The sequence below is a fragment of the Paraburkholderia sp. USG1 genome (assembly GCF_031570135.1).
GTDB lineage: Bacteria > Pseudomonadota > Gammaproteobacteria > Burkholderiales > Burkholderiaceae > Paraburkholderia > Paraburkholderia dioscoreae.
The window spans coordinates 172,575-223,153 of the sequence record NZ_JAMWXW010000012.1 but is presented as its reverse complement, the minus strand read 5'-3'; the positions used below and the strand labels follow the sequence as shown (position 1 = coordinate 223,153).

At 62.6% G+C, this 50,579-nt stretch carries 76 protein-coding genes and 2 tRNA genes (2 of these 78 cut by a window edge); 37 read left to right on the top strand and 41 right to left on the bottom strand.

Annotated features, from left to right (window positions below; all coding sequences use genetic code 11):
* From NE850_RS18215 to NE850_RS18125, 19 genes are all read right to left on the bottom strand, one after another.
* A protein-coding gene (locus NE850_RS18215) for a head maturation protease, ClpP-related (RefSeq protein WP_310699067.1) crosses the window boundary here: on the bottom strand, positions 1–199 show its beginning. The gene continues 644 nt to the left of window position 1, outside the view; the window shows 199 of its 843 coding nt (coding positions 1–199); its start codon is at positions 197–199; its stop codon lies beyond the left edge, outside the window.
* Complete coding sequence (locus NE850_RS18210) at positions 177–1,481, bottom strand: phage portal protein (RefSeq protein WP_310699066.1); 1,305 nt, start codon at positions 1,479–1,481, stop codon at positions 177–179. Before NE850_RS18210 ends, NE850_RS18215 begins: the two co-directional genes overlap by 23 nt.
* 7 nt (positions 1,482–1,488) lie before the next feature.
* Positions 1,489–3,201 (bottom strand): terminase large subunit, encoded by a 1,713-nt coding sequence (locus tag NE850_RS18205; RefSeq protein ID WP_310699065.1) that lies wholly within the window; start codon positions 3,199–3,201, stop codon positions 1,489–1,491.
* 3 nt (positions 3,202–3,204) lie between these two features.
* Positions 3,205–3,675, bottom strand: a complete 471-nt coding sequence (locus NE850_RS18200) for a terminase small subunit (protein ID WP_310699064.1) — start codon at positions 3,673–3,675, stop codon at positions 3,205–3,207.
* A 223-nt stretch (positions 3,676–3,898) separates the two neighbouring features.
* Positions 3,899–4,288 (bottom strand): HNH endonuclease, encoded by a 390-nt coding sequence (locus NE850_RS18195; protein WP_310699063.1) that lies wholly within the window; start codon positions 4,286–4,288, stop codon positions 3,899–3,901.
* A 6-nt stretch (positions 4,289–4,294) separates the two neighbouring features.
* Entirely contained in the window at positions 4,295–4,654 is a 360-nt protein-coding gene (locus NE850_RS18190; RefSeq protein ID WP_310699062.1) for a DUF1983 domain-containing protein, read from the bottom strand.
* A gap of 106 nt (positions 4,655–4,760) precedes the next feature.
* Complete coding sequence (locus tag NE850_RS18185) at positions 4,761–5,222, bottom strand: hypothetical protein (protein ID WP_310699061.1); 462 nt, start codon at positions 5,220–5,222, stop codon at positions 4,761–4,763.
* Positions 5,223–5,236: 14 nt separating this feature from the next.
* Positions 5,237–5,617: a phage protein NinX family protein gene (locus NE850_RS18180; RefSeq protein WP_310699060.1), complete on the bottom strand. Its 381-nt coding sequence runs from the start codon at positions 5,615–5,617 to the stop codon at positions 5,237–5,239.
* The gene (locus tag NE850_RS18175; RefSeq protein WP_310699059.1) at positions 5,614–5,868 is read right to left on the bottom strand and encodes a hypothetical protein; all 255 of its coding nucleotides are present in this window, start codon (positions 5,866–5,868) and stop codon (positions 5,614–5,616) included. Before NE850_RS18175 ends, NE850_RS18180 begins: the two co-directional genes overlap by 4 nt.
* Positions 5,865–6,119, bottom strand: coding sequence for a hypothetical protein (locus NE850_RS18170; RefSeq protein WP_310699058.1), 255 nt, complete (start codon positions 6,117–6,119; stop codon positions 5,865–5,867). The genes NE850_RS18175 and NE850_RS18170 overlap by 4 nt, the downstream gene beginning before the upstream one ends.
* Positions 6,120–6,129: 10 nt before the next feature.
* A complete protein-coding gene (locus tag NE850_RS18165) occupies positions 6,130–6,549 on the bottom strand; it encodes a hypothetical protein (protein WP_310699057.1) in 420 nt (139 codons plus the stop codon).
* 62 nt (positions 6,550–6,611) lie between these two features.
* Positions 6,612–6,938, bottom strand: a complete 327-nt coding sequence (locus NE850_RS18160; protein WP_171915464.1) for a hypothetical protein — start codon at positions 6,936–6,938, stop codon at positions 6,612–6,614.
* Positions 6,938–7,390, bottom strand: a complete 453-nt coding sequence (locus NE850_RS18155) for a nuclease domain-containing protein (protein ID WP_310699056.1) — start codon at positions 7,388–7,390, stop codon at positions 6,938–6,940. The genes NE850_RS18160 and NE850_RS18155 overlap by 1 nt, the downstream gene beginning before the upstream one ends.
* On the bottom strand, positions 7,387–7,557 hold the full coding sequence (locus NE850_RS18150; protein WP_310699055.1) for a hypothetical protein: 171 nt from the start codon (positions 7,555–7,557) through the stop codon (positions 7,387–7,389). Before NE850_RS18150 ends, NE850_RS18155 begins: the two co-directional genes overlap by 4 nt.
* A complete protein-coding gene (locus tag NE850_RS18145) occupies positions 7,554–7,898 on the bottom strand; it encodes a hypothetical protein (protein ID WP_310699054.1) in 345 nt (114 codons plus the stop codon). The genes NE850_RS18150 and NE850_RS18145 overlap by 4 nt, the downstream gene beginning before the upstream one ends.
* Before the next feature lie 3 nt (positions 7,899–7,901).
* Positions 7,902–8,453: a DUF1064 domain-containing protein gene (locus NE850_RS18140; protein ID WP_310699053.1), complete on the bottom strand. Its 552-nt coding sequence runs from the start codon at positions 8,451–8,453 to the stop codon at positions 7,902–7,904.
* A 118-nt stretch (positions 8,454–8,571) separates the two neighbouring features.
* On the bottom strand, positions 8,572–9,576 hold the full coding sequence (locus NE850_RS18135; RefSeq protein ID WP_310699052.1) for a helix-turn-helix domain-containing protein: 1,005 nt from the start codon (positions 9,574–9,576) through the stop codon (positions 8,572–8,574).
* Positions 9,573–9,851 carry a hypothetical protein gene (locus NE850_RS18130; protein WP_310699051.1) on the bottom strand — a complete coding sequence of 93 codons (279 nt, stop codon included), beginning with the start codon at positions 9,849–9,851 and terminating at the stop codon, positions 9,573–9,575. The genes NE850_RS18135 and NE850_RS18130 overlap by 4 nt, the downstream gene beginning before the upstream one ends.
* A gap of 2 nt (positions 9,852–9,853) precedes the next feature.
* Positions 9,854–10,294 (bottom strand): phage regulatory CII family protein, encoded by a 441-nt coding sequence (locus NE850_RS18125; RefSeq protein ID WP_310699050.1) that lies wholly within the window; start codon positions 10,292–10,294, stop codon positions 9,854–9,856.
* A gap of 45 nt (positions 10,295–10,339) precedes the next feature.
* Here NE850_RS18125 and NE850_RS18120 point away from each other — a divergent pair, with 45 nt between their 5' ends.
* From NE850_RS18120 to NE850_RS18060, 13 genes are all read left to right on the top strand, one after another.
* Entirely contained in the window at positions 10,340–11,896 is a 1,557-nt protein-coding gene (locus NE850_RS18120; RefSeq protein ID WP_310699049.1) for a S24 family peptidase, read from the top strand.
* A 39-nt stretch (positions 11,897–11,935) separates the two neighbouring features.
* On the top strand, positions 11,936–12,391 hold the full coding sequence (locus NE850_RS18115; protein WP_310699048.1) for a zinc ribbon domain-containing protein: 456 nt from the start codon (positions 11,936–11,938) through the stop codon (positions 12,389–12,391).
* Between the two features lie 244 nt (positions 12,392–12,635).
* Positions 12,636–13,049, top strand: a complete 414-nt coding sequence (locus tag NE850_RS18110) for a hypothetical protein (protein ID WP_310699047.1) — start codon at positions 12,636–12,638, stop codon at positions 13,047–13,049.
* Positions 13,046–13,195: a hypothetical protein gene (locus NE850_RS18105; protein ID WP_310699046.1), complete on the top strand. Its 150-nt coding sequence runs from the start codon at positions 13,046–13,048 to the stop codon at positions 13,193–13,195. Before NE850_RS18110 ends, NE850_RS18105 begins: the two co-directional genes overlap by 4 nt.
* Complete coding sequence (locus NE850_RS18100) at positions 13,192–13,317, top strand: hypothetical protein (protein WP_310699045.1); 126 nt, start codon at positions 13,192–13,194, stop codon at positions 13,315–13,317. The genes NE850_RS18105 and NE850_RS18100 overlap by 4 nt, the downstream gene beginning before the upstream one ends.
* Before the next feature lie 18 nt (positions 13,318–13,335).
* Positions 13,336–13,503 (top strand): hypothetical protein, encoded by a 168-nt coding sequence (locus NE850_RS18095; RefSeq protein WP_310699044.1) that lies wholly within the window; start codon positions 13,336–13,338, stop codon positions 13,501–13,503.
* Positions 13,504–13,765: 262 nt separating this feature from the next.
* On the top strand, positions 13,766–13,927 hold the full coding sequence (locus NE850_RS18090) for a hypothetical protein (RefSeq protein ID WP_253947514.1): 162 nt from the start codon (positions 13,766–13,768) through the stop codon (positions 13,925–13,927).
* A 10-nt stretch (positions 13,928–13,937) separates the two neighbouring features.
* Positions 13,938–14,171: a hypothetical protein gene (locus tag NE850_RS18085; RefSeq protein ID WP_310699043.1), complete on the top strand. Its 234-nt coding sequence runs from the start codon at positions 13,938–13,940 to the stop codon at positions 14,169–14,171.
* Between the two features lie 22 nt (positions 14,172–14,193).
* Positions 14,194–14,727 (top strand): PRTRC system protein E, encoded by a 534-nt coding sequence (locus tag NE850_RS18080; protein ID WP_310699042.1) that lies wholly within the window; start codon positions 14,194–14,196, stop codon positions 14,725–14,727.
* Between the two features lie 10 nt (positions 14,728–14,737).
* Entirely contained in the window at positions 14,738–15,151 is a 414-nt protein-coding gene (locus NE850_RS18075; RefSeq protein ID WP_310699041.1) for a PRTRC system protein C, read from the top strand.
* The gene (locus NE850_RS18070) at positions 15,148–15,330 is read left to right on the top strand and encodes a hypothetical protein (RefSeq protein ID WP_310699040.1); all 183 of its coding nucleotides are present in this window, start codon (positions 15,148–15,150) and stop codon (positions 15,328–15,330) included. The genes NE850_RS18075 and NE850_RS18070 overlap by 4 nt, the downstream gene beginning before the upstream one ends.
* Positions 15,327–16,373 (top strand): PRTRC system protein F, encoded by a 1,047-nt coding sequence (locus NE850_RS18065; RefSeq protein ID WP_310699039.1) that lies wholly within the window; start codon positions 15,327–15,329, stop codon positions 16,371–16,373. The genes NE850_RS18070 and NE850_RS18065 overlap by 4 nt, the downstream gene beginning before the upstream one ends.
* Positions 16,370–17,083, top strand: a complete 714-nt coding sequence (locus tag NE850_RS18060; protein WP_310699038.1) for a PRTRC system protein B — start codon at positions 16,370–16,372, stop codon at positions 17,081–17,083. Before NE850_RS18065 ends, NE850_RS18060 begins: the two co-directional genes overlap by 4 nt.
* 13 nt (positions 17,084–17,096) lie before the next feature.
* Here the strand turns inward: NE850_RS18060 and NE850_RS18055 are convergent, their stop codons facing one another.
* Positions 17,097–17,327, bottom strand: a complete 231-nt coding sequence (locus NE850_RS18055) for a hypothetical protein (protein WP_310699085.1) — start codon at positions 17,325–17,327, stop codon at positions 17,097–17,099.
* Here NE850_RS18055 and NE850_RS18050 point away from each other — a divergent pair.
* From NE850_RS18050 to NE850_RS18025, 6 genes are all read left to right on the top strand, one after another.
* Positions 17,256–17,879 carry a PRTRC system protein A gene (locus NE850_RS18050; protein WP_310699084.1) on the top strand — a complete coding sequence of 208 codons (624 nt, stop codon included), beginning with the start codon at positions 17,256–17,258 and terminating at the stop codon, positions 17,877–17,879. The genes NE850_RS18055 and NE850_RS18050 overlap by 72 nt on opposite strands.
* The gene (locus NE850_RS18045; protein WP_310699037.1) at positions 17,876–18,622 is read left to right on the top strand and encodes a PRTRC system ThiF family protein; all 747 of its coding nucleotides are present in this window, start codon (positions 17,876–17,878) and stop codon (positions 18,620–18,622) included. The genes NE850_RS18050 and NE850_RS18045 overlap by 4 nt, the downstream gene beginning before the upstream one ends.
* Complete coding sequence (locus NE850_RS18040; RefSeq protein WP_310699036.1) at positions 18,619–19,056, top strand: hypothetical protein; 438 nt, start codon at positions 18,619–18,621, stop codon at positions 19,054–19,056. The genes NE850_RS18045 and NE850_RS18040 overlap by 4 nt, the downstream gene beginning before the upstream one ends.
* 65 nt (positions 19,057–19,121) lie before the next feature.
* Positions 19,122–19,463 (top strand): hypothetical protein, encoded by a 342-nt coding sequence (locus tag NE850_RS18035; RefSeq protein WP_310699035.1) that lies wholly within the window; start codon positions 19,122–19,124, stop codon positions 19,461–19,463.
* 2 nt (positions 19,464–19,465) lie between these two features.
* Positions 19,466–19,825 (top strand): hypothetical protein, encoded by a 360-nt coding sequence (locus NE850_RS18030; RefSeq protein WP_310699034.1) that lies wholly within the window; start codon positions 19,466–19,468, stop codon positions 19,823–19,825.
* Positions 19,822–20,697 carry a dATP/dGTP pyrophosphohydrolase domain-containing protein gene (locus NE850_RS18025; RefSeq protein WP_310699033.1) on the top strand — a complete coding sequence of 292 codons (876 nt, stop codon included), beginning with the start codon at positions 19,822–19,824 and terminating at the stop codon, positions 20,695–20,697. Before NE850_RS18030 ends, NE850_RS18025 begins: the two co-directional genes overlap by 4 nt.
* 5 nt (positions 20,698–20,702) lie before the next feature.
* Here the strand turns inward: NE850_RS18025 and NE850_RS18020 are convergent, their stop codons facing one another.
* Entirely contained in the window at positions 20,703–21,209 is a 507-nt protein-coding gene (locus NE850_RS18020; RefSeq protein ID WP_310699032.1) for a hypothetical protein, read from the bottom strand.
* A 264-nt stretch (positions 21,210–21,473) separates the two neighbouring features.
* Here NE850_RS18020 and NE850_RS18015 point away from each other — a divergent pair, with 264 nt between their 5' ends.
* The 3 genes from NE850_RS18015 to NE850_RS18005 all read left to right on the top strand — a co-directional run bounded on the left by NE850_RS18015 (position 21,474) and on the right by NE850_RS18005 (position 22,862).
* Positions 21,474–21,689, top strand: a complete 216-nt coding sequence (locus tag NE850_RS18015) for a DUF4224 domain-containing protein (RefSeq protein ID WP_310699031.1) — start codon at positions 21,474–21,476, stop codon at positions 21,687–21,689.
* Positions 21,686–22,708: a tyrosine-type recombinase/integrase gene (locus tag NE850_RS18010; protein ID WP_310699030.1), complete on the top strand. Its 1,023-nt coding sequence runs from the start codon at positions 21,686–21,688 to the stop codon at positions 22,706–22,708. The genes NE850_RS18015 and NE850_RS18010 overlap by 4 nt, the downstream gene beginning before the upstream one ends.
* An 87-nt stretch (positions 22,709–22,795) precedes the next feature.
* Positions 22,796–22,862, top strand: a tRNA-OTHER gene (locus tag NE850_RS18005).
* Between the two features lie 91 nt (positions 22,863–22,953).
* On the opposite strand, the gene NE850_RS18000 is transcribed toward NE850_RS18005, so the two are convergent.
* Entirely contained in the window at positions 22,954–23,199 is a 246-nt protein-coding gene (locus NE850_RS18000) for a hypothetical protein (protein WP_007182141.1), read from the bottom strand.
* A gap of 705 nt (positions 23,200–23,904) precedes the next feature.
* Here NE850_RS18000 and NE850_RS17995 point away from each other — a divergent pair.
* The gene (locus NE850_RS17995; RefSeq protein ID WP_007182143.1) at positions 23,905–24,171 is read left to right on the top strand and encodes a hypothetical protein; all 267 of its coding nucleotides are present in this window, start codon (positions 23,905–23,907) and stop codon (positions 24,169–24,171) included.
* A gap of 200 nt (positions 24,172–24,371) precedes the next feature.
* On the opposite strand, the gene NE850_RS17990 is transcribed toward NE850_RS17995, so the two are convergent.
* Positions 24,372–24,614 (bottom strand): DUF6566 family protein, encoded by a 243-nt coding sequence (locus NE850_RS17990; RefSeq protein WP_007182144.1) that lies wholly within the window; start codon positions 24,612–24,614, stop codon positions 24,372–24,374.
* Positions 24,615–24,714: 100 nt separating this feature from the next.
* Positions 24,715–24,912, bottom strand: a complete 198-nt coding sequence (locus NE850_RS17985) for a hypothetical protein (protein WP_007182145.1) — start codon at positions 24,910–24,912, stop codon at positions 24,715–24,717.
* A gap of 163 nt (positions 24,913–25,075) precedes the next feature.
* Between NE850_RS17985 and NE850_RS17980 the strand changes: the two genes are divergently transcribed.
* The gene (locus tag NE850_RS17980) at positions 25,076–25,381 is read left to right on the top strand and encodes a hypothetical protein (protein ID WP_007182146.1); all 306 of its coding nucleotides are present in this window, start codon (positions 25,076–25,078) and stop codon (positions 25,379–25,381) included.
* A gap of 8 nt (positions 25,382–25,389) precedes the next feature.
* Here the strand turns inward: NE850_RS17980 and NE850_RS17975 are convergent, their stop codons facing one another.
* Genes NE850_RS17975 through ssuD form a run of 4 tightly spaced genes read right to left on the bottom strand, consistent with a single transcriptional unit; the run spans position 25,390 to position 28,719 of the window.
* Complete coding sequence (locus NE850_RS17975; protein WP_007182147.1) at positions 25,390–25,605, bottom strand: molybdopterin-binding protein; 216 nt, start codon at positions 25,603–25,605, stop codon at positions 25,390–25,392.
* Positions 25,606–25,652: 47 nt separating this feature from the next.
* The gene (locus NE850_RS17970; RefSeq protein WP_007182148.1) at positions 25,653–26,663 is read right to left on the bottom strand and encodes an ATP-binding cassette domain-containing protein; all 1,011 of its coding nucleotides are present in this window, start codon (positions 26,661–26,663) and stop codon (positions 25,653–25,655) included.
* Positions 26,660–27,502, bottom strand: a complete 843-nt coding sequence (ssuC, locus tag NE850_RS17965; RefSeq protein WP_007182149.1) for an aliphatic sulfonate ABC transporter permease SsuC — start codon at positions 27,500–27,502, stop codon at positions 26,660–26,662. Before ssuC ends, NE850_RS17970 begins: the two co-directional genes overlap by 4 nt.
* 56 nt (positions 27,503–27,558) lie before the next feature.
* A complete protein-coding gene (gene ssuD, locus NE850_RS17960; protein WP_007182150.1) occupies positions 27,559–28,719 on the bottom strand; it encodes an FMNH2-dependent alkanesulfonate monooxygenase in 1,161 nt (386 codons plus the stop codon).
* A 579-nt stretch (positions 28,720–29,298) separates the two neighbouring features.
* Between ssuD and NE850_RS17955 the strand changes: the two genes are divergently transcribed.
* Positions 29,299–29,724 (top strand): hypothetical protein, encoded by a 426-nt coding sequence (locus NE850_RS17955; protein ID WP_035518635.1) that lies wholly within the window; start codon positions 29,299–29,301, stop codon positions 29,722–29,724.
* Between the two features lie 167 nt (positions 29,725–29,891).
* Here the strand turns inward: NE850_RS17955 and NE850_RS17950 are convergent, their stop codons facing one another.
* The gene (locus NE850_RS17950; RefSeq protein WP_007182152.1) at positions 29,892–31,022 is read right to left on the bottom strand and encodes an enoyl-CoA hydratase/isomerase family protein; all 1,131 of its coding nucleotides are present in this window, start codon (positions 31,020–31,022) and stop codon (positions 29,892–29,894) included.
* 46 nt (positions 31,023–31,068) lie between these two features.
* Positions 31,069–32,004, bottom strand: a complete 936-nt coding sequence (locus NE850_RS17945) for a TetR family transcriptional regulator (RefSeq protein ID WP_310699029.1) — start codon at positions 32,002–32,004, stop codon at positions 31,069–31,071.
* 143 nt (positions 32,005–32,147) lie between these two features.
* On the opposite strand from NE850_RS17945, the gene NE850_RS17940 reads away from it, so the two are divergent.
* A complete protein-coding gene (locus NE850_RS17940; protein WP_007182154.1) occupies positions 32,148–33,146 on the top strand; it encodes an NAD-dependent epimerase/dehydratase family protein in 999 nt (332 codons plus the stop codon).
* Positions 33,147–33,311: 165 nt separating this feature from the next.
* Here NE850_RS17940 and NE850_RS17935 read toward each other — a convergent pair whose 3' ends face one another.
* Together NE850_RS17935 and NE850_RS17930 are read right to left on the bottom strand one after the other, a co-directional pair.
* Entirely contained in the window at positions 33,312–33,773 is a 462-nt protein-coding gene (locus tag NE850_RS17935) for a DUF1488 domain-containing protein (RefSeq protein ID WP_007182155.1), read from the bottom strand.
* On the bottom strand, positions 33,773–34,051 hold the full coding sequence (locus tag NE850_RS17930; RefSeq protein ID WP_007182156.1) for a hypothetical protein: 279 nt from the start codon (positions 34,049–34,051) through the stop codon (positions 33,773–33,775). Before NE850_RS17930 ends, NE850_RS17935 begins: the two co-directional genes overlap by 1 nt.
* Positions 34,052–34,349: 298 nt before the next feature.
* On the opposite strand from NE850_RS17930, the gene NE850_RS17925 reads away from it, so the two are divergent.
* Entirely contained in the window at positions 34,350–34,541 is a 192-nt protein-coding gene (locus NE850_RS17925; RefSeq protein ID WP_007182157.1) for a hypothetical protein, read from the top strand.
* A gap of 75 nt (positions 34,542–34,616) precedes the next feature.
* A complete protein-coding gene (locus NE850_RS17920; protein WP_007182158.1) occupies positions 34,617–35,006 on the top strand; it encodes a hypothetical protein in 390 nt (129 codons plus the stop codon).
* A 39-nt stretch (positions 35,007–35,045) separates the two neighbouring features.
* Here the strand turns inward: NE850_RS17920 and NE850_RS17915 are convergent, their stop codons facing one another.
* Both NE850_RS17915 and NE850_RS17910 read right to left on the bottom strand, forming a co-directional pair.
* Positions 35,046–35,378, bottom strand: a complete 333-nt coding sequence (locus NE850_RS17915) for a DMT family transporter (protein ID WP_405044856.1) — start codon at positions 35,376–35,378, stop codon at positions 35,046–35,048.
* Positions 35,379–35,388: 10 nt separating this feature from the next.
* Positions 35,389–35,886 (bottom strand): heme-degrading domain-containing protein, encoded by a 498-nt coding sequence (locus NE850_RS17910; protein ID WP_310699027.1) that lies wholly within the window; start codon positions 35,884–35,886, stop codon positions 35,389–35,391.
* 242 nt (positions 35,887–36,128) lie between these two features.
* Here NE850_RS17910 and NE850_RS17905 point away from each other — a divergent pair.
* From NE850_RS17905 to NE850_RS17865, 9 genes are all read left to right on the top strand, one after another.
* Positions 36,129–36,205 (top strand) — tRNA-Met (locus tag NE850_RS17905).
* Between the two features lie 1,021 nt (positions 36,206–37,226).
* Entirely contained in the window at positions 37,227–37,748 is a 522-nt protein-coding gene (locus NE850_RS17900; RefSeq protein ID WP_310699026.1) for a DUF6531 domain-containing protein, read from the top strand.
* On the top strand, positions 37,745–37,900 hold the full coding sequence (locus tag NE850_RS17895) for a hypothetical protein (protein ID WP_157187833.1): 156 nt from the start codon (positions 37,745–37,747) through the stop codon (positions 37,898–37,900). Before NE850_RS17900 ends, NE850_RS17895 begins: the two co-directional genes overlap by 4 nt.
* Positions 37,901–38,274: 374 nt before the next feature.
* Entirely contained in the window at positions 38,275–38,820 is a 546-nt protein-coding gene (locus NE850_RS17890; RefSeq protein ID WP_007182161.1) for an NUDIX hydrolase, read from the top strand.
* Positions 38,821–38,829: 9 nt separating this feature from the next.
* The gene (aat, locus tag NE850_RS17885; protein WP_007182162.1) at positions 38,830–39,567 is read left to right on the top strand and encodes a leucyl/phenylalanyl-tRNA--protein transferase; all 738 of its coding nucleotides are present in this window, start codon (positions 38,830–38,832) and stop codon (positions 39,565–39,567) included.
* A 116-nt stretch (positions 39,568–39,683) separates the two neighbouring features.
* Entirely contained in the window at positions 39,684–40,514 is an 831-nt protein-coding gene (locus NE850_RS17880) for an arginyltransferase (protein ID WP_007182163.1), read from the top strand.
* Between the two features lie 78 nt (positions 40,515–40,592).
* Positions 40,593–41,654, top strand: a complete 1,062-nt coding sequence (locus tag NE850_RS17875; protein WP_007182164.1) for a quinone-dependent dihydroorotate dehydrogenase — start codon at positions 40,593–40,595, stop codon at positions 41,652–41,654.
* 135 nt (positions 41,655–41,789) lie between these two features.
* Positions 41,790–42,584, top strand: a complete 795-nt coding sequence (locus NE850_RS17870; RefSeq protein ID WP_007182165.1) for a cystine ABC transporter substrate-binding protein — start codon at positions 41,790–41,792, stop codon at positions 42,582–42,584.
* 117 nt (positions 42,585–42,701) lie between these two features.
* On the top strand, positions 42,702–43,361 hold the full coding sequence (locus NE850_RS17865; RefSeq protein WP_007182166.1) for an amino acid ABC transporter permease: 660 nt from the start codon (positions 42,702–42,704) through the stop codon (positions 43,359–43,361).
* A gap of 19 nt (positions 43,362–43,380) precedes the next feature.
* Here the strand turns inward: NE850_RS17865 and lepB are convergent, their stop codons facing one another.
* The 7 genes from lepB to NE850_RS17830 all read right to left on the bottom strand — a co-directional run.
* The gene (gene lepB, locus NE850_RS17860; protein WP_007182167.1) at positions 43,381–44,082 is read right to left on the bottom strand and encodes a signal peptidase I; all 702 of its coding nucleotides are present in this window, start codon (positions 44,080–44,082) and stop codon (positions 43,381–43,383) included.
* Positions 44,083–44,323: 241 nt separating this feature from the next.
* Positions 44,324–45,322 carry a Gfo/Idh/MocA family protein gene (locus tag NE850_RS17855; RefSeq protein ID WP_085954227.1) on the bottom strand — a complete coding sequence of 333 codons (999 nt, stop codon included), beginning with the start codon at positions 45,320–45,322 and terminating at the stop codon, positions 44,324–44,326.
* Positions 45,323–45,468: 146 nt separating this feature from the next.
* On the bottom strand, positions 45,469–46,188 hold the full coding sequence (locus tag NE850_RS17850; protein WP_007182169.1) for a FadR/GntR family transcriptional regulator: 720 nt from the start codon (positions 46,186–46,188) through the stop codon (positions 45,469–45,471).
* A gap of 345 nt (positions 46,189–46,533) precedes the next feature.
* The gene (locus tag NE850_RS17845) at positions 46,534–47,127 is read right to left on the bottom strand and encodes a flavin reductase family protein (protein WP_007182170.1); all 594 of its coding nucleotides are present in this window, start codon (positions 47,125–47,127) and stop codon (positions 46,534–46,536) included.
* Entirely contained in the window at positions 47,102–48,694 is a 1,593-nt protein-coding gene (locus tag NE850_RS17840) for a mannose-1-phosphate guanylyltransferase/mannose-6-phosphate isomerase (RefSeq protein ID WP_007182171.1), read from the bottom strand. The genes NE850_RS17845 and NE850_RS17840 overlap by 26 nt, the downstream gene beginning before the upstream one ends.
* A 101-nt stretch (positions 48,695–48,795) precedes the next feature.
* Positions 48,796–49,629: a class I SAM-dependent methyltransferase gene (locus tag NE850_RS17835; RefSeq protein WP_310699022.1), complete on the bottom strand. Its 834-nt coding sequence runs from the start codon at positions 49,627–49,629 to the stop codon at positions 48,796–48,798.
* A 49-nt stretch (positions 49,630–49,678) separates the two neighbouring features.
* Positions 49,679–50,579: the 3' end of an alpha/beta fold hydrolase gene (locus tag NE850_RS17830; RefSeq protein WP_310699020.1), read on the bottom strand. 1,004 nt of this gene lie beyond the right edge of the window; only the last 901 of its 1,905 coding nucleotides appear in the window; its start codon lies beyond the right edge, outside the window; the stop codon is at positions 49,679–49,681.

The window sequence follows — 50,579 nt, the reverse complement described above, 5'->3', positions numbered from 1 at the left end:
CGCTGATCCGCTTCGCCGTGATGCCGGTGCCTTCCCAGTTGTCACCGATCTGGTCGTAAATCGAGATCGACGCCGAGTCGTCACCGGCCGCAGCGCGCACGCCCGGTTCCCACTTCTCCAGCGCGTCGGGGCGCACGTCGTATTGCGCGGTGTTGAGCCGATGGTCGGCCCGGATTTCAGGCAGGCTGAGCAGGCTCATCGCCGGTCCCCTTGGGTTTCTGTGTCATTGGATTGCGTAGCGCATCGGTCTGCGGATCGTCGGATTTCGGCAGGTCGGACAATTCACGCACTTCGTTCTGCGACATCCACGGCGCCTGACCGCCGGCGCCCAGCGCCTTCGAGAAGAAAGACGCCTGATCGTTGAGCGTGCCGCGCAGTAATGCGCCTTCGTTGAACTTGAACTGCTGCATGCCGAGCTGGTTTTCGGGAATGAAGCTGCGCGCCGCGGCCTGCTCCCACGAGATGAACCAATGTGCGAGGCCGTACTGGATAAAGAAGATGGCCAGCTGCTCGATACCGCTGCCCCAACTCGTGTCGTCCATCATCAGCAGCGGACGCGGCACGCCATACATGCGCGCAACCTCTTCGATCTGGTGATTCCGCGTCTCGATCTGTTGCGCCGATACCGCTGTGATCGAAAACTGCCTGGCTGTGCCGCCCTCCTCGATCAGCATCCAGCTACCGGCGTTTTCTGCGCCCGAGTAGTTGTCAGCGAGCGATTCCTTCATGCGCTTGTACGCGTTGTCGGAAAGCTCTTTCGGGATCTCGATCGCACCACCCGCCATCACACCTGTGCGGAACGTGCGCGACGCCGCGCGCTCTGCCTGCTCAGCAAGCTCAAGCGCTTCGCGCGAGAGCTTCACCCGAGAAATTCCATTGATGCCGTCGAGCGACAGGTCGCGCAGATGGAAAACGTCTCGCGCCTGCAGCTCGATCCTGTCGCCGGCCGGCGTCGTGTAGTCGTAGACTATTTGCCACGCGGCCGTGAGGCGCGGCTTCGTCGAGCCGCGATCCATAGGAATCAGGCGGATTGGCCGATTTCCTGACCAGATAACTCGAGCGAACGACTGGCCGTCAAGCAGCGCTCGCAATTGCAGGAGACTCTTGAATTCAATCGGCGTTTGCCAGTCGTTCGGTTTGTACTTGAACAGCCGGTGCGCCGGGTTGTCGGTCTGCACCTGCTTTTTGTCGTCGCTGCTCTGCAGGTTCAACGGCAACATGCCGATCGACTCGGAAATCAGCGTCACGCAGCGCAGGACAGCCATATTTCGCAGTGCATGCGCCGCTCGCGGGTCGCGGCCGTCCAATTCGCCACGCCGGATGTATTCGAGCAGACGAGGATCGTCTAAACCCGTGAATGTCGCGCCTCCAGTCGGCAACTCGGCGCGCGGAAGCGAGGGCTCCGCGCGCGGCGGATCAGGCAGAGGACGAGTTTGGGCCTCCGGCTGGTGACCCCGCCGGAAGAAATCGAACAAACTCATTCACACCTCAAAGGAACCGGATACCGCGCGACTCATATACCGACGGGCCTTGCGCCGGCGGGTTGAGCGACATAAGCGATACCGCATCGAAAATAGCCATGAGCGGGTCGATTTTCGCCGTCCCGCTGGCCTGTTTTGTGATGTTCACGGCGTTGCCGACCGGCACCACGCGCGCATTGCCGACGCACCACGCCATCATTCGCTGCCCGCCGTGAACCAGCACTCCGCCGTCGCCGATACCTTCGTCGAGGCCGCGGCCGCTCGCCGCGGCGATGCGTCGCTCGGTCGTCTTGATTGCGCCGGACAGTTTCCAGCCCTGCGAAATGCCGATCACCTTGTCTTCCGGCACCTTCGCAGCGCCGAGCGCGTCGAGCACGCCACCAATACCGGCCGGGTCGGCGCCTACCTTATCCAGCAGTCCCGCCTGGTGAATCGTTGCGACAATCTGCGCGACTTCCTCGACGTCGTCGCCGATCTGCTCGACGACCGTCAGATCGCCCTCTTTCTCGAAGTCGCGCAACGTGTCGGCGATCTCCTTGCGACGCTCGAATACAGACGGGTGCGCCCATGCGTGAGTCCACGCGAGCCAGTTGCGCGTGCCGCGCTCACGGCCGACCACTGCGAGCCCAAGCAGATCGTCCAGGCCGCCGCCGTCAATGCCGACGTCGATCACTTCGCAGCGCTCGATCAGATCTTCGAGCGTCACGCCGGGCACTCGCGCGGCATCCTCCCAAAACTCTGATGCCGCCCAACGATCGCTGCGCAACGCAAGCCCGATTTCGACGTTGGCATGCTTGGCGAGGAATCCCCGGAACGACGCTTCGCCCTCTTCCTTCGCTTTCCGGAATTCCCGCTCCAGAAACGCCTGGTCGACCGAGTAGCCGAGGTTCGGATTGACCATGCCCAGGTTCTCGACGAGCAGGTGTTCCTTGCGCTTCACCATTTCCGGCGGGTGCTCGTAGATCACCGGCACGAAACACGGGTCATCGATCTTCCCGTCGCGCACGTCGCGCGCGTAGCGCAACTTCTGCAGGAAAACGCCCGCCGGCGGATCGTCGGACTGCGTCGTGAGATAGATCACGAAGCCTTCCGGGCGCGAGGCCAATCCGCCGATCGCTTCACGCAGCATGTTCTCTGCGTTCGGCTGCTTGCCAAACAACCACACCTCATCGACCAGGGTGCCGACGCTCTTCTTGCCGCCAACAGTGTTCGAGTCGGCGGCCACCACCTTCAACGTCGCGCCCATCGTGCGATGCGTGATCGTCTTGATGTGCGTCTGCACCTGGAACAGATCGTCGAGCTCCTCCTCGTGCTTCACCATGTCCCGGCTCGGCGCGAAGCTGTTGTTGGCGACCTCGATCGTCGGAGCCAGAATCGCAAACTCAGCCGACACGCGCCAGTTCAGGATCATGGCCGTCATCATGATTCCGGCGGCCAGCGTCGATTTGGAATTTTTCTTCGGCAGGCAGACAAACCACTCGGTGATCAACCGCCGCCCGCTGTCCGCGTCATACGCGCCGAAGATCGACGCGACCAGATCGAACACCCATTGCGCGGACGACTCGCCGAACGTTGGACTGCCTGGGGCGTCGACGATCTTCAGTTCCTTGAATACGGCGAGCGCCTGCTCCGCCTGCTCCGGAAAGATAGGCGGCGGAATGATCGTGCGCCCCGACTTGAGCCGCTCGGCCCAGTCGGGACACGCCGTCGACCATTTCATGCATCACTTCCGGTTATTGACGACGAGCTTCGGCGCAGCGAGCGCCGCAAACTTGCCTGCGGCCTTCTTCGCGGCTTCGGCCTTCGCGTCTTTCTTCCCCGCCTCGCCGACCTTCGCGTGCACGAACGGCATCAGCGCTTTTGCGGCGTCGACGCGCAGTTTCGGCTCCGTCCGACAGTCGTTCATCGCGGCAATCAGGAACGCCTTTGGATCGGTGAAGCTCGTCATCGCGTCGATGTCGAAGTCCACCGGCGCCCGCGCCGTGCTCCCCGATTTTCCAGCCGGTTCGGGCTTCGATTCCTGCTGGATCCGGTGCGCGGCGAGGTAAAGAGCCACGTCCTTGTCTTTAACAAGTCGTGACCCTGCCGCCGACGCCGTCGCAGCGCTGTATCCCGCCTCGATTGCCGCGTCCTTATTGGCTTTGCCGGCCAGAACAGCGTCGGCGAAACGCCTCTTTTTCGCTGTTAAAGCCATTAACAAAAACTCCAAAAGGGAAAATTTTCTGCGCGTGCGGGAACGGTCGGTCTTGGCCGGTCGGACCCTCAAACTTTCGTCACCCCCTGCCTATTTTTTAGGCATAGCACTATGCTGGTGCAAAAGTCGCGCTATCTGCTCAAAAAATAGGCAAAAAGTCGCGTCAGGAGTCTGGGGAAATAATTTGAACGAATAATTACACTCGATAGACGTCGATTGCGCGCTATCGGCGGCCACGCTCGCTGCGTGCCTTCTCGCCGTCGTGATGGGGCTTGCACAGCGTCTGGATGTTGGTCGGGTCAAGCCGACGACGCTCGTCGCCTTCGTGCGCCACGATGTGATCGCCGATCGTGCCAAGCGGTTCGGCAACGCCTCGCTCCGCGCATGCGATTACGACATCGGCCGGCGACATGCCGACCATGCCGAGATCGCGCAGGCAGTAGACGCAGTGCGGATGCTTGGCCAGATGTCTGGCGCGCAGCTTCTGCCAGTCGTAGCCATAGCCGCGCGCGGCGCTGCTGGTCTTGCCTGTTCGCCATGACGGCGACTCAGCAATGGCGACTCGGCTTGGCAACGACTGCAAGCGAGTCGCCAATGTGCGCAGGCGCGGCATGTCGTGTTACGCAGCGACCGGATATGCAGCGGCGAGCGCTGCGGTGGTTGCGGCCTGAATGGCTTCGACCGACAGCGATGCATCGATTGCTTTCAGCGAAAGCGCGATCTGCACTGCGGTGTTGACGTTGCTGCCTTGCGGCGCGGTTACTGCCGGTGCTGCTGCGGGAGTGCTCATAGCTTCCTCAATGGCGGAGATGGGAGATGCGATGCCGGCAATGTACGTGCGGCCGTTCGCAGCGACCTGCGTCTTGATGGTGTAGAGATCCGCCAAGACAGTCGATTCGACTGCCTTGGCGTCTTGCTCTACTACTGCTGCCTCGCTCCTGAACCACGAGGCGATCTTCTGAATGATGGCTTTGAGCATGGTTTCTGGAAGCGGAAATAGAAAAAGCCCGCGCTGCTTTCGCTTCGCGGGCCTTGGAGGCAATAAGTCAGCCTATCTGAATGAAGACGATTTTAGCCCGAAGTGTTCAATCGGTAGCACAACTATTTTGTTCAATTATTTTTGAACACTTTTCCGACACGAACGATTCGTGCACACGGCGAATGGACCGACTCAACGATTCGGCGCGTTGAGCGAACCGCCGCGCCCGGTTGTAGATGGTGCCGCGCGCGCATTGCTGTTGCGCGGCCAACGCCTTGATATGGGTGTTGTACCAATAGATGCCGAGAAAGCACTCTGCCTCATCGTCGTGGACTCCCTGCTCGCATAAGGCATGAATGGCCATATTGAAGTACGACATGTCGGCATCGAGGAATGCGTTCGGTTCGCCACGAGACGGACGGCTAGGCGGCTGAAGACGAGCCAGGATGTTCGATTTGACGGTTGGCGCGAAAAGGCGTCTCGTCGCGCACCACCATACCCAGCCGTTGGCCTTGACATCAGCCGTCTGGTGTTCTTGCGACGACATTTCCGGATCGTTGGTTTTCAATCCGCTTCTCCCTGTTAATTGGCACGTGCCAAATCGATCAAGCCCGCGGCAGCAGCTTCGGCAACGCGCAATCGGCACACGGCCACGAGCGGCTGCTCATCGCGGAACATGTCGTGGAACTCAGGATTCATCTGCGCTTCGGCAATCCACACGCGCCGCGTGCCCGCACCCTTGCTGCTGATCTCGTCGAGCGGATAGAGGGTGTAGCGTTGGCGGAACTGGATCGGCGCGGTGATCGTCGGGTTCTGCGTCGGCTGGTAGAACTGGTGGCCGACTGTTTCGACGTCGATACGGCAAAACTCCATGCCGTTCGCTTTCACCACTTCCGCGCGAAACCCTTCGGCGCGCGCGACCCAGCAATCGAGCTGCGCGCCGCTCAGTTCGCTCACGTTCATTTCGAATCCTCGGCCACTGTCGGCATCTTTTCGTAGTCGACGGTCACGGTGACAACCGCTTCGTATTCGGAACCGTAATTGCCCATGCGGCTGCTCAGTTGGACATTCACACGCGTGCTGTCGGCGTCCATCTGCACGTCGGCAGCCGCGCAGACTTCCCGCGCAAGGATCTGCTTGATTTCGTCGACGCCAAGCACGGCGCGATGGGTCTGCGTGTTGGTGCGGCCCGTGTGGATCTTGATCTCGCTCATGGCTTATCCCAAAGAGTCTCGGGTTTTTCCAGCGCCAACGGCGACTGCTTGAGGCCCATGAGCGTCGCAAAGAAATTCAACCATCCGCCGCCATCGAGGCGGCCCTGCAGCCGGTGCCACTTCATTTGCTCGCGCAGATTCATTTCGACGGTCTCTCGTGACTTTTCCGAAAGCCCGTGGTGCTCGACCATCCAATCGACCATTCTCTTGGCGGTAGACACGTTCACCATTTTTTGTACTGGATCGCTCATAAGACTCCCCTTACAGACTCTTGAGTAACGCCTGCAGCTGGCGCAGCTTGTCGAGGTTCGCATTGCTTTCGGCATTGCCCTGCTCGATCGTGAGCGCCGCCGTTTCGATGTCCGATGCCAGAACAATCATGGCTGTCGCCATCGAGCGCGCGCGTTCCGACAGGCTCGAAAGAATGTCGATCGGCGATTTCGCCGGTTCATCGACTGCCTTCTGAGGGTCGCCCTTGATTTCTGCAGCCACGTGCAATACCTCCCTTTCCCTGATTTCGACTCGCTGGTACAACCCGACTGAACGCTCGCGAATCAGGCCGGCGTCCTTGAGTCGTACAAGGCAGCCGTCGAGAACCGCAACATCGGGCGAACTTTTCGTGACGCGGCGGAGGTGCGATGCGATTTCGTTGCGAGACCACGCTTGCTGAATCGGCACCATCTCGAGAACCTTCTTCGCAATCGCCGATTGCGCGCTTAATGCCGACTGGTATTTAGCTGGCGTCATAACATGTCCCTCACGTGAATCACCGCGTCACCGTCGGCGAGCCTATCCAGCACTGGCGCCAGAGTCTTTCGATGTGTGTTCACCCACACCTGCACGCGCGCAGTGCCGTCCCCATTGAATAGCACGGACGCATGCGCGCGCAGATCCTCGGGAATCTCGATGTCGGCGTAGATATAGCCGCGCCCGAATGTGCCGCGCTCATGAGACTCACGCACCGGACCGAACAAGCGCACAACATTGAACCAATCGCTATAAAAATTCGTCTGGCGGCGGCCTCGTACCGAGCGCACCGACTTTAGAGCTATGTGCGAAAACACCTGCATTACACTGCCTCCTGCATTTCCAATCCCAGCTTGGTCGCGCGCATCGGCTCCCAACGTGCGAACGCCATGTTCCAAAGCGCCCGCTTGTGCTCGCGCAGAAAGCGTTTGCCCTGGTCATATTCGTGGTGACACGTCGGGCACGCCGGCACTGTGAAATAGTCGGGCGTCTTCAGACCCATACCCTTCCCTTCGTTGCGATGTGCCGGCACGCTTTTCGTCGGGTCGCTCGTGCAGACACCAGAAATGCGCAGATAGCACGGCTCGTCGCGGCACGCGTCGCGCATGCGCTTGTCGTCGCCGGCCTTCGGCTTGCGAGCCTTGCGCTTGAACGTCGAGCGCGTGAGTTTCTTCGTGTTGCGGTCGAGCTGCGCCTTGAATACGCCCGGCTCTTTGCGCTTGAATCCCGCGCGCGCGAGGGGCGTTTTACGCTGCAGTGGTGCCGAGCGCTTCATGATGCCTCCGGCAAGCAGTGCATTTCGACAGATACGCCGCTCGCGGCCAGCACGGAGAGCCGACCTTCGCGCCAGAATTGAAATGCGAGCTCGCGCAGCGATGGCGCGACCGCCTCGGCGTTGAATTTGGCGTCAAACCAAGCATCGAATTCCTCGCGATCGGTCACGCTGACGCTCTCCCTCTCATCACCATAGCGTGCATAGCCGCGCACAGTCCGCCGACGATCGCATCGCGCGACTCACGACTAGCCTTGCTCGCCGCATAGCGGGCGTTCGGTTGGTAATCGGCGACTCGCGGAAAGGGCTTGCCGGTTAGTTGGTACGACGATCGATAGCTCGACTCGCTGCCTTTGACGTGACCGCTCGCCTTGAGCGCTCGAAGCCGCTTTTTGATGCTGTCGTACGGAGCGCACGTACCCTCGACAATGTCCGCGATCGTCGATCCCGGATACATCATCAGGAACTCGCATACCTCGCGCCGCTGTGCGCTCATGATTCGATTGACCATGTGCTAGATCTCCTTCACCGTAATGCCGTGCTTGTCGAGCATCTGTTTGCGCTTCTGGATGTAGGCGCGGTTCTTCCGCGTCGCCTCCGACTTGACGTCCTCGACCACCAGCTTCCCGTCACGGACGTACGTGAAGTCGGCGACGTACTTCGACGCGCGCTCCCACGTGCCGTCGTCGCGTTGCTTGCGCTCGGTCAGCACGAACGCGACTTGCAACCGCAGATCGCTGATCTCGCCGGCCGCCTGCTGCTGGATCAGATGGAACCAATGCGACCGCTCGCGTTGGCTGTCGAACTTGATGCCCTCGTGCTCGCACTTCGTGTTGCGATACTTCGCCGGCTTCTTCGCGCCGAGCGTGGCCGGGTGCTGGCGATGCGCCGGGAACGGATCCTCGACATCGTCGAGCGCGCTCGTCTGCGGCGGGTTGCCGGTCAACTCGTAGATGCGGCGTTGCGCCGTCGTCATGGCCGGCCGCGAGTCGTCGCGTACGCGTGCGGTGCCGACAGTCGTCGTACCGGTCGGGACCACCATCGGCCAAGGTGCGCGCTTCGTCATCGACGCCTCTGGATGAACGCAATCGCGATGATCTTTGTCACACAGATAACCGTCTCCGAGATAGCGAACGCGAGGATCGCCGTCAGCCACGGATGGGCGACCATAAATTCGAAACCGTTCAAGCTGCCTCCGCTTGCGCGACCTTCTCGCGCGGAATGTCGTTGAAGTAGGCGTACAGGGCCTCGTAGCGCTCGTTGCTCTCGCGCGCCACCGTCCGGAGCATTTCCTCCATCCACTCTCCCGGGCCGGCCGCCCTGAAAACCTTCGCCTTGAACTGGTCGAACAACTGGCCGTCTTTCCGGACAAAGCCGAACTGGACGCCTCGCGCGACGATGCCGCTCTCGGTTTTCCACCAGTCCACAGGCACCGACGCCGCATTCGCCGGCGCAGCGTCGTCCTTCGACTCCCAGATTCCGGTCCATCCGCGCAGAACCGATTCCTCAATCGCTGCAACGACATCGGCGCCGCGCTCGTGCAGCTTCGCCAGCTTCTTCAGCGAGACCTTGCAGGCGGGCCGCGTCCAGGGCACGTCCGCCTTCTTCTCTTTCGCCTCGCGGTGGTCGCACCACATGTCCCACGACTCGAACGGCAACCAGTCCGGCAAATCGACGTTCAGAAGTTCGGCATGCAACGCAATTCGCGGCGCACGCCGCGCGGGTTGATGGTTCTTTGACGGTTCTATGGTGGTTCCTGATGATTCGGGTGCAAAAGCTTTGCACCCTTTAGTGCTCTCGTTTGCACCCTTTCTGTCGTCAGTTGCACCCTTTGTGTCGCCGTTTGCACCCTTTCCATTGGGTGCATTTTCTGCACCCTTTGAGCCAGACGGAATGGGTGCAAGTTCTGCACCGTTTATCCAGTCAGGATTGATGCGGTACTCGCGCGCGCGGCCTCGTCCACCGCCGGCGTTTGCCACCAGCAGGAGGAAGCCGGTCTGCTGCATACGGCGGATTTGGTATTGCACTGCGCGGGGCGATTGGCGCGTCTTCTCAGCGATGTAGTTGATCGACGGATAGATATGCGTGCCGTCGTCGTCGGCATGATCGGCCAGCTTGAGCGCGACGAGCATCTCGCCGCCACCCTCCGGGTACCGATCAAATACTGCGGTCATCAGCTTGACGCTCAAGCGGCCACCTCGATTGGCAATCCGAGGATCTCGTTCATCACGCCGGTCGCCGCGCACTTCTGCTCGCCACGCACCTGCAGCGTCTCGTCGTCGAGCAGCTCGCGCACGCGGCCGCAGACACTCGACAGGCGAAGATTCGTGCGATCGGCGATCTCCTGGCGCGTGAGCGTCAGGTGTTTGCTGTAGAACAGGTCGGCGATCATCTGCTTCTGCGTGCAGCGCTTCGTGCCGGTGACCGAGTCATAGCCGGCCAGTTGCGTGTGTGTGGTCCGCATGGTCACTCCGCCATGCCGCGCAGGCGCGCGGAAATGTTGAACAGCACCTGTGCGTGGGCGTAAATACGCGACTCGACGCGCTCGACCTCTTTCGTCTCAACGCGGCCATCCTCAAGCGTCTTGCAGATTTCCTTGCCGACGTCGCCGTGCGTGGCCCAAGCGGCGCCCATCAACTCGACGATCGCCGCGTCGTTGCAGTCCTCCATGCGTGGCGTCTGGATCAGCGCGTAACCGAGTTCGTTCGCAATCGCCTCGGCGATACGGATGTCGCCGGTGATCTGCGACATCCGCACCGCCTCGGCGAGCGTCAGGTGATGGGTTGTGTTGTTCGGGTTGACCTTGTTGCGCAGCACGGCGCCGGACATTCCCAGGCGAGGCGCGAGCGACTCAGTGCCGCCCGGATAGTCGTGTGCTACTGCATATGCTGCGTCGGTGATGTTCACATCGACTCCACTTGAACGTTGTGCACTGCGGTGAGGACTACTAAAGTGCAGATCAACAACAAGAAAACGGGGAAGGATAAAAATGAAATCGCTATGGGGAAACTTTGCTGCTGCCGCGCCCGATGGGACGGCGGCAGTTACTTCTTTGCTTCTGCTGATTGCGCTGCAGCCACTTTCAACGCCTCGAACTGCTTCACCAGTTCAGTACGCGCCGCGTCGTATTCGCCTGGATGGCGCGCGCCGCGCACGGCGATTGCGCACAGCGCCTCGCGGATCTGCTTCTGTTCGGTTGCCGTTAGCGCCATGCTAGGCCGCCTTGTCGATCACGGCGTTAGTCAGGAAGATGTCGGGCCGAGCGAGTCGAACGCCGGCGGGAATGCCCCGCACCTTCCAGTTTTGGACGCGCTGAGTTCCGCCGTCCGGATCGAATCCGAGCAGCTTGGCGAGTTTGGCGGGACCGCCGAGGCTCTCAATCAGCCGGCGGTCGGCATCGACAGTGAAGGTGGCGGTGTTCATGAGTCGCTATTAAACACCACGTTTAGTTTTGCCGCAAGCGGTTTAAACGCGCCGTTGAACAACAAAACGTTTACTTCGGCGACCATTGCGCGCATGCACGCGACAATGGAACGGTTATACGAAGCAGCGCGCCTCCTCCACAAAATCGAGGGGCCGGCTCAGCTCGCCAAATTTTTGAATATCTCGGAGCAACTGGTAAATAACTGGCAGCGCCGGGGCATCTCAAAAGGCGGGATGCTGGACGCGCAGAAGAAGATCGGGTGCAGTGCGACGTGGCTGGAAACTGGTGAGCTGCCTATGACGGCATCGAGTGCGACCTCCGCCAACCACGCCAGCAGCGCTACCGATTCGTCGAAGAGCGACCGAAAGAAAGCAGTAATCAAAACGCAACCTGAATCCGACCGGGATACACTGCCTGCCGGGGAAACAACGTCGCACCGCCTGCGCCGCGCCTTGAGCGATAAGTCCGTGTCGCCGACAGAGCTTGCGTCCGTGACGGGCGTCGGCGTAGAAACGGCCGCATTGTGGCTTGGCGGTATTGGCCCCGATATTTCGATGGCTCAGGCCGTCGCAATACAGAATACCTATGGCGTGAATTCGGTTTGGCTGCTCAAGGGTAAGGGAGATCCGGGGGTGGCCGTACGGTACGCAGATGCGTTCGACCCGATCACGGATCTTAAATGGCGCGGGGCGCCGGTGGTGGGGTTTGCTCAATTGGGCGATAACGGACATTTTGTCGACATCGAATACCCCGTCGGTTACGGCGACGGGTTCGTTGCATCGCCGACCGAGGACAAGGATGCGTACGCGCTCCGCTGCGTTGGCGACTCGATGCGGCCGCGAATCAAAGATCGTGAGTTCGTGGTGGTTGAGCCGAACCACGTGATCGAGCCTGGCGATGAAGTCCTGGTCAAATCGAAAGACGGTCGAGTCATGGTGAAGGAATTTCTGTACGAGCGCGCGGGCCGAGTGCACCTCATCTCAGTGAACGAAACGCACGCCCCTATTGCGATTGACAAAGACAATATCGAAAAGATGCACTACGTGGGCTGGATCGCGAAGCCGTCCGCTTGGCGGCCAGGCTGATTCACGCGATTCAAGATTTAATAAAAACCGGGGGCGGCAATGTTGTTTGTTGTGGTATGGCTCGTCTGCATGATCATCACGGCGCTGGTCGCTAGCTCAAAAAATCGAAGCCCTGCTGCTTGGGCGCTCTTGGCAATCCCATTCGGATTGATCGCAACTGTCGTCGTTGCGTGTAGCTCCAAGCTTCCTGACTCCGCCGCTGCGCCCAGCGGCGCAACGAATTCCGGCTCAGTGAAAACATGCCCACGTTGCGCAGAAACCGTTAAGGCGGCGGCGCAAGTCTGCCGTTTCTGTCAGCACGAGTTCACGGATCTGCCGCCGCCCAAAGCGGTGTTGCCATGGAAGCTCGAAGAGGACTGGGGGAACGGATATGGCATATTCCTTTATAAGGGCCACTTGCTTAAATACAACAAATCGGGCGTGAAGTGGCAATCCAGCAAATTTGAAAGCCCGGAGCTTGCCATCGCTTCCATCGACTCATACGAGAAGAATTAGAGCAGCACGCACAACCACCGCAAGTCAAAGCCCGCCAAGAGCGGGCTTTTTTGCGCCCACGGGAAAGCCAGCAGCAGCAGCAAACGCAACAACTAAACATTTTGTTTGACCCAAACATAAACATAGTGTTTAATTCGTCTCATGCACTCACCGACCTACCGGGAGACCTTGAGATGGATAACCAACAGCAGCACACCGCCAAGTCGCGTACACGCGATGAGGTGGACTACTTCACGCGGGGCATGTGATGACCCAATACGGTTACGCACGCGCCGAAGACGCAGAGCGCTGGAGCGGCCACGAAGAGACGATCGAGGCTGCGATCTACGACGCGCTGACGCGAGACGATCTGGCAATGCCCTCTGCCGTTTTCATCTGCGAATGCGACGCACCGGAAATCAGCTACGAAAGCCTCGCGGATGAAGTAGTTGAGCGCGTCGGCGAGCAGCTGTACGAAGAAGTCGGCGAAGTGGCTGACGCCTTCGGTCCGTTCGAAAAATCGGAAATGTCCGAGCTTGCTGATCTGATCAAAGGATGGGTCGAAAAGCAAGGCGCTATCTCTTGCTGGAAAGCAAACAACATCAAGCGCTATGCACCCGGCGACGCTGAGTACGATGCAGCCCTCGCACGCTTCGAAGCCGATCAGGTGCCAGCATGAACCGCGCCGCTTGCGATAACGATCTGCTCGCAGCTTGCGATCGGGTTCACGCCAGAACCGCCCTGATCGCCGTTCTGACATTCGTCGGCATCGGCTGCGGCTGGTTCCTGTGCGTGGCGATTCCGGCCGGAGCGCTGTGGAAATGATCAAGTACGCGAAAGCATGGGCAACCGCCCTTCTCGTTCTCGTCGTCTACTGCGCCGTCACCACGGCGATTGAAGCCCGCGAGGCCCGCATCGAACGCTGCAGCGTGGTTCGCTGCACCTGATCCCGTAAAGGCTCACCGATGAACACGTTTCCCGTGATTTTAGTACTCCTCTTCATGGCAATGGCCGTGGGCATGTTCGCGGGCTTCATTCTCGGGAGTCTTTGTGCGACTGCGACTCACGCCGATGCCGCCGATCCGTTTCTCGAACACGAATGCGATGCGCACTATCCGCGCATCGGCGATTGATCCAGCGCAAACCGGAGCCCTGACATGGTCTGCTCTATCACCACGGCTGCCCTGCTCATCCTCGCCATCCTTCTGGCGGCCGCCGCAGGCGCAGGGCTCGGATTGCTTCACCTGCGTAATCGCAAGGACTGATATGTCACGTTGCCATGTCCGTTGCCGTCATTGCGCGACACGCCGATGCCTTAGGCGTAACCCGAGGCATTACGCACGCCTTCCCGCGTGCACGGTGTGCGGCAAGCGCAACTATCGGGTCGATCGTTGGATGAACAGGCGCGACACCGGAAAAACGCGGTGCGACTGTGCCGGCTACTGGTTTCCGCACCGCCGTGGTTCGCTGTTCTGTTGGAACCGCGCCGACGGAACCGGCCGTTATCCCGGCGACGCCGATTTCGCCGATCGCAACTACGACGGCCTCGCGGCCTGAGCGAGCAGCGATGCCCACCATAGCCCAACTTGCCGGCATGTTGCCCCGCGACCCGAAGTTTCGCGAGTGGCTTTCGTCGGCAACGCAGGTCGAGCAGCTGACCGTCGACGAAGCCGCGGAGGTTATCCGACACGTATGCCAGATCGACAGCCGCCGCCGACTTGCCACCGACAAGGCCGCGGCCGATCGCTTTCACAACCTCTTGCGCCGCCCGTTCGCCGAGTGGCGCGCAAAGCAGCACTAACCCACCATTGATGGAGAAGCAGATGTCCCTCTTTGCATCGCTGCACCCACTCGCGCAACGCACCACCCTCACGCTGCTCATCACCGCCGAAGGCGACCAGCTGCGCGTGAACGTGACGCCGCGCGCGAACGGCGACACGAAGGGCGAGAAAACGCTCTACCCGCTGTCTATCCTCGCGACGCCCGAAGAACTCGACCGCGATTTCGCCGAAGCGGTTTCGATCTATGAGCCTAGCACGCTGTCGGTACTCGACCAGGCGCGCGCCGCGAGCGCCGCTAACGGCACCGTCGATGGAGGGACCAAAGCGCTACCTGCGCCCACGCAGAAAGGCACACGCGGCCGCAAGCGCACCGCAGAACAGCCGGCACCGGCCGAGAGCGATAACGAGGCCGACCCCGCTGGCGACACGCCGCCGACGGATCCGCGTCAAACGCAGATTCCCGGCATCGATCCGGGCGCCGAACCCGCCACTGCCGAAACGCCTGCTGTAGCTGCTGAGCAGGATTCCAGCAACGCACAGCCCGCCGTCGAGGAAGACGGCGTCGACCTGCTTTAAGGGGCGCGCGATGAAAACCGAAACGCTCGCTCGCGAATTCCGCTACAACGGCGCGAAGCTCACAGATCCGTCGCCGACGTTTTCGCTTCAACAGGTCCGCGACTTCTACGGTAATACCTATCCGGAGATCGTCAACGCCGAGATCGAGGGGCCCGAAGTCGTCGGAAACAAGAACGTTTTCACGTTCCGTCGCGCCGTCGGCACCAAAGGCGCAGAAGACGAGCTCATCAGCGTTCGCAAGAAAATCGGGCGCGTCCTCCAGAACTGCCGCCGGATGCCACCGTCCATCACCACGTATCTCGTCGAGGTCGAGCGCTTCGCGGGCGCGCACGTTTGCCCGCTGCTCGATGAAGAAGTCGCGTTCATCGATGCGCTGTACGCGCGCTACGTCACCGCCGCCTGCGCACTGGAGGCTACATCGTGACGCTCGACGATCTCCGCGCGGAGCTGGAACGCGGGCCGCTCGTTTCGTCCGGACAGCATCGGATTGAAGCGCAAGCCGCCAATGGGCAGCTCGCTCGCCGCCTGTACGTCCTCGCGTCGCGGCCTGTCGCTGGCGTGCGCCTGCAACTGCCCGTTTCCAGCATGCCGGTGCTGCCATGAGTTTCGCGCCGATTGCCCTGCCCGCGCTCGTCGATATTCCGGCTGCGTACACGATCAGCTCAGGCGAGTCGTTCACGTACCCGCTCGTGCGATCACTACTCGACTCCGGTGTGATCGGGCCCGAAGATGTCACGCGGCGCCCGCGCTCGGAACTCGCGCTCGCGACGGCCGCGCTCACCCGCCACTGGAATCGCATTACCAGTGGCATGCGCATGTTCGACTGGAATCTGAGGCTCGAACAGTCACTCGATGGCTATTCGTACGACTCGCTCAAGCGGACAGATCAGGTGTGGGCAATGGTGCAGACCACGCACGGCCCGGTCTCATGCAGCCATGTCTCCATCGGCGGTGCGATCACCGCGCTGGAACAGGTGCGTGAGGGATTGGGCCAGACCGTACTTGCAGCGCTCTATGACGCCTGCAACATGCTCCCGACGATCTGCACGCCCGCTTACGCCCTCGGTCTCGCCGAATACACCTACTGGTACGGCGAGTCGGACGAGTCTGTCGCTATCGAGGAAGCGATGAGCCTGCACGACTGCCAGTCGCGCGAGGAACTGATTGAGACGTTCGATTTCTTCACGCGAGACAAATTCTTCCGCGACATGCCGGAGTGGGCCGCCGAACCGAAACGGGTGCTGTCGCGCGCTCAGGTCAGGCGTGCCGCTGCTCGCGATGAGTTCGCCACCGAAGTGGTCGCGGCAATGGACACCATTTGGAACATCGTGCGGTTTTACGGCCCGTTCGCTGATGTCGGCACTGGCGGTGCCGGGCTGGATGCCATCGACATCGCTCTCGTTGTGCGGTGGACGGAAGATGATGCTGTCGGTCGGGTGATCGACGATTTCCTGCAATACATAGCCGATGGAGAATTCCTCGGCGCGGCATCCGCAACGCAGCTTGCCATCGTCGGCGGCGATATTGCGACGTGGCTCAGGCAGATGGAGTCGACCGCGCTGCTGGCAAAAGCTGTCGAGCGCCTTCTCACAATGCTCGGCCGCGAGGAATACCAGGCAAAAACACTCGTGCGGGTGTTCGCATGAAATCCGTCACGATCGCCCAGGACAACGACGTGGAACTGCAGCTCGACAGCGCCCTGCTGTTCTATCGCTCGGAAGGCAGGCAACACGTCTACGCGACGCAGCACGCGGCACGCGTCGTCGACGGCCGTCCGACGCTGCTACCCGGCGTGCCGATCACGCTCGACCAGTTGGCTGAGATCGCCGAGATCGGCGCGCGCAAAACCAGCTATCGCGGTTTCGTGCATGAGCGCGTCGTCTATTTCGCTCCGAACATGCTCGCATGGTGGATTCCAGCCTGCACCCGCCGGGTGTGGTTCAAGTCGGCCGACAAGATCGGTGAGCGCGCCGGCGACGCTAAACATCCGCCGCTGGTGTTCATTGTCAACCGCGACAGCTGGTCGATTTTCGCGTTGCGCGATAACGAGCGGCCGGGCCCGGCGACGAAGCTGTACACCGCGCCTTATTACAACGTCTGGGAAAACGGCGAGATCTGCGTCGGCAACGTCACGACTCCCGACGCCGTCAATACGGCCAGCATCAAGCCTTTCGAGGATGCATTTTTTCGCAGTCGATTCACCCACCCAAATAACGAACGACTTATCCACAGGCGCGGCGGCGCTGAACGTCTGTGGCTCGACCTGCTCGACGGCGCCGAATTCCCCTTGGACCGCCTGATCGACACGAAGCGAACGCTCGCGGACGTGATCGGCAACATCACCACTCTGGACTGACGACATGGAAAAACTACTCGCCCTTTTTCAAGACGCTACGCAGGCGGGCCTGCGCGACATCGCAACCGCACTTGACCAGTTTTCGAAAGGCGTCGCCGACGAGATTGCCCGCGCAAAGCCGCGTGCGATCGCGGCGGCCGAAGATGATGAAGCGCTCCCGCTCGACGTAGCGCTGTTCGATAGCGCGCCGACGGTTGCGGTACCGAAGCATGCACAGTTCGCCCCGCTGCTCGAAGTCGGCCATCGTTTCCTGATGACCGCCGAGGGCGTATTCGTCGAGGTGCGACGCCCGTGGCTCCATGTGATCCAGCAGCTGGCCAAGCACAACGACGTGGGCCCGAAGCCTCCGTACGGCCTGGTCATGCCGAAGATCGAGCTCGCGTTCGGCCGCCTCGGCGTCGCGCTGCCGTTCGTGCAGGCGTTCGCGGAAGAAGCGCAAAGCGCCCTGCCGAACGAGCACGCCGCTTGGATCGTGTGGGACCAAGACAAAAAGGAACTGGCCTACAAAGCACTGCACCTGTCGTCCGCCACGCCCGGCGCGATCACGTTCGAACGGCCGGAACTGCAGCCGCACGAATCGCTCGCGATCGACCTGCACAGTCACGGCGCAACGCCGGCGTTCTTCAGTGCGCAAGACGACGCCGACGACGCCGGCGAAGTGAAGATCTCCGCGGTGCTCGGCGGCCTCGGTGATGGTGGAACGCCGAGCGTAGCGTTCCGTCTCTGCGTGCTCGGGATGATTATTCCGCTGAAGGTGCCGGCGTCGGCCGTGTTCAAGGTTCCGGAGCCGGCATGACCCACATCACGCCCGCACATTTTCTCGATCGGCGCGTGAATATCGCGCTGATCGGCTGCGGCGGCAACGGCTCGCAGATGCTGACAGGCCTCGCGCGACTCAACCACGCGCTGACCGCGCTCGGCCATCCGGGCTTGCACGTCACCGCATTCGACGGCGATACCGTCAGCGAGGCGAACATCGGCCGCCAGATGTTCAGCCCGGCCGACGTCGGCATGCACAAAAGCGTCGTGCTGGTTCACCGGCTCAACGCGTTCTTCGGTCTGGACTGGCACGCCCGACCGATTCACGCGGGCCCGAGCGAGCTAGTGAATGTGGGGGCGGGAATTGCCGTCGTGTGCGTCGATAGCGCAGCTGCTCGAGCAAAGCTCGCGCCGATCCTCGCGAAGACCGCTGCGTACGTGATGGATCTCGGCAACCGCGCGAGCGACGGACAAGTGATTTTCGGGCACAGCTTTGCGCACGGCAAGAAACCTTGCGGGACGGCGCTGCGCTGGCCGTACGACGTGCTGCCGGAGCTGATCAACACGACGGTGCCGGAAGACGACACGCCAAGCTGCGGCCTCGCCGAAGCGCTCGAGCGCCAGGAGCTGTTCATCAATCAGGCGATCGTGACGCCAGCGCTCGGGATCTTGTGGGAATTCTTCCGGCACGGCCGCATCAGCTGGTGCGGCGCGTTCGTCAACCTCAAAACCGGGCACGCCCGGCCGTTGCCTGTGGATAACTCGGCGGTGGCGTCATGAGCTTCGATTACATCCGCAAGTATTGCGACGTTCCCGCCGAGCGTGGCCGCCAAGTGACCTGCTACGGCGAGCGTGGCGTCATCGTCGGTGCCGACGGCCACTATCTCTGCGTGGTGATCGACGGCGACAGGAGCGAGGAAGAGCGGCGCTATCACCCGACCGACAAGGTGGTCTACGGCGACATCGTCGACTCGCCGATGTTACGCGAATGGATGTGTCTGCCACCCTGGCGGGATGAATGGGAATCGGACGCCTGGTTCACCGTGACCGCCAGCACGCGCAGCAAAGCCCGGTACAAAGCCTTTCTGGATCTGAGCGACGTCTACGACCTTGAGGGCAAAGACATCATCCGCATTCGGGTAAAGGCCGTGCCGAAGATGCGCGATCTGCCACGCACCAAATCGCCGCCAGAAGACGACGACTTGCCGTTCTGACCGGGAATATCCGCAAAACGGATAAACGCCGTTTATCCGCAATACAGATAAAGCGAGATCACACCATGACCACATCTAACGTCTTGCGTTTTTTCTGGATCGGCGAAGAGTCTGAAATCTTCGCTGCCGCATCCATCCGCCAGCTTGCGTGCGACAACGGCCGCGCAGGCAATGGAATCGATCGCTGGGAAGATCACCCCGACCGTGGCGTGCTGTTGTTCGACGAGGAAGGCGAGACGATTGAATGGGGCGAACTTGACGCGATCGCCACGCGCATGACGCTGCGCAATCGCGGCGACGACGATCGCCCATTGGAAACCCTGCGCGGCAACCTGTACGACCTCTACGCGTGGACGGACGGCGGCCGCTTCAATCTGCCCGTGATGTTCTGCACGCAGTACAACTAGCGATGCCGCTCGATCTCATTGGCGGCCAGCACGCCGGCCCGCTGTTTGTGCCAGTGAAGCGCCGCTCTCCGATCTTGCGCACCAGCCGCCAGCACGGCATGCGTCGACGGGCGCGCGAGCGCCGCGCCACGCCGCCGTGGGCCGACAAGGGGAAGATCCGCGCGATCTACGCGGAAGCCGAACGCCTGACACGCGAGACGGGTGAGCAGTATGTCGTCGACCACATCGTGCCGCTGGCCGGCAAGTTGGTTTGCGGCCTTCACGTCGACTACAACCTGCAGATCATTCACTGGCTGCCGAACGCCCGCAAAAGCTGGATGACGTGGCCCGGCATGCCTTTCGAACAATTGGAGCTTCTATGAGTGAACCTACATTGCCCGAGGACCTCAATGCCGGCATGATCGCCGCACTGGCCAAGCTGATCGGCTCAATTACGGGTCTCGTGGCGCCCCCTGCTAATGCCTTTCCGCCGGAGTGGCACGCCGCGCTGAGCGATTTCTACCGCACCGCCAGCGAAATCGCGGCCGAGAACCTCGCATCCAAGGCAGCACCAACCGCGGTTGCGTTCGACATGCTCGCGCATCTTCAGCGTCAGCGTGTGTTCTCGGAACGTACGTTCGGGCCGGGCAAGCGCACAAAGATGGTGGCCGACCATATCCGAAAGGAACTGGACGAGGTCGAGGAAAACCCGTCCGACCTCGCTGAGTGGGTCGACGTGATATTGCTCGCGTTGGATGGCGCGTGGCGCAGTGGTGCGTCGCCGGCGCAGATCGTGGCCGGGATCGAGGCGAAACAAACGAAGAACGAAGGTCGAACGTGGCCAGACTGGCAGACAGCCGACCCCAACAAGGCCATCGAGCACAATCGAGCGCTCGACGAAACTCCAATATCCATTCCGCAAACGGCTACCGACGCAGCGCGCGATGTTCTCGCTGAGCGCCAGCGTCAGGTGTCCGTCGAAGGGTGGACAGTGGACCACGACGACGAGCTCGACGGTGGCGAGATAGCGGCGGCGGCCGCTGCTTACGCGCTGTGCGCAGCTGACAACCTGCACCCTCAGTCTAACGGCGACGGCGATTATGCAGACGGCACGCCCCCTGACATGTGGCCTTGGCACGAAGATTGGTGGAAGCCAGCCACTCCGCGCCGCGATCTTGTCAAAGCCGGCGCACTAATCCTCGCAGAGATCGAGCGACTGGATCGAGCATCGATCGCGGGGTGCCGATTCGAATGAAACTCCTACGTGCGAAGCCTTCGCGCTTGGTCCGAGATGACAGCCCTGTGTATCGCAAATTCCGCCGCCCACTCCCGAAAATCGTTGATTCGTTCCCCGTTTACCTCGATAGCACCTACCGGGCGAGTGAGGCGTCCCACGCAGTCGCGCAAAACCCTCTTCGCGGAAAGGAAAGCCGTCATCGATTCGTACGGCTGAACCTCGTGCAAAGGAAGCTGATCGAGTGCTGTGAGTGCCTGCAAGAATCTCGCTTTGCTGGAACCGAAATGCCTAGGTTGAGGATTCTGAGCCGAGTCCCACTGAAGAATCAGCTCATGAAGCGCGATTTCGACGTCTTGAAATATCGCAAGTATCCCGTCGAGAAGTGCCAGTCGGCCGGAATTCATTTGGTGGCGCATAGCTCGACTCTGCCGCCAAAAAATAAAGACTGTGACGGCGATGCCCGCAATCGCGCCGATCGCTTGTACCCAAGCGGCACACACCTGCTGCGTCGCAGCTGTGGAAGGATCCATGCGTGAACTCCTAATTGTTTTTGTGCTTGAAGGAGTTAGAGAAATCCTAGCGGAACGGTAAAGCGTCCTGTTTCCAAGGCGCTTTACCGTGCGGGATTCGAACCCGCGACCTTCTCCTTAGCAGGGAGGTGCTCTATCCGCTGAGCTAACGGCCTACATTGCCGCCTCGTGAGAAGCGGCAACGGGAACGAGTCTATTTGAGCAAAGAAACAAAATCAATATGTCTGACGAAGCACACCGTGTAATCGAAACAACGAAAAAGCAATGGGGGATCAAGTGAGCATTGTCTCGAACGCAGAATTGGTCGAGCTGACTGGCGGCCTGACGCAAGGTGCCGCACAAATTCGTTGGATCAAGAGAGCGCTCGGCATCGACGCGCCGCGTAAGGTCGATGGTCACCCGCTTCTCACATGGGAGCAGGTCAACCGCGAGCCGGGCGCACAGCGCCGCACGGCTCCAAAGTGGAAGAACGCCGCATGAGAAAGCCTGTGCGCGACGGCCTCCTGCCACGCATGGAGCCGCGCAAAACCAAAAAAGGCTTCACTTATCGCTATCACCCGGTCGGCGGCAAGCCGATCAACCTGGGCAGCGACCGTGTCGAGGCGATCCGCAAGGTGCTCGACATGACCGGCGCCGGCGACGACATCGGCACGATCGCGCGGCTGTGGGAGCAGTTTCAGGAGACTCCCGGCTGGAAGCGCTATTCGCAATACACACGGGCAGACTATACCCAGTGCTCGCTCAAGCTACTGGAGATCTTCGGCGACGTGCGGGCATCGGACATCGATGCGACCGACGTCGCGCGCTATCTGCGGAAGGAGCGCGCCGACGCGCCGGTCCGCGCCAACCGAGAGGCCGCGCTGCTATCCAACCTCATCGGCCTGGCGATAGAGCGCGGCGAGGCGAAGCACAACCCTTGCCGCGAGGTGAAGCGCAATGAAGAGCAGCCGCGCACCGAGGCGCCCGAGCCGGCCGATTTCGCCGCGTTTGCACAATGGCTTTCCGCCCAAGGTGGCCAGCGCGCAATGATCGGCATGGCAGCTGAGTACGCCGCCGGCGCAGGGAATCGGAAGGTGGAGTTTCTGGATCTCGCGTGGCCGCAGATCGACCGGGCCGCCGGCCACATTCGGATCAAGCGCGCAAAGCAGCGCGGCAAGAAACGAGGCGAAGTGATTGAGCAGATCGAGATCACGCCGCATATCACTCACCTGCTCGATCGGCTCGACGCCGTTCGCAAAAACGATTGCCTGTATGTATTTCCAAACCGGTCAGGTAACGCATATACGCAAGCCGGGTTCAAGGCTATGTGGCAGAAATTGATGGTCGAGGCGCTGCAGAAGCAAGTCATTGCGCACCGTTTCACGTTTCACGACCTCCGGGCCTATTACGTGACCCAACACAAGGCGGAACGCGGCGCGCTTCCCGACCTGCACGCCAACCCGGCGACGACGGCGCGCGTCTACGACAGAAGCCGGATTGTGAAGCGGAAAGCACTGTGAAACGTGGGAACGAAGTTGGAAAAACCCTTAATAATCAGCGCCAAGTTTACGACTTGCATTCCCATTCATCGCTCTTAAACCCTTGTTGTGGCTGTATGGATATACAGGATTGTGATTCCTGTTGTCGTGGGTTCGAGCCCCATCAGCCACCCCAAAGAATTCAAGCGGTAAAGTTTTATGAACGGCGTTGTGAGAAATCACTGCGCCGTTTTTGTTTTGGCTTGGCTGTACGGTTTTCAACCGCTTCAGCGCGCCGCGCCGGAAACGTTAGCTCCGCCCTCATCCGTTTCAGCCGAAAGCCGTCCCGTGTTGCGCAGGGCCGATAGCACATCCTCGATTCGAGCGTCGTCAAGCAGGCGCCGGCCGGCGCGCAGGCGTCGTGCGTTCGTCAAATCAATGGCACGCTGCAAATCGGAAGTTTCAGCGGCGATATACACGGCCATCCCGTAGCCGTATCGATCGGCGAGTGTGTAGTCGAAGAAGTATTTCATGCTTCCGTTTTCGGCAGCCGCACCGAAAACTTTACAGCGAGGCCGTCAAGGCTTCTGATCACGCCTTCCCCGTGGCGTCATTCCCGATACCGCTAATCGCCCTGGCGCCCTGCCATCGCCAGACACGGCACCTTCGCCGGAATGAGCCCATCGCCGGTCAGTGCTGACTCGCATTCAGCAGCATCCATATCTGCTTGTGAGGCTCACCCGCCAGAATGCGAGCGAACACCGCCTTGCAGCGTACGCAGGTGTAGTGCTCCTCCACCCGCACATCCTTGACCGCCCCTCGATTATTCAGCGTCAGCCTGCCGTGCGGGCCTCGGCTGGCCGGCTGGCCGGCTGGCCGTAAAGCTCGGCGCAAGCGGCGCACGGTTGAATCCATAGGTCCATCAGAGTGCTCTCCCAAGCCACGGATTCAGATCGATATTCGCTGGAATCACGCTCCGTCCGCCACTTTTAACCCCGCCGTGATCCGGGCCTTTAATCCCGTGAAACCCGTGCCAGACGGGGTCGGACCGTCGCTCACGCTTGTCCCGCCTACGTCAAGCCGATTATTTCAGAATCAAGAACAGTAATTTCAGATTATCGGCACAAATTCTCGATAGTAGGGGTATACACTGCTTTCCATCGACGTTGCAGACACACCTCACCGGCCCCTGCGACGCCTTCCTTGAAATGAAGTCGAAACGTTCCCGGAGTCACACCATGAAGACCAAGCTCATCGCCGCCCTGCTGGTTGCTGTTTCTGCCTCGATCGCCGCTCCCGCTTTCGCTAGCGGCTACGGCCCGGCACCGTTCTACCGTCCGTCGGTCGGCGCACCGGCTTCGCAACAAGGCCAGAACGCACAAACCGTCGCAGCTGAACGCGCTAATGCTGAATCGAATGCCTACGGCGGCGTGAAGAACGTGTCGTCGCAATCGGGTGCCAAAGAGCCGGTTTCGGGCCCGCAATCGGTTTTCTTCGGCCACTAAGCAGTAGCCGTTGAACCGGCTACCTCACGAGAGCAACCGGTAAACTGGGCGCCGCGCATGCAGTATCGATGCTGGCGCCCAGTTGCGTTTACCCGTTCCACAACCGTTCCTCTGCGGCTCCACAACCGGCCACTGCTGCCAGCGTGCTGCTCATTGTCACCGCTTCGCGACGCCGCGGCGGCTTATTTCTCCTCGGGCGACTAAACGGCAAGGCCCGCGTCGATCACTGAGCGCGCCGCCTGGAAGCCTGCTTCGGCGGCGGCATGCTCCGTGGACCACAAGCTGTCTATATGCACGAGCCGCCAGTCGACCACCACCGCGTCGTCCCGCAACACCCGAAAATGTGCCTTGACGCCCGTCAGCACCTGTTCGACGGCGACGTCGATGTCGTAGTCCTGATAGCGCTCCTGATAGTCCCCCATGTCGAGGCCTTTCGGCTCCATGTTCGCCTCCGTGATATCGCCGCGAATATGACGGCCAGACTCGCCCGGCGAGCGTGCTCGACGGCTCGCGAAGCGAAGCGACGCGGCGCTGCTCCGACGATCAATCGCAATCGCCCGACAGGTATTGCCGGCCGTTGCAGGTAATCTCGACGTTGCCGCCGCTCGCATCGGCAACCAGTCCGCCCGCCAGCAATTCGGCAGCAACGGACTGCGCCAGTTCGGGCGCCGGCTGTCCGACGCCGACATCGTTCAGACGCCGCAAGGCTTCAACCGCTTCGGGACTCAATGACTTCGACATGGCCGTCTCCGTCTACATGATCAATTCATCCTAGCAAGTTTCGGGGGCGTATGCAGGCCATGTACGTGCGGGCGCGTCGAGGCACGCGGGTTGCGTGGCGGGAGTCATCCCATCAGCGTGACGGCGGCGAAACCGGCAGGCGGCGTCGCCAAGGAGAACGGCAATGGAGCGCAACAGATGGACAGTGCTGACAGCGAGCGCCGCGCTGGCGATAGCCGGCACGAGCGGCACCGCGACATTCGCGCAAACGGCGAAACCAGGACAAGCGCAGCAGGCAGAACAACCCACGCAAAAAACGGCGCAAACCACAGCGCCGGGCGACAATTCATCGATGGTCAAACCGCCCGAGTCCGCGTCGGGCTCAAGCGGATCGAGCAATCCTGACAACATGCCGATCAAGCGCCCGCGCAAGCCCACCAACGACAGGATGATGCACGAGCCGCCCGCGAGCGGCGCGAACGCGAAATAGCGCGGGCCTCACAGGCGCGCGATCGAAACCTCCGTCGACTTCACCAGCGCGACCACCTCCGAGCCGACCTTCAGCTCGAGTTCGTCGACGGAGCGCGTGGTGATCACCGAGGTGACGATACCGAACGGCGTATCCACGTCGACTTCGGACACCACAGGTCCGCGGATGATTTCCTTGACCTTGCCTTTGAACTGATTGCGTACGTTGATTGCGGAAATGCTCATATCGGGTGACTCCAGAGAAGCGATTGAGAACAGTCAGTCAAGGAATGTCAGACGGCCCAGCGGACGTCTGTCGGCCGCCTCGCGCGGCCTTCGTCACGTGCGTCGTACGCACGATCGGACAACGCGTCGTCATTCGGCGCCGTCTTCAGTACGCGCTGCAACACATGCTCTTCGAGCGCGGCGAAACCGGCCGACGCGCGCGCGCGCGGACGCGCCAGCGGCACCGGCTGATCGAGTGCGATGCGTCCTTCCTCGATCAGCAGAATCCGGTCGCCGAGCGCCACGGCTTCATGCACGTCGTGCGTGACCAGCAGCGCGGTGAATCGATGTTCGCGCCACAGGCGCTCGATCAACGCGTGCATTTCGAGGCGCGTCAACGCATCGAGCGCGCCGAGCGGTTCATCAAGCAGCAGCAATTGCGGCCGATGCACGAGCGCCCGCGCCAGCGCCACGCGCTGACGCTGACCGCCGGAAAGCTGCGCGGGCCAGTCGTTGGCGCGCTCCAGCAGGCCGACTTCGGCGAGCACGGCGCGGGCATCCTCGCGCGCGCTGCGGCCAAGGCCCAGCATCACGTTCTGCAGCACGCTCTTCCAGGGCAACAGACGCGCGTCCTGGAACATGATGCGGGTGTCGAGCGCGCCGCCGTCTTCGTTGCGCTTTTCGAGCACGCCCGCGGTAGCCTTTTCCAGACCGGCGACGAGCCGCAGCAAGGTGGATTTCCCGCAGCCGCTGCGGCCGACAATCGCCACGAAGCTGCCGCGCTCGATCGACAGATCGAAACCGGACAGCACCTTGCGTTCGCCGTACCGCTTGCCGACGCCGCGCAACTCCACCGAATAATCCGCGGCGCGGCGGGCGTCGTCGCGCGCCAGTGCGCCGGCCGGCAGTTGCGCATCACCCCGCGCAGCGACGCGGGCATGATGATGCGTCGCTTCGGCGTGCTCCTGGTCCGCGGCTTCGTTCGCGTCGTGATCGACGGTGCGTGCTTGCGCCAGTTCGGCTTCGAGATCGCTGCCGGCAATCCCACCGAACGACGCCGACAATGTCGTTGCGTTCATGGCTTCGCTCCTCGTTGGTAGGCCGGATGCCAACGTAGCGAGACGCGCTCGAGGCTCTTGGCCAGCACGTCGGCGAGCTTGCCGAGCGCGGCGTAGAGCAGAATGCCGACCACCACCACATCGGTTTGCAGAAACTCGCGCGCATTCATCGTCATGTAGCCGATGCCCGATTGCGCGGAAATGGTCTCGGCGACAATCAGCGTGACCCACATCAGCCCGAACGCGAAACGCACACCGACCAGAATCGACGGCAACGCGCCCGGCAGAATCACATGCCGGTATAACGCGAAACCTCTCACGCCATAACTGCGCGCCATTTCGATCAGATTGGCATCGACTGAACGGATGCCGTGGAAGGTGTTCACGTAGATCGGGAAAAACACGCCCAGCGCGACGAGAAACACCTTCGCTTCCTCCTCGATGCCGAACCACAGGATCACGAGTGGAATCATCGCGAGTGCCGGGATGTTGCGGACCATCTGCACGGTCGAATCGAGCACGATCTCGGCGGGTTTGAACAGACCCGTGGCGAGCCCGAGCACGAGCCCGATGCCGCCGCCGATCGCAAAACCCGACACCGCGCGCCACGTGCTGACCTTCACGTCCGCCCACATTTCACCGGACTGGATCAGCGACCACGCGGCCTTCACGACCGCGAGCGGTTCGGGCAGCACGCGCGTGGACAACACGCCGCTCCTCGCGGCGAATTCCCACACCAGCAGAATCGCGAGCGGCGCGAGCCACGGCGCGAGATGCGCGCCGATCCGGCGCAACGTGTTCAAACCCGCGCCGGCCTCAACGGTTTCGTCCCGATCCGTACTTACAGTGGATTGAGCCATGCTTGCCTTCCTTATTGCCTGTCGATGATCGTGCATGCCGTTTGCAGCACTTGCACTCAGCTCGAACTGGCCGCCTTCGGCAGATAGTTGTTGCCGACGATCTCGCCGAACGGACCCGACAGCGGCCCGTTCGAAACCTTGTTCAGTCGGTTCGGCAGCAGCGGAAACACGAGTTCGGCGAAGCGATACGACTCTTCCAGATGCGGATAACCCGACAGAATGAAGGTCTCGATGCCGAGGTCCGTGTATTCCTTCATGAGCGCCGCCACCTGTTCCGGGTTGCCGACCAGCGCCGTGCCCGCGCCGCCGCGCACGAGGCCCACGCCCGCCCACAGATGCGGATAAACCTCGAGCTCCGCGCGGCCGCCGCGCTTGCCGCCGTGCAGCGCGGCCATCCGGCGTTGCCCTTCGGAGTCCATCTTCGAGAACGAGGCCTGGGCACGCGCGACGGTTTCGTCGTCGAGCTTGCTGATCAGCTTGTCGGCGGCGGCCCACGCTTCTTCTTCGGTCTCGCGCACGATCACGTGCAGACGAATCCCGAACTTGATCTGGCGGCCACGCGCCGCGGCGCGCGCGCGAATGTCGGCGATCTTCTTCGCCACTGCGGCCGGCGGCTCGCCCCACGTCAGATAGGTGTCGATATGCTCGCCCGCCATGTCGTGCGCGGCCGGCGACGAACCGCCGAACCACAGCGGCGGATGCGGGTGCTGCACGGGCGGATACAACGCCTTGCCGCCCTTCGAGCTCAGGTGCTTGCCTTCGAAGTCGATCGCGTCGTTGGTATGCGCGGCGGTGAGCAGCTTGCGCCAGATGTGCAGGAATTCGTCGGTGATTTCATAGCGCGTGTCGTGGTCGACGAACACGCCGTCGCCTTCCAGTTCCGCCGCATCGCCGCCGGTCACGACGTTGATCAGCAAACGCCCGTTCGACAGACGGTCGAACGTCGCCGCCATGCGCGCGGCCAGACCCGGCGACGAGATGCCCGGGCGAATCGCCACCAGGAATTTCAGCCGTTTGGTCGCGGCGATCAGGCTCGACGCGACCACCCACGCATCCTCGCATGAGCGCCCCGTCGGCAGCAGCACGCCCTCGTAGCCGAGCGTATCGGCGGCGACGGCGATCTGCTGGAAGTAGTCGTAATCGGCTGCGCGTGCGCCTTGGGACGTACCGAGATAGCGGCTGTCGCCGTGAGTCGGAATGAACCAGAACACATTCATTTGCTGCTCCTGCATGGTCGAAACTGGATTGAATGGAAACGGTGCGTCGAGTGCCGGCGCGCACGCGGCCGCGCGCATCCATCCGGCACGCAGCCGGGCGGTGCATCGCAAGGAGGCGGAAGAAACGCGGTAGCGGCGCTGGCTAGCGGCGGCAGCGGACCCGCCGGCGCGCGTGCGCCATGTGGCGGGTGAAGATCGGCATCAGGCAGGACATCGCGACGGCTTCCCTCGACCAAACGTGCGCGTCATGCGCTCGATTAAACAGCGACGGCGGCAAACGCCGTCTGTATGGAGAAACAGTCTAGGGATCGGGCTGTCGCTTTTGAACGATTTTTTTTAGCTTAGGTTTTCCACTTTCGTGATTAGCCCGACGCTAAAGCATACGGATCTTGCGCGTGATGCATGCGCGCAAGCGCGTGCGCCTCGCGGGAAAACGCCGGCCGCGCCAGGTTTTGCGCCCTATCCGGAGCCTGGCGTAAAGCGACAGCTCGGGGGGCGCTCTATATAATGGCGCACGTTTCCAATAACCCGGTGCAGGCCACGCGACAGCACGCCGCCTGTACCCTGGCGGTGCAATGCATGCAAAAACTCATCCTGCCGTTCGTCGCCGGTTTTCTGGCTTCCCTGTTCTTCCACGAATCGACGCTGGCGCTGCTGCATGCAGCCGGGATGATCGACCCAAGCGGTTTTTCGACCGCGCCGTTTTTACCGCTCGGGCTGCCTGAGTTCATCGCCAACGCGATCTGGAGCGCGTTCTGGGCCGTGCTGATGGCCTGGCTCCTGCGCGTCGCGCCGCATCGGCGTGCGCCGTGGGTGCCGGCCTTCGTGTTCGGTGGTATTGCCTTGACGGCGGCGGGTGTGTTCGTCGTCGATCCGTTGCGCGGCATCTGGCCGAGCGGCAACATGCTGCCGCGCCTCGCGGTGGGTTTCGCGGCGAATGCCATGTGGGGCTGGGGCGCGCTGGTGTTCATGCGCGCGTTCATGGCGAGCGAAGAGGAAGAATAGGAGCGAGCGGTGAGCGGCCGGTCTGACCGGCCGTTACATGGTTCGCAATGCTGCCATGCCGTTACGCCATTACGCCGTTATGCCGCTGCACCGTTATGCCACTGCACCACTACGCCGTTACGCCGCTCCCAAGCCGGCATAGTTTCCCGCTGTTCCGGGCTTAGGGCCTAACCGCGCAAATCCCGCAACGGGTGTTCGTTAGCCGGCCACGGACTCTCGAACATCTTCTCGACCTCAACGGCATTCACATCCTCAATGCGCGCAAAGCGCCAGCGCGGCGCGTTGTCCTTATCGATGATGCGCGCGCGAATCCCTTCGATCGTGTCGCCATGCAGAAAGCTCGAGCGCGTCAGATCGAGGTCGCAGCGCAGCACGTCCGCCATCGAACCCTCGGCGCGCGTCACCACTTCCAGCGACACCGCCATCGACAACGGCGAACGTTCGCGCAAGATCCCGATCATCTGTTCGGCCCAATCGGCGGCCTCGCCGTTGCGCTCGCTCTCGAGCGAGGCGAGAATCCGCGCGACATCGGGTAACGCGAAGTGGCGGTCGATCAGCGCACGCGCGTTCGCCAGCAACGACGCCTCGGGCCGCGGCACGACCTGGTGCGCCAGCGCCTCACGTTCGATGCACGCCACCACGTCCGCGCCTCGCTCGAACAGCTCGCTGCGCAGCGTATCGACGAGCGCGGGCAATGCCGCGTCCTCGATGTAGGTGTCGGCCAGACCCGCGTAGAGCGCGTCGGCCGCGTCGATCGTCTCGCCGGTCACGGACAGATAGCGCCCGATCGCGCCGGGCGTGCGGGCCAGAAACCAGCTCGCGCCGACATCGGGAAAGAGTCCAATACGGGTTTCGGGCATGGCCATTCTGGTCGAGTCGGTGACGACGCGCAGGCCGCCGGTGCGATGCGCGCCCTGCGAAATACCCATGCCGCCGCCCATCACGACGCCGTTCATCAACGCGATATACGGCTTCGGATAAGTGAAGATCGCGTGATTGAGCCGGTATTCCTCGATAAAAAACGTGTCGCGCGCGTCATGCTCGCCGCGTTGCGCCGTCTCGTACAGAAAGCGGACGTCGCCGCCCGCGCAAAACGCGCGCGGGTGCTGGCTGCGTATCACGACGGCGAGCACATCGGGATTTTCACGCCACTGGTCGAGCGCCGCGTGGATTGCGCGAATCATGCCGGTGGACAGCGCGTTGAGCGCTTTCGGCCTTTCCAGTTCGATGAAACCGATGCGGTTGGCTACGTAAGTCGCGACTTCGTCGCTGACGGCGGGCGAGGCGGAAATGGACATGGGGAGCTAAGCGCAACGGCGCAAAGTGAGGTGGAATTGAACGTTATCATGCACTCGGGGCTTTGCGCCTAACGGCGGGCGCGGCGACACCGGCCGTTGCCGCTTGCGCCGGCTTCTTGCCCGACGGCTGAGCGACGGGTTCGCGGTGCGGTTCCGGCTTCGGTTCCGACTTCGGTTCCGACTTCGGTTCCGACTTCGCCGGCGGCTCGGCGCTCGCGCGCGGAGATTTCTTCTTGCGCGTGCCGCCGGTAGTCGCGCTGCTCCGCGACCGCGCGGAGTTTTCCGTTGCCTGCGACGCACCCAGCCAGGTATCCAGCGCGACGGCCACGACAGTCTCGAGCGATGTAGCCGGAAATACCGGACACGTGAGATTCAGTGCAACGATGCCGTGCAAGGTCGCCCAGAATGCCTCGGCCCACACCGCCAGATCCGTCGATGCCGGCAACCCGCCAGCCGCTTTGAGTTCTTCGAGCGCGGCGATCATGATGTGCAACGCGGCCTCGCCGGGGTCGTCCTCGGGCGCGGCCGCCTCACCGTTCGCCGCCTGCGCCGCCGCGATTCCGGAGTCCTCGTCCCGCGCCGCCTTGTCCTTGCCCGCACCTCTCGCCGCGCCGCCCATTGCCGCGCCGGTATAGCTCGGATCTTCCATAAAGATCAGCCGGTACGTTTCAGGATGCGCGACGCCGAACGCCACGTAAGCCCGCCCCAGCGCCTTGAGCCGCTCCGCCGGATCGGCAAGGCGCGCGAGCGGCACGAATGTCTCCAGCAGTTGCGCATAGCCTTCCGCGCACAACGCCTGCGCGATCTCGTCACGACTCGCAAAGTGAAGGTAGAGCGTGGCCGGTGAATATTCGATGGCGTCGGCGATCTTGCGCATGGAGAGCGCGGCAAAGCCTTCGCGCATCACGATGCGGCGGGCGGCATCGAGGATGCGCTCGCGCAGTGCCTGTTTCTGGCGGTTCTTTCGTTCAGCGATTCCCATGGCGAACATTCTCGGGTTGACAAACTGAAAAGTCAAATTAAACTGAACACCGTTCACTAAACAGTGTTCACTAAATTTTCAACCGTCAGACAACGTTAGTCCATTTATGCGGCCGCGATACGGCGCCGCTTCGAGGAGTCGTCATGCAAGGCACAGGCAAAGTGGGTTTATTCGGAGCCGCGGGCGCGGCCGGTCAGAGCATTGCTGCGGCGCTCGGCGCTGCGGGCCGCGACTACCGGGCCGTCGGCCGTTCGCGCGGGCCGCTGGAGGCCGCGTTCGGCCGCGACCCGCGCGCGGAGATCGTCACGTGGAATCCGGACGACCCCGCTTCGATCCGCGCGGCGGCAGAGGGTCTGCAGACTGTGATCTATCTGGTCGGCGTGCCCTACGATCAGTTTGCCGCGCACCCGCCGCTGATGGAGCGAACCCTCGCCGGCGTCACGGCGGCGGGCGTCGAGCGTTTCATTCTGATCGGCACGGTGTATCCGTACGGCCGCGCGCAGGGCAATCCGATCAGCGAAAAGCATCCGCGCGAGCCGCACACGTTCAAAGGCCGGATGCGGCTCGCGCAGGAAAATCTGGTATTGGCGGCGCACGGACGGGACGGCCTCTCGACCCTCGTGTTGCGTCTGCCCGACTTCTACGGCCCATGCATCGAGCGCAGCCTGCTGAACGGCGTGTTCGAAGGCGCCGCAACCGGCAAGCGCGCGCAGATGATCGGCCCGCTGGACGTCCCGCATGAATTCATCTATCTGCCGGATGTCGGGCCGGTGGTCGAAAAGCTCACGCGCACGCCCGCAGCGTATGGGCGCTGGTGGCACCTTGCCGGCGCGGGCACCATCACGCAGCGCGAAGTCGCGCGGCAGGCCTACGCGCTGGCCGGCCGCGCACCGAAGCTGATGGTGGCCGGCAAGACGCTGCTGCGCCTGCTCGGCCTGTTCAATCCGTTGATGCGGGAACTGGTGGAGATGAACTACCTGATGACCGAACCGGTCGTGCTCGACGATTCGGCGTTGACGGAACTGATCGGCCCGATCGCCAGGACGTCTTACGAGGAAGGCATCCGCCATGCTTTCGACGCCGCGCGCGAGGCGGCAGCGCCGAAGGCTGGAACAAACGGCAGCACCGCGAACGCGGTTTGATCGGGCGCGCGAAGAAGACAGACGCGCCAGGAGCGGCGCTCGCGCCTCGTTACCGGCCAGCGAGCGGCCTTTTGCGCCGATGTATGCGCCGATGTATAAAAGCTCGCCCAGGCTCGCCCCGTCCGCTCAGTTCCAACGGCCGCGCTCAATTACGGTCAGTTGTCATCAACCGGCTACGTTGCCCGGTGGAAAGTGGCCGCTTTTCAGCAGCACGGGCGTGCCGTTACTGATCTGCAAGTGCTCGCGCGCCACCGCCTCGATGCGCCGACGCCCGGCGTCGAACGCGCGCATCCAGCCTTCCAGGTCTTCGGAATAGGCGCCGAAGTGATCTTCGAGCGCTTCGACCGAGATCGCGCACGGCACGGGCTCGCCGTCCACCAGCGCGGGAAAGACAACGGTCAGATTGGAGTCGCGGTAAGCGGGCGCGTCCGCAGGAAACCGAATTTCCATGGTCGCCTCATCAGAAAGATCCGACAGGAAACCGGTGCCGGCGAGAACCGGCCGGCCCCGGACAACGTCGATATGGTACTCGCGCGGCCGGACCGCGGTCCAGCCTGCCGCGGCGCTTTCATCGGCGGTTTTGTCGATGCTCCAGGCGACGGCCTTTTCCCCTTGACGCGCCGCCATCAACTGCCTCCCAGCAGGCGGTCGACGTAATCGCGCGCCGCCTGCTCGACGAACACGAGCGCCTCCTCTTCGCTGCCGAAGCGCTGCCCGTCGCCGAGTTCAAGCAGCGTTTCCATCCGATGAGGATCGTCCGGGCCATGTTCAGCGAGACTCACCGAGCCGACGTAAGTGCCGCTCGCGCCGCCGGCCGATGTAGCCGGTGTGTCGACCGCCGGTACGAGGCGCGCGGCGGCGCTAATGTAATAACCGCGATAAGGGCCGCTGACCCGTTCAGCCATATTCGTTCTCCTCGTTGCAATTCGAGTTCATGAGCGGACGCCGCGTGGATCCGCGCCCGATACGCCTGTCTGCGTCGACCTCCGTTGGCCCTACGGTGCACATGCTCCGCCCGAGTTGCACGCAAGTCGGCACGCCGCAGCCAACCAGTATGTAAGGCGCCTTGCGAGCCGATTAGTTCTGTAGCGGCCAGCAACGCGATTTCTCGATCGCACTTGTTCGGCTCGCGCCGGTCGAACGGGACCACCGGCACGATCCGTGCCGCCGCGACGACGCCTTTTCCAGTTCAGCGAGCGCAATATGGGAAAATATTTTCTGCAAGACCACGAACTGCCCGAACCGGATGCGGCAAACAAATGGTTTGCCTACGCGGAAAGCCACGGCATCGACATACCGAAAGCCATCAGCATCTGGGAAGACGCGGCCACCGAGAAAGGCACTGAAAGCCGCCGGCTGGTCAGCGCGGCGGGCATTACGATCGAAACGCCCTGAGATCGCCGTGAATCAGCAGCCGCGCCCGGTTGGCGCGACACGCCCGAACGTCTCAATCTGAAAGGAAACATCACGATGCATTTCATGACGCAACTGCGCCGCGCCGGCCGCCTCGACCGCCCCCGAACCCGTGCAGCGCTTGCGCTGGTTCGCCGGACGTCGCTCGCGGCCGCCCTTCCCGCCGCCGTGCTGTTGGGCGTGGGCCTCGCCGGCTGCGCATCGTCGAACACCACGTCGCTGATCAACCTGCCGAACGGGCAGACCGGTTTCGCCGTGAATTGCAGCGGCGCCGACGCCGCTTCCAGCTGGGCCTCGTGCTACGTGCAGGCCGGCAAGGCATGCGGCGCGACGGGCTATGACATCGTGTCGAAAGACAATGACGAAGGCGGCACGGCGGGCGGCAGCGTCACGAACGTCGTCTCCGCCAACGTGAAGAACCGTTCGATGATCGTGCGCTGCAAATAAGAAGAAGCGAACCCGAAGCTCGTGGGTCGGCGCGAGTGCTCAGTGCGCCTGCATCTTCGAGAACATGTTCAGCACGGCGACGCCGGCAATGATCAGCCCGAGGCCGATAATGGCCGGCACGTCGGGCACCTGCCGGTACAACACCACCGCGACCAGCGTGATCAGCACGATGCCGGCACCGGACCATACCGCATAGACGATGCCGACCGGAATACTCCTGAGCGTCAGCGACAGGCAATAGAACGCCACGCCATAGCCGAGCACCACCACCGCTGAAGGCAGCAACCGCGAGAAACCGTCCGACGCGCGCATTGCGGAGGTTGCAATCACTTCGGCCACAATGGCGATGCCTAGCAATGCATAAGCGGGCAGCCGCATCGCTTCAGGCCTTTGCAAGCGCGAGCTTGCTGTAGTCGTGGCCGAGGTGCGCGCACAGCGCTTCCACCACCAGTTCGTGATCGGCGCGTTGCGGCAAACCCGACACCGTGATCGAACCGATCACGCCCACGCCCGCCACCGTCAGCGGAAACGCACCGCCGTGCGACGCATATTCCGTATTGGGCAAGCCGTGCTTGTCGGCGAGCGTGCTGCCGGCCTGCTGCATCTTCAGACCGATCGCGTACGAACTGCGGCGAAAATGCGCGACCGTATTGCCTTTGCGGCGCGCCCAATCGACGTTGTCCGGCGTGGCGCCGTCGAGCAGACTGAAGAACAGCGGCTGGCCGAAAGTGCGCACGTCGATCGCAGCGGGGATGCCACGCGCCTTGGCGACCTCATGCAGATAGGCACCGACCTGCCACGCGCGGTCGGGATCGAAATGGGGAAACACCAGGGCATGTTCCTGAGCGGCAATCACCTGCAGATCGTGAGCGATATCCATGAGGGTTCGGGGCAACATAGGAGGTGAAGCGTACGCCGCCGTGCAGACACGGCGGCGCCGCGAAGAGAACCTGAATTCTAGCGCAGCGTCTTACGTGTGCCTTCCGGCATGCGACGCGGGCAATGCGTGCGGCGACTTTGAGGAGATCGCGGCGCCGGCCGCGAGATAGGTGGATTGAAGCCGGTTCTTAATTAGCTGTTGCATAGTCATGCACTTTCTTCTATAATCTTTTCTTCGACGGACGCGGGGTGGAGCAGTCTGGCAGCTCGTCGGGCTCATAACCCGAAGGTCGTAGGTTCAAATCCTACCCCCGCAACCAAGTGCATCAAGACTCCGTCGGCAGGGCAATTGCAATGCTTTTTGCTAATCTGTCCCGAACTGAAACCCGCCACGAGCGGGTTTTTTGTTGTCCGCTCGCTTTGCGAATGACTCGCTGCGGTTAATCAGCAAGCTGGCGAAGGCGGAACTCTCTTCGTTCACTCCCACACTTCCGGCAAAGTCCGCCACTCGCATTTCCGGACCATCAGCGATCCGGTCATACCGATAGATGCTCGCGTCGCACCGGTCGCTAACTCACTGGGCTGTGTCGAAAAAGGGTGAACGCAAATGTACCTCGCGCTCGTTGGGTGGGAAGGTCGCTAATCCTTGCGCCGCGATAAATCCATGCGCAGCGTTATCAGGTGTGGGCAATTCACTGCGTTGGGCAACAATGAGTGCAACCCGGTGCGGCGCGAATGCCCGCTCGCAGTCGATCCGACACATCCACATAACGCCTTGGGCCTGGCTTCGTCGTCACGGCCTGCGGAACCACGTCATCCAAAAAACGCTCAAGATCGCCGCTTTCAGCTCTATCGGCAGTTCAGCGTACTACGGATGAGTTCTCTCCTGAGGCCGGCAAGCTTTTCGTCGTGCCTGCCGAACGCGCCCTCCCGCGCCCCTTGATCTCGTTCATTTGCATGACGGACCACCTGCAATCCTCCGTCCGCAGCTTCGGTCGGCCGCGGTCGGGTTCCATATCACGCTTAGCCTGGACGTGCCAACGTCGTTCGATCCCCTCACGCACGACATGCGCCCTTATTTTTCGGATCCGTCTGATAGCTGCGTTTTCTTATCCCCTTGACGATGACAAGTTAAGGCACCCGTCTATTCGCCCCACGGTCGGGCGTGCCGCTGGTCCGTCGTTTTCGTCTACTTGATCAAGTCTTGGAGATGTCAAATCGGCAACGCAAGAAAGGGCATTTCGACTTCCAACCATCGGCGAGCATCGCGTGCACGTAACTACCGGCCGGGCCGCCCCAAGGCAATAACCGTCGCTCCAGGCATCGGATTAGGGAAAGCGGATGAATTACCAAACACGTTTTAACGGAGCGAGAATTCTGGCTCGCGTTGTCGCCACACTCGCCTTCCTGTTCATGGCTGCTCATGTGAGTGCAGATGGCGGCGACTCGCTTTGCCTCGGCCTGTACGGCAAATCCGGCGCTTCGCCGGGGACGCCTGCGTGCGTTTTAACCGTTATGTCGAATACCCCTGTTGGTATGGGCAGCTACAACTGCCCAAACAATCGACCACTCATCGAGAGTTGGTGTGGAACACCGTCCCCGACCGATCCAGACAAGAACTGCGCGGCTGCCGATCCAATCCTTCCGGCAAACGGGGTCACCACGATAACGGAAGCTGATTTTGCGAGCGGCGACGATACGCCTTTAAAGTTCACCCGCTCATATCGGTCATCACCGTTCATCAGGACCGACGCGGGTATTGGTGTAAGTTGGTTTCATAATTGGCAAAGACAACTCGGGTTGGCAAATGCAGCCGGAAATCCAGCGCAAATCAGCGCGTATCGGTCAGATGGAGGTCGATGATTCAAAACAGAGATCACGTTAAAGGAGTTCCCGATCTCTTCTATGCGCAAAGAGTCGAGATGCTGGCGTTTGATGGAAAGATTGAAATATCGGGCGATGCAATGGAGATGCGGCATAGCGAAGTTCGGTTGCCTACGAAGACGCAGGCGTAGTCAATGGACAAGGGCGCAGTAACGCGCTTCTCCGAGCAATGCGGCCGCGATAGATGACCGTACATGAGCTATGGCGAGAGCATTGCGCTCGTCGGCAGCTTTTTATTTTTCGAGTGTCCGGCGAGCCCGTTCCCCACGCCTCGCTCCAACTCGCGAATAGCGCACCTTCGCGACACGCATCGCGGATGTGGTCGCAAGCACCCCCGAAGTGCGCGGGGTCCAGATCGAGCTCCACGAAGCGCCCCTCTCCCGGCAGTCTTCCGCACGCCCCTGAAGGAACCCACCCACCCCCAGCTCCCGCACGCCACCTTTCCCACCTGAGTAAAACCGCGCCCCAGTGATAAACTCCTATCACCCTTTCCTGCCCCTTTCCTATGAAATTCTGTTCTGTCTGCGGCCACGGCGTCAGCCTGAGCATTCCGCCGGGCGACAACCGCGAGCGCTTCGTATGCGCCAGTTGCGGCACGGTGCATTATCAGAATCCACGCAACGTGGTCGGCACCGTTCCGGTGTGGGACGACAAGGTGCTGCTGTGCCGTCGCGCGATCGAACCGCGTTACGGCTACTGGACGCTGCCGGCGGGCTTCATGGAAATGGGTGAGACAACCGCCGAGGCGGCGTCGCGCGAAACGCTGGAAGAAGCCGGCGCGCGCGTCGAAGTGCAAAATCTCTTCTCGCTGTTGAACGTGCCGCACGTGCATCAGGTGCATCTGTTCTATATGGCGCGCCTGCTCGATCTCGACATTGCCGCCGGCGAAGAAAGTCTCGAAGTGAAACTCTTCGAAGAACATGAAGTCCCTTGGGACGAAATCGCCTTCCCCACGGTCGGCCAGACCCTGCGTTTCTTTTTCGCCGACCGCGCCGCCGGCAGCTTCGGCCTGCACACGGGCGACATCTTCCGCTCGCTGCGCGAAGGTTGAGCGGCGCGCATGGTTCCCTGGCTCGGACCCGACGATCCGTTTCCTCCCGTCGAGCGCGCGCTCGGCGCGAACAGTGGCGCGCCGGGCCTGCTCGCCGCCAGCGGCGATCTGCTGCCGTCGCGCCTGATCGACGCCTATCGGCGCGGCATCTTCCCGTGGTATTCGGACGGCCAGCCCGTGTTGTGGTGGAGTCCCGACCCGCGCATGATCCTGCGCCCCGCCGAATTCAAAGTGTCGCCGTCGCTGCGCAAAACGCTCCGGCGCGTGCTGCGCGACGACGCGTGGGAAATCCGCGTCGACCATGATTTCGCCGCGGTGATGCGTGCCTGCGCGCAGGCGCCGCGACGCGGACAGCGTGGCACATGGATCACCGCGGACGTGGTCGAGGCGTACTCGTCGCTGCATCGTGTGGGCGACGCGCATAGCATCGAAACCTGGTTCGAAGGCAGGCGCGTGGGCGGTCTGTATGGCGTGTCGTTCGGCAAGATGTTCTTCGGCGAATCCATGTTCGCGGAGGTCACGGACGCGTCCAAAATGGCGCTGGCCGCGCTTGTCGGACACTTGCGCCGTCACGAAATAGAAATGATAGACTGCCAGCAGAACACGTCGCATCTGGCGTCGCTGGGCGGTCGCGAGATAGCGCGCAAGGCGTTCATCGCGCATGTTCGCGCGTCGGTCGAGGCGCCGCCTATTCCCTGGCACTTCGACAAGACCGTGTTGCTCGAGATCGTCGCGCCGGCGGCGTAGGAAGAATCAGGCCGAATCCGGACCCGCCGCCCACCGAGCCGCGGGTCACGAGCCGCGGGTCGTCAACCGCAAGGCGCCGGGTTTGCATTACCAGAGACGCTTCGAGAGCTGCCAACGTGACTCATCCCAACGAGCTGCCTCTTTCCCCGCTTTCGGCGCTGCAATTTTATGCAACGGCGCCCTATCCCTGCAGTTATCTGGACGGGCGCATCGCGCGCTCGCAAGTCGCCACCCCCAGTCATCTGATCAACTCCGACGTCTACACCGACCTCGTCAAGGCCGGCTTCCGGCGCTCGGGCGTGTTCACCTACCGGCCGTATTGCGACGGCTGCCGCGCCTGCGTGCCGGTGCGCGTGCCGGTCGACCGGTTCGAGCCGAACCGCACGCAACGCCGCGTCTGGAAAAAACATGGCGAACTGATCGCCACCGTCGCGCCGCTCCACTACGACGAAGAACACTATGCGCTCTACATGCGCTATCAGTCGGCACGGCACGCGGGCGGCGGCATGGATCGCGACAGCCGCGACCAGTACGAGCAGTTCCTGCTGCAGAGCCGGATCAACTCGCGGCTGGTCGAATTCCGCGAGCCGCCGCGTGAGCGGCCAGAGCAGCCGGATGCACCCGGCATTCTGCGCATGATCAGCATGATCGACATCCTCGGCGACGGGCTCTCGTCGGTGTACACGTTTTTCGAGCCGGGGCTGCCGCACACGAGCTTCGGCACCTACAACATCTATTGGCAGATCGAGCAGGCGCGCAGCCTGAAGCTGCCCTACGTGTACCTCGGCTACTGGATTCGCGAGAGTCCGAAAATGGCGTACAAGGCGAATTTCCACCCGCTCGAGGGTTTGATCGACGGCGCCTGGCGTGTGCTCGACCCCACAGGCGTGGATCTGCCGCCGGTCGATCTGGCGATTCACGGCAAACGTCCCCCGTTCAAACCGTAGCTCGCTTCAGCCGGTCGCGGCCCGATCCCGCGAGTAGGCCCCATTAATGCGTCAAAGTCATGGCTTAAAGCCGGTAAAATGGCGGGTTCCCATTTTCCGGCCGCCCGGCTTCGTCCCGTGTTCAGTTCCCTCTACCCGCTCGTACGCGCCCAACTCTTTCGCATGGACGCGGAAGACGCCCACCACCTGACCTTGCGCGTTCTCGGCGCCGCCGGCCGCACCGGCCTCGCCGGCGCGCTCGCGCCGCGCGTGCCGGATGCGCCGCGCACCGTAATGGGGCTGACGTTCCGCAATCCGGTGGGGCTCGCCGCGGGCCTCGACAAGGACGGCGCGTGCATCGACGGCCTCGCCGCGCTCGGCTTCGGCTTTATCGAAGTGGGCACGGTGACGCCGCGCGCGCAGCCGGGCAATCCGCGCCCGCGCATGTTCCGTCTGCCGCAGGCGAACGCCGTGATTAACCGCATGGGCTTCAACAACGCGGGCGTCGACCAGTTCGTGAAGAACGTGCAGGCTGCGCGCTATCGCGGCATTCTTGGCCTGAACATCGGCAAGAACGCCGACACGCCGATCGAGCGCGCCGCCGAAGACTACCTGTACTGTCTCGAACGCGTGTATCCGTTCGCCAGCTACGTGACGGTCAACATCTCGTCGCCGAATACGAAGAATCTGCGCCAGTTGCAAGGCGCGGGCGAACTCGACGCGCTGCTCGCGGCGCTCAAGGACAAGCAGCAGCGTCTGGCCGACATGCACGGCAAGCTGGTGCCGCTCGCGCTGAAGATCGCGCCGGATCTCGACGACGAACAGATCAAGTCCATCGCGGACACGCTGCTGCGCCACCGCTTCGAAGGCGTGATCGCCACCAACACCACGCTCTCGCGCACCGCCGTCGCCGGCATGCAATACGGCGACGAAGCCGGCGGCCTGTCGGGCAAGCCGGTGTTCGACGCGTCGAATGCAGTGATCCGCAAGCTGCGTGCGGAAGTCGGCGAAACGGTGCCGATCATCGGCGTCGGCGGGATTTTTTCGGGCGAGGATGCGCGCGCCAAGATCGCGGCCGGCGCGTCGCTGGTGCAGCTCTATACCGGCTTCATCTACCGCGGACCGGCGCTGGTGGCCGAATGCGTTCAGGCGCTTCGCTAGGCGCGGCCCCCGCCGAGCAGCACCCCAAGCCGCTTTGCGTCCGTAATATAGACATAAACAAACGGTATTTTGGTTTCGATAGTCTGCTTTGTTATGCTTTCGTCTGTTAAAACGCCAGACGAAAAAAGGAACTCGATGAAATTTGGCTTGTTGAAAAAGATTCTGGTCGCCGGTCTGATCGGCGCGTCGTTCACAGCCGTCACCGCCCACGCCGACGACCTGCTCGACCAGGTCAAGCAGCGCGGCACGCTGCGTATCGGTCTCGAAGGCACCTTCCCGCCGTTCAATTCGAAAGCGCCGTCGGGCGAACTGGTCGGCTACGACGTCGACATCGCCAAAGCCGTGGCCGCGAAGCTCGGCGTGAAGCCGGAATTCGTCACGACCGAGTGGAGCGGCATCATCGCCGGTCTGCAGGCGGGCAAGTTCGACGTGATCGTCAACCAGGTGGGCATCACCGACGCGCGCAAGCAGGCGCTCGATTTCTCGCCGGCCTACACGTACTCGGCCGCGCAACTGATCCAGCGTAAGGACGACACGCGCCAGTTCAAGTCGCTCGAGGATCTGAAGGGCAAGAAGCTCGGCGTCGGTCTGGGCACGAACTACATGGACATGGCGAAGTCGGTGCCGGGCATCGACGTGAAGACGTATCCGGGCGCGCCCGAATACCTGCGCGATCTGGCCGCCGGGCGTCTGGACGCGGCGCTCAACGACCGCCTGATGCTCGCGTACCTGATGAAGAACTCGCAACTGCCGCTGCGCACCGGCGCGAACGTCGGCGCGGGCAACCCTTCCGGCATTCCGTTCAAGAAGGGCAACCCGAAGTTCGCCAAGGCGATCGACGACGCGATGACCCAGCTCGAAGCGGACGGCACGCTCTCGAAGATCTCGGACAAGTGGTTCGGCATCGACGTCAGCAAGCCGATCAAGTAAGACGCGCTGGCTGGAACGAAGGGCGGCATCGTCGGCGATGCCGCCCTTCGCGCTTCTGCAGCAAAGTTTATGATGTGCGCTTTTGCGCGCCTAACCGACCCACCGCGACCACCGCTCATGTCCACCACTTCCCTGCTCGTTGAATCGCTGCCCGTGCTCGCACAGGGCGCCGTCCTGACGGTCAAGTTCGCGGTTCTGTCGATGATCTTCGGCCTGATCGCCGGTGCCGTGCTCGCGTTGATGGGCGTGAGCCACAGCCGCGTGCTGAACTGGATCGCGCGCATTTACGTGAGCGTGATGCGTGGCACGCCGCTGCTGGTGCAGATCTTCGTGATCTATTACGGCCTGCCGAGTTTCGGCATTTCACTCGACCCTACGCCGGCCGGCGTGATCGCGTTGTCGGCGAACGTGGCGGCGTACCTGTCGGAAAGCATGCGCGGCGCGATTCTGGGGATTCACCAGGGTCAGTGGCTCGCCGCCTATAGTCTCGGCCTCTCGCGCCGCCAGACGCTGCGCTATGTGATCGCGCCGCAGGCGTTGCGCATTGCCGTGCCGAGTCTGTCGAACAGTTTGATCAGCCTCATCAAGGACACCTCGCTGGTGTCGGTGATTACCGTGACCGAACTGCTGCGCAGCGCGCAGGAAATCATCGCCTCGACCTATCAGCCGCTGCCGCTCTATCTCGCCGCGGCCGCGGTCTACTGGGTGCTGTGCCAGGTGCTCGAAAGCGTGCAGCGCTGGTACGAACGGCGCCTCGCGCTGCCGTCGCGTCACTGAATATCCGGTCGCGCCCGCTCTAGCGGCTCGCGACCGCCGACGTCGTACTATCGAGCGGCGCGCCGAAGCGCTCGAAGCGCGGCGCGTAGTAATGGTCCGGGTCGAGCGAATACGCGACGCGACGCGTGCGGCCCATCAGCTCCTTGCGCGGAAAGAAACCGAAGTAACGCGAATCGGCGCTGTCGTCGCGATTGTCGCCGAGCATCAGATACTCGCCGGGCGGCACGATCACCGGCCCAAACGAATCGCGCGGACTCGGCGCTTGCGGCGCGAGCCGCACGCTATGCGCGACGCCGTCGAAGCGCTCGGTCAGATAATCGCCGGGCGAGGTGGCGTCGCCGGGCAGCGGCTTGAGTTTCAGCGACTGGTAATCGGCGCGCACGCCGTTCACGTACAACACGTTCTCGCGCATCGCCACGCTGTCGCCGGGCAAACCGATCAGACGCTTGACGATCAACTCATGCGCGGCCGAAGAATCGATCGTTACGATATCGCCGCGTTGCGGATCATGCAGATGCGCGATGGCGATATGCGTAAGCGGCACGCGCAGATCGTAAGCCATCTTGTCGACGAGAATCCGGTCGCCCTCACGGATGGTCGGCAGCATCGAGCCGCTCGGCACGACGTTCCAGTCGGCCACGGCGCTGCGAAACAGCACCATCAGAAAGAGGAACGCGACGAGGCTCTTGTTGTCGCGCCAGAGTTTTCCGAGCATGCGCATGGCAGGCGGCTCCATTGGAAGGGATTCGAAAGCGGCGGACATGTGCGGCGTTTTCTCTCGCCGCATGCCCGCGCAAATCCTACCACCGCAGTTGGACGCAACGGCGAACGTCGGCGGCGAATCGGCATAGCAGGTTCGCGCGATCGCGCGGCGGCCGCATCGGCTTGCGCGTCTCATCAGACGCGCACCGTGTTCGCGCATGGCCGCGAGATGCGCGCCTCGACGAACGCTCAGCGCGCCTTCATTCGCCCGCGAACTTCACCCCGAGCGCCGCACGCGCCGCGTCGGCCATCGCGATCATCTGCAACGACTTGCTGTGCGGCATCACCGGGCTTTCCAGTTGCCCCGCCCGGATCAGTTCGCAGAAGTGCGCGGTCTCGTAGTTCAGGCCGCCGCCTTCGAACGGTTCGTCGAGTTCGACCGCGCGTCCGCCGGCATACCGGATCGTCGCGCGCGACGGGTTCCACCACGGCTCGTGAATCGTGACGTGGCCGCCTGTTGCCATCAGCAGCGCATCGCCTTTGCCATGCAGATCGAGTCCGCAGAACACCTGGGCGATGCCGCCCTCATGCAGGCTGTTCAGGCTGGCGAACGTATCGACGCCCGTCGCGCCGAGCCGCCCGAGCGTCTGCACTTCACGCGGCGCGCCCAGCCAGTCGACGGCGAGAAACATTTCATAGATGCCGATGTCGAGCAGCGCACCGCCCGCATGCTCGAACGACAGCGAAGGATGATCGTCCGGCACGCCCGGCACCGAACAACCGGCCCGCACCAGCCCCACCGCGCCGATCGGATCGGCGTCCAGATGCGCGCGCAACTTCCTGTAGAGCGGATAGAACGGCGGCTTCATGGCTTCCATGAAGAGCCGCTGCGCGGCACGCGCCGCGTCGAGCACCCGCTCGAGTTGCGGCTGATTGATGGTGGCCGGTTTTTCGCACAGTACATGCAGCCCGGCCTGCAGCGCGGCGATCGCGTAGCCGGCGTGACTGTCCTGGACGGTGGCGATATAGAGCGCGTGGATACCGCTCGCGAGCAGCGCGTCGAAGCTTGCGCAAACCTCGCCGCCGAACTCTTCGGCGAAAGCGCTGGCGGGTTCCGCGCGGCGTGACCACAGCGCGGTCAGTTGCGCCTGCGGCACATGAGCGAGACCCTGAGCGAAGCGACGGGCAATGCGGCCCGTCCCGACGATCCCCCAGCGGATCGTGCCGTCCGCGGGGATTTCCTGCATTGCGATTGTCATCGTTTCTTCGAGTCCATGCAGTTCAGAACAGGCGCTATTGTCGCGCATGCCGCACACTGCCGCGTGGGCCTGAACTCGCGCCCTCCGTGCTGCACAGTCTCACAAGGAAAAAACAGGGAACCGGCGTGCCGCCGCAGCGGCCACGCTCAGCCGCGCGCCGGCGGCTCCGCCGAAAACTGGCTGCCAACTTCTTCCGCGGTGTAATCGATCATGGCGAGCGAGGCGATTTCCGCTTCTTTCGGATCATGCCGCTCGATCGCATCCACCACGCGCTGGTGTGAATTGACCGCCGTTTCCCACAGTCCGTCCCTGTCGGTGACGATGGGGTTGACGGTCGAAAGCGCACCGCGAATGATCGCGGCCATCTGCTTGAAGAACTGGTTGCCGCTCGCGACCACGATGCGGGTGTGGAACAGTTCATCCGCTTCCTGATAGCCGGGCTCGCCCGGTCGGATCGTGCGGAACGCCTCGAACGCCTCGCGAATCGCGGCGATATCCGCCGCGCTTCCGCGCGCGGCCGCCTGCGCCGAGGCGCGCGGTTCGATCAGAATGCGGAACTCGATCACGTCGCGCAGAAACAGCGGATCGGGTTTCGCGCGAAAACGCCAGTTCACGACGTCCTCGTCGATCATGCGCCAATCGCTCATCGGCCGGATGCGCGTGCCGATTTTCGGCCGCACGTCCAGCATGTCGCGCGCGAGCAGCATCGACAGCGCCTCGCGCATGACGGTGCGGCTGACGTCGAACTCCTTGGACAGCACATCCTGCGGTGGCAGTATGGCGCCGTATTTCTCTTCGACGATGCCCGTGACCAGTCCATCCATGACTTTGCTCACGAGCGATCGATCTTTGTTTGCCTGTTCCATGACACTCTCCCCGAAGCGGTGTTTGCCCCCGCGTAGCCTGTTGATCGAGCGGCCCTTGTGTGTCGTTTTATTGGTGTGACCTGGTTCTTCTACGATACGTTGCTAGCTTCAAAACGCTTGCGCCAGTTGGGACACTTCCTGACAGGGTTATCCCTCTGAAGAATTGTTTCTTCCGTGTAACGCCGCATATTTTGACGGGCCATAAGCTTGCGTCTCAAGCGTGCCTGCGTCGCGAAATTTGCATAGTGCGAAGACGCACGTTGCGAGACGAATTGTCTGATCTGCAACGCGCGAGGCGGATATCGACTGGCGGAAAACGACGGCCGGCGTGCGTATCAGTTCGCATCAGCATGTGCGGACCGCGAGCGACGGCGAGTCCTGGGTCGACTCTTGCGCCGCCCCCTGCGTTGCTCCCTGCGCCGCCACCGAGCCATAGCGCCCGCCGAAAAAAATCAGCGGCGCGTGCTCATCGAGCGAGAACACCAGCACCTCGCCGACGAACAACGTGTGGTCGCCGCACGGATGCCGGTCCACCACGCGCGCCGCGAAACGCGCTGCCGCGTGTTCGAGGAGCACCACGTCCGGCATCCCCTCGACCGCCGCGAAGCGCGGCGCGAGCCACCTTTGCGGCTCGCCGGCGAAGTGACGGCTATGCGGCTCCTGCGCCTCGGACAACACGCTCACACCGAACAGCGCGCTGTCCATCAAACGCTCGTGCATACGCGCGCGGTGTCCGACCGAGACGACGATCAGCGGCGGATTGAGCGAACCCGACATGAAGGCATTCGCTGTCATCGCATGCAAAGCGTCGCCGCTGCCCGTCGAGATCACCACGACCCCGGTCGCGAAGCGCCCCAACGCATGACGAAAGCGCCGCTCGTCGAAAGCGGCCGCTTGCGCGGGTGGCGGTGCTTCAGCGTGACGTACCCTTGCCTGCATGGTCGCTCTCCTGATCGCGACCGTACTGGTCGTCGAAACGCACGATGTCGTCTTCGCCGAGATAGCCTCCCGATTGCACCTCGATCATTTCAAGCGAAGTCTTGCCCGGATTCTCCAGCCGGTGCGTGACGCCCAGCGGAATGTAAGTGGACTGATTCTCCGTGAGAAGGAAGCATTCCTCGCCGCGCGTGACGCGCGCCGTGCCGCGCACCACGATCCAGTGCTCGGCGCGATGGTGATGCATTTGCAGCGAAAGACGGCCGCCCGGCTTGACGACGATGCGCTTCACCTGAAAGCGCGCGCCGCGCTCGAGCGAGTCGTAAAAACCCCACGGCCGACCAACCTTGCGATGCTCCTGTGCTTCCGCGCCATGCTCCAGCTTGAGACGGCTGACGACCGCCTTGACGTCCTGCACGCGGTCTTTCGCGACAACCAGCACCGCGTCCGCGGTTTCGACCACCATCACGCCGCTCACGCCGACGCAGGCGACGAGCCGGCCCTCCGAATGCGCAAAGCTGTCGGTCGAGCCGGCGAACATCACGCGGCCGCGCGCGACATTGCCGTCGGCGTCCTTCGCGGACGCTTCCCACACCGAATCCCACGCACCCACGTCCGACCAACCCGCGACGAGCGGTACGGCCACGCCGACAAGCCGCGCGTCGCTGGCCACACGCTCCATCACCGCATAGTCGATCGAATCGGACGGGCATAGGGCGAACGCTTTGCGCGCGAGATGCAGGGCGCCGTCGCCGTCTACCGTGGCCTGCTCGAACGCGTCCGCGCACGCTGCGGCGATCGCCGGCTGGCACAACTCGATGGCCGCGAGCCACACCGAGGCGCGCACCACGAACATGCCGCTATTCCACCAGTAATCCCCGGAAGCGACGTAGCGCTCCGCGAGTTCCGGATCCGGCTTCTCGACGAACCGCTCGATGACGCGCGCGCCCCGCGTGCCGAGCGCCGTACCCGTGCGGATATAACCGTAGCCGGTCTCCGCGCGCTTCGGCGGCACACCGAGCGTGACGATCGCGCCGCGCGCCGCGTGTTCGAGCGCCTCGGCGAGCGCCTTGCCGAACGCAACGTGATCGCCGATCAGGTGATCCGCCGGCAGCGCCACGATGACCGGATCGTCGCCCTCCACAGCCGCCGCGCGCGCTGCCAGCGCGGCAACCGTCAGCGCGGGCGCGGTGTTGCGCGGCACCGGTTCGAGCACCATGCGCACCGGCCGGCCAGATCTCTCCAGGCGTTGCAGACGTTCGAGCGTTTGCAGCCGCAAATCCTCGCAGCAGACCACCAGCGGCGCCGCGATAAAGCGCGTACCGGCCGCTGGCGTCTCGTGCTCCACCGCGGCGAACGACGCGTCGAGCCGGCGCAGCGTCCTTTCGAGCAGCGATTCGTCGCCCATCAGACCGATCAGCTGTTTCGGATTGCGCTCGCGCGACAGCGGCCACAATCGCGTACCCGAGCCGCCTGCGAGAATCACCGGCTGCACGGACAAACGCGTGGCCGTTCCGGTCACGCTCGCGGTCGCCGCGAGCGGATTGCCTGGTTCTACGATGCGATTCATTTGCGAGTCCCCGTGTATGGTCAAACTGGCCTGGTTCGTTGTTCCGGGTTATCGTCCGCGCGCTGCGGGCGATGCCGTGTCTTTCTTTGCTTCAGCGCTCGTCAATCGAAACGGTAAGCGGCCAGCGGTTTGTGCGCGATGAAGTGAAACCACCACGCGTCGCTCTCCTCCACGTCGTCGGCAATGCGATCGCCTGCGCAACTGCCGAACACGGCGTCGCTTTGCAAGCCGACCTGCGCGAGTTGCCGGCGCTGCTCACTCAATGTCGTGTAGACGATCACAATGCCGAAGTTGTGGGCCGCCGCGGTCTTGATCGCGTAGCGGCCGTAGTCATGATTCAGCTTCACGTTGCGCAGATAGTTCAGCGTGCCTAGCTGAAAGCGTCGCACCGAACGCAGGGTGCGCCAGCCCAATCTAAGCGGATTGAACGTGAATTGCGGCAGCAGTTGCCAGATGTTTTCGCGGTAACCGGGGCCGCCGCGGTTGTGCGATGAAAACAGCACATAGCCGCCGGGCCGCACCACGCGATACATCTCCTGGAGAATCTTCACGCGGTCGTCGTAGTCCACGCAGTCGATGCCGTTCCAGCTGAATTCCGCGAGTCCGAAATGCCCCGATGGCAACGCGGACATGTCCCGCGCATCCATATGCCGAAGGTCGCGTTCCGGATAGCGCGCCTTCGCGAGATCGAGCAGCTTCAGCGTGTAGTCGACACCGGTGTAGTCGTTCGAAATCGCCGTCATCAGAGGAATCGTGCGGCCGGTGCCGACACCGATATCGAGCAGCGGCTCGCCCGCGCAACGCGGCGCGAGCCAATCGAATGCCGCCTGCTCGCCGGGATCGGAATAGGTCTTGTCGAGCGTGAAAACGCGCGCGGCGTCGGGCGAATTCCATGCAACCTGGTTGATGCGGTCCAACTCGGAATGACTGTTCATGGCGCGCTCCCTTCAAGCGTATGTGCGCCGGACAATCCTCGCGCATTCATTACGCTTCCCCGAATAGACGAAACGCGCGCGCACGCTTTACAAGCCATTGCGTGGCCCGGGCGCGCCGCCAGCCGGCGCGCCGCGTGGGCGGCTCGCGGGCGGCAACGGCGTCGGCCATGTGGCTCTCGCTAAAGCTGCTGCGATAAAACTGCTCGAAATACGACATCACATTTTCCTGCGCGCTGGACGACAGGATTGCGTGATCGGTATGCTCGCAAAACCCCGCGCGAACATGGTTAAAGCGCTGCAATCGGGCACCACGTACACCGAAATGGCGCTCCAGTTCTTCGACGCCTTCGTCGAGCACGCCATAGAGGAGCCGCGTCTCGACACCTTGTGCATCCACGGCGGCAATCAGCCTGCGCTCTTCCCGAGCAGCCAGCTCGATGCCGCAAACACGTTCGAGCCGGTCGGCAAACGCAAGAGCGAAGCGCGCCGCGAAGCGTCCCGCGAGTTCGCGCGCAACCGGCCAGCCGCCCGACTGCCCCCTCAGCACACGCAGCCATTTGCCCGGCTGGCACATCGAGCGCAAATAGCTGCGTGTCGAACCGAAAGCGGCTACCGCGACGGTCGGCTTGCCGTGCTCGTCGCAGATGTTCTGCCAGACGAACTTCTGCAGATTCACCAGCACCGCGCCGAGCACCGCCGGCTCGCGCGTCGCCGCATGCAGGCCGACATAGGCGCCTGCGCAGATGCCGAGCAATACCGCGCCGCGATGGCCTTGCGCCGTCAGAAAGCGCGCGGCGCAGGCGGCGTCGTCGACGCCCGACTGCGCGTAGAGCGCGTCGAGGCTCAATGCGTCGAGCGACGGCATGCTGTCGCCTAGACCGCCGAGATCGACCCGCAACGAGGCAATGCCCTGTTGCGCGAGACGCCTCGCGAAGCGCACGCCGAGCCGC

Excerpts from the sequence above, each read along its gene's own strand:
- NE850_RS18205 (WP_310699065.1), bottom strand. The coding sequence starts at position 3,201 with ATGAAATGGTCGACGGCGTGTCCCGACTGGGCCGAGCGGCTCAAGTCG.
- NE850_RS17875 (WP_007182164.1), top strand. The coding sequence starts at position 40,593 with ATGGCGGGTTCCCATTTTCCGGCCGCCCGGCTTCGTCCCGTGTTCAGT.
- NE850_RS17935 (WP_007182155.1), bottom strand. The coding sequence starts at position 33,773 with ATGGCGGCGCGTCAAGGGGAAAAGGCCGTCGCCTGGAGCATCGACAAA.
- NE850_RS18195 (WP_310699063.1), bottom strand. The coding sequence starts at position 4,288 with ATGCCGCGCCTGCGCACATTGGCGACTCGCTTGCAGTCGTTGCCAAGC.
- NE850_RS18040 (WP_310699036.1), top strand. The coding sequence starts at position 18,619 with ATGAGCTTCGATTACATCCGCAAGTATTGCGACGTTCCCGCCGAGCGT.
- NE850_RS18130 (WP_310699051.1), bottom strand. The coding sequence starts at position 9,851 with ATGCGGACCACACACACGCAACTGGCCGGCTATGACTCGGTCACCGGC.
- NE850_RS17835 (WP_310699022.1), bottom strand. The coding sequence starts at position 49,629 with ATGAACAGTCATTCCGAGTTGGACCGCATCAACCAGGTTGCATGGAAT.
- NE850_RS17865 (WP_007182166.1), top strand. The coding sequence starts at position 42,702 with ATGTCCACCACTTCCCTGCTCGTTGAATCGCTGCCCGTGCTCGCACAG.
- NE850_RS17900 (WP_310699026.1), top strand. The coding sequence starts at position 37,227 with ATGAATTACCAAACACGTTTTAACGGAGCGAGAATTCTGGCTCGCGTT.
- NE850_RS17945 (WP_310699029.1), bottom strand. The coding sequence starts at position 32,004 with ATGGGAATCGCTGAACGAAAGAACCGCCAGAAACAGGCACTGCGCGAG.
- NE850_RS18180 (WP_310699060.1), bottom strand. The coding sequence starts at position 5,617 with ATGAACGTGAGCGAACTGAGCGGCGCGCAGCTCGATTGCTGGGTCGCG.
- NE850_RS18155 (WP_310699056.1), bottom strand. The coding sequence starts at position 7,390 with ATGAAGCGCTCGGCACCACTGCAGCGTAAAACGCCCCTCGCGCGCGCG.
- NE850_RS18115 (WP_310699048.1), top strand. The coding sequence starts at position 11,936 with ATGTTGTTTGTTGTGGTATGGCTCGTCTGCATGATCATCACGGCGCTG.
- NE850_RS18055 (WP_310699085.1), bottom strand. The coding sequence starts at position 17,327 with ATGGCCGACTTCGAGCAGCGGGGCGAACTGTGCATGCTTCGGTACCGC.
- NE850_RS18090 (WP_253947514.1), top strand. The coding sequence starts at position 13,766 with ATGAACAGGCGCGACACCGGAAAAACGCGGTGCGACTGTGCCGGCTAC.
- NE850_RS18210 (WP_310699066.1), bottom strand. The coding sequence starts at position 1,481 with ATGAGTTTGTTCGATTTCTTCCGGCGGGGTCACCAGCCGGAGGCCCAA.
- NE850_RS17950 (WP_007182152.1), bottom strand. The coding sequence starts at position 31,022 with ATGTCCATTTCCGCCTCGCCCGCCGTCAGCGACGAAGTCGCGACTTAC.
- NE850_RS17870 (WP_007182165.1), top strand. The coding sequence starts at position 41,790 with ATGAAATTTGGCTTGTTGAAAAAGATTCTGGTCGCCGGTCTGATCGGC.
- NE850_RS17985 (WP_007182145.1), bottom strand. The coding sequence starts at position 24,912 with ATGTCGAAGTCATTGAGTCCCGAAGCGGTTGAAGCCTTGCGGCGTCTG.
- NE850_RS17910 (WP_310699027.1), bottom strand. The coding sequence starts at position 35,886 with ATGGATATCGCTCACGATCTGCAGGTGATTGCCGCTCAGGAACATGCC.
- NE850_RS17995 (WP_007182143.1), top strand. The coding sequence starts at position 23,905 with ATGAAGACCAAGCTCATCGCCGCCCTGCTGGTTGCTGTTTCTGCCTCG.
- NE850_RS18035 (WP_310699035.1), top strand. The coding sequence starts at position 19,122 with ATGACCACATCTAACGTCTTGCGTTTTTTCTGGATCGGCGAAGAGTCT.
- NE850_RS17845 (WP_007182170.1), bottom strand. The coding sequence starts at position 47,127 with ATGCAGGCAAGGGTACGTCACGCTGAAGCACCGCCACCCGCGCAAGCG.
- NE850_RS17850 (WP_007182169.1), bottom strand. The coding sequence starts at position 46,188 with ATGGAACAGGCAAACAAAGATCGATCGCTCGTGAGCAAAGTCATGGAT.
- NE850_RS18015 (WP_310699031.1), top strand. The coding sequence starts at position 21,474 with ATGGGGGATCAAGTGAGCATTGTCTCGAACGCAGAATTGGTCGAGCTG.
- NE850_RS18065 (WP_310699039.1), top strand. The coding sequence starts at position 15,327 with ATGAGTTTCGCGCCGATTGCCCTGCCCGCGCTCGTCGATATTCCGGCT.
- ssuC (WP_007182149.1), bottom strand. The coding sequence starts at position 27,502 with ATGGCTCAATCCACTGTAAGTACGGATCGGGACGAAACCGTTGAGGCC.
- ssuD (WP_007182150.1), bottom strand. The coding sequence starts at position 28,719 with ATGAATGTGTTCTGGTTCATTCCGACTCACGGCGACAGCCGCTATCTC.
- NE850_RS17925 (WP_007182157.1), top strand. The coding sequence starts at position 34,350 with ATGGGAAAATATTTTCTGCAAGACCACGAACTGCCCGAACCGGATGCG.
- NE850_RS18060 (WP_310699038.1), top strand. The coding sequence starts at position 16,370 with ATGAAATCCGTCACGATCGCCCAGGACAACGACGTGGAACTGCAGCTC.
- NE850_RS18190 (WP_310699062.1), bottom strand. The coding sequence starts at position 4,654 with ATGCTCAAAGCCATCATTCAGAAGATCGCCTCGTGGTTCAGGAGCGAG.
- NE850_RS18020 (WP_310699032.1), bottom strand. The coding sequence starts at position 21,209 with ATGGATCCTTCCACAGCTGCGACGCAGCAGGTGTGTGCCGCTTGGGTA.
- NE850_RS18145 (WP_310699054.1), bottom strand. The coding sequence starts at position 7,898 with ATGGTCAATCGAATCATGAGCGCACAGCGGCGCGAGGTATGCGAGTTC.
- NE850_RS17990 (WP_007182144.1), bottom strand. The coding sequence starts at position 24,614 with ATGGAGCCGAAAGGCCTCGACATGGGGGACTATCAGGAGCGCTATCAG.
- NE850_RS17890 (WP_007182161.1), top strand. The coding sequence starts at position 38,275 with ATGAAATTCTGTTCTGTCTGCGGCCACGGCGTCAGCCTGAGCATTCCG.
- NE850_RS17840 (WP_007182171.1), bottom strand. The coding sequence starts at position 48,694 with ATGAATCGCATCGTAGAACCAGGCAATCCGCTCGCGGCGACCGCGAGC.
- NE850_RS18095 (WP_310699044.1), top strand. The coding sequence starts at position 13,336 with ATGAACACGTTTCCCGTGATTTTAGTACTCCTCTTCATGGCAATGGCC.
- NE850_RS18100 (WP_310699045.1), top strand. The coding sequence starts at position 13,192 with ATGATCAAGTACGCGAAAGCATGGGCAACCGCCCTTCTCGTTCTCGTC.
- NE850_RS18085 (WP_310699043.1), top strand. The coding sequence starts at position 13,938 with ATGCCCACCATAGCCCAACTTGCCGGCATGTTGCCCCGCGACCCGAAG.
- NE850_RS18175 (WP_310699059.1), bottom strand. The coding sequence starts at position 5,868 with ATGAGCGAGATCAAGATCCACACGGGCCGCACCAACACGCAGACCCAT.
- NE850_RS18160 (WP_171915464.1), bottom strand. The coding sequence starts at position 6,938 with ATGCAGGTGTTTTCGCACATAGCTCTAAAGTCGGTGCGCTCGGTACGA.
- NE850_RS18010 (WP_310699030.1), top strand. The coding sequence starts at position 21,686 with ATGAGAAAGCCTGTGCGCGACGGCCTCCTGCCACGCATGGAGCCGCGC.
- NE850_RS18140 (WP_310699053.1), bottom strand. The coding sequence starts at position 8,453 with ATGACGAAGCGCGCACCTTGGCCGATGGTGGTCCCGACCGGTACGACG.
- NE850_RS18165 (WP_310699057.1), bottom strand. The coding sequence starts at position 6,549 with ATGGTGCCGATTCAGCAAGCGTGGTCTCGCAACGAAATCGCATCGCAC.
- NE850_RS17980 (WP_007182146.1), top strand. The coding sequence starts at position 25,076 with ATGGAGCGCAACAGATGGACAGTGCTGACAGCGAGCGCCGCGCTGGCG.
- NE850_RS18025 (WP_310699033.1), top strand. The coding sequence starts at position 19,822 with ATGAGTGAACCTACATTGCCCGAGGACCTCAATGCCGGCATGATCGCC.
- NE850_RS18030 (WP_310699034.1), top strand. The coding sequence starts at position 19,466 with ATGCCGCTCGATCTCATTGGCGGCCAGCACGCCGGCCCGCTGTTTGTG.
- NE850_RS18170 (WP_310699058.1), bottom strand. The coding sequence starts at position 6,119 with ATGAGCGATCCAGTACAAAAAATGGTGAACGTGTCTACCGCCAAGAGA.
- aat (WP_007182162.1), top strand. The coding sequence starts at position 38,830 with ATGGTTCCCTGGCTCGGACCCGACGATCCGTTTCCTCCCGTCGAGCGC.
- NE850_RS18080 (WP_310699042.1), top strand. The coding sequence starts at position 14,194 with ATGTCCCTCTTTGCATCGCTGCACCCACTCGCGCAACGCACCACCCTC.
- NE850_RS18075 (WP_310699041.1), top strand. The coding sequence starts at position 14,738 with ATGAAAACCGAAACGCTCGCTCGCGAATTCCGCTACAACGGCGCGAAG.
- NE850_RS17930 (WP_007182156.1), bottom strand. The coding sequence starts at position 34,051 with ATGGCTGAACGGGTCAGCGGCCCTTATCGCGGTTATTACATTAGCGCC.
- NE850_RS17855 (WP_085954227.1), bottom strand. The coding sequence starts at position 45,322 with ATGACAATCGCAATGCAGGAAATCCCCGCGGACGGCACGATCCGCTGG.
- NE850_RS17975 (WP_007182147.1), bottom strand. The coding sequence starts at position 25,605 with ATGAGCATTTCCGCAATCAACGTACGCAATCAGTTCAAAGGCAAGGTC.
- lepB (WP_007182167.1), bottom strand. The coding sequence starts at position 44,082 with ATGCGCATGCTCGGAAAACTCTGGCGCGACAACAAGAGCCTCGTCGCG.
- NE850_RS18200 (WP_310699064.1), bottom strand. The coding sequence starts at position 3,675 with ATGGCTTTAACAGCGAAAAAGAGGCGTTTCGCCGACGCTGTTCTGGCC.
- NE850_RS17970 (WP_007182148.1), bottom strand. The coding sequence starts at position 26,663 with ATGAACGCAACGACATTGTCGGCGTCGTTCGGTGGGATTGCCGGCAGC.
- NE850_RS17955 (WP_035518635.1), top strand. The coding sequence starts at position 29,299 with ATGCAAAAACTCATCCTGCCGTTCGTCGCCGGTTTTCTGGCTTCCCTG.
- NE850_RS18000 (WP_007182141.1), bottom strand. The coding sequence starts at position 23,199 with ATGAAATACTTCTTCGACTACACACTCGCCGATCGATACGGCTACGGG.
- NE850_RS17920 (WP_007182158.1), top strand. The coding sequence starts at position 34,617 with ATGCATTTCATGACGCAACTGCGCCGCGCCGGCCGCCTCGACCGCCCC.
- NE850_RS17895 (WP_157187833.1), top strand. The coding sequence starts at position 37,745 with ATGATTCAAAACAGAGATCACGTTAAAGGAGTTCCCGATCTCTTCTAT.
- NE850_RS18045 (WP_310699037.1), top strand. The coding sequence starts at position 17,876 with ATGACCCACATCACGCCCGCACATTTTCTCGATCGGCGCGTGAATATC.
- NE850_RS17940 (WP_007182154.1), top strand. The coding sequence starts at position 32,148 with ATGCAAGGCACAGGCAAAGTGGGTTTATTCGGAGCCGCGGGCGCGGCC.
- NE850_RS18105 (WP_310699046.1), top strand. The coding sequence starts at position 13,046 with ATGAACCGCGCCGCTTGCGATAACGATCTGCTCGCAGCTTGCGATCGG.